Genomic DNA, 42460 nt, shown 5'->3' on the forward strand with positions numbered 1-42460 from the left:
CGCAGTGCGCGGTTGGGTGACCTGGACGTTTGCCGCCTACAACCTGATCCGCCTCGGTGGCATCGGCGAGTGGTGGGAACCGTCGCCGACATGAGCAACGGTGGGAGACGTGCGTCCGCAGGGCGGGGAAACGCGCCATGCGCCCACCATCACGACCGTCATGCATAGATCGCGGCTATCGAGAGTGGCGCGAGACGGTGCTTCTCAACAGCCTGCTAGTGGCGGCGACCACTATGGCAATCAGACCATCCTTAGATGTAGACATCGAAATCAGGGTGTTGCACGGCATGCTGCGCTGTCGCTGCGTGAGGCGTCAAGCAACTTTCCTCGTCAGAACAAAGGACTGCTGCGTGAACACGCTTACTGTCGCGTCATGCATGCCGTGCAACACACCACACATGAGGGTGTAACCGGTTATGGGGCGAAAATAAGGGCGTAGCAGTTGCCACACGAGCCGTCGGTTGAGGATATGTGGGACGCGGCGCACCGCGCTCTTGATTCGGCTTTTCGAGCAGTGCGCGCAGGATGCGCGCTGCTTTTCCGGGGCCCCTGGGCGGCGGTGAGGCGGGGACGATCAGGCCGCGCAGCGGGCGAGGCCATGGATGGCCTCGCCTTTTCGCGCGGGCAGGAGCCCGCTCGAAAAGCCCGGCACCGACTCACGGACGTTCCGTCCATGGAAGGACGGAACGCGCCAACCGGGGTGGCCTTCTCTTTTGGTTACTTTTCTCTTGGCCACGCAAGAGAAAAGTAACTCGGGCGCCGGCAGGCGCACGAAACTGCTTTGTTGCTGGCGGAGAAAAGAGCAAGAGCCCCCTCTCCCCTACCCCTCTCCCGCAAGCGGGAGAGGGAAGCTGGCATTGCGCGGGAGAGGAGAAGGGCGAGCGCGTCAGCGCTTCGCCGGCGCGCTCCGCAGCGGCGCGGTGGAACCGCGCACCACCAGTTCGGGGCTGAAGCCCTCGTTGCCCTCCTCCAGCGGCTCGCCGTTGGCCGCGCGCTGCAGGTTGCCGATCAGGCGCTGGGCGGCGTGGCGGGCGATCTCCTCGGTGGCCTGGCGCGCGGTGGTGAGCGCGGGCCAGGACTGCTTGGAAAACGGGCTGTCCTCGAAGCCGGCGATGGAGAGTTCCCACGGCACGCTGATGCCGCCGGAATGCGCGGCGGCCAGCACGCCGGCGGCGATCTCGTCGTTGGAGCCGAAGATCGCGGTGGGGCGATCCTTCAGCGCGAGCAGCTTGCGCGCGCCGCGGAAGCCGTCGTCGAAGGAGTAGTCGCCGGGCAGGACCAGCTTGCGGTCCAGCGCGATGCCGTAGTCCTTCAGCGCGTCCTCGTAGCCCTGGTAGCGCTCGGGACTGGAACGATGGTCGCGGCCGCCCCACAGGAAGCCGATGCGGGTGTGGCCGAGCTGGATCAGGTGTTCGGTGATCGCGTACGCGGCGTCGCGGTCGTCCACGTAGACGCAGGGATAGCCGTCCCTGGGGTCCTGCCGCGCGGAGATCACCCGCATGAACGGGATCTTCGCCGCCGCCAGCGTGCGGATCAGCTCGGGCTGCTCGGACATCGGCGGCGCCAGCACCAGGCCGGCCAGCCGCGCGTGCGCCGTCAGCGCGACCAGCTCCTCGGCCAGCCGCGGCGAAGTGGAGTCGCAGGGATGGATCTGCAGGCCGTAGCCGCTCTTGCGGCAGGCGGCCAGCACGCCGCTCTGCATGCTGATGATGTAGTGCGCGTTGGGGTTGTCGTAGACCAGGCCCACCGCGTAGGCGCGGGTGCTGCGCAGGCTGCGCGCGGACGGATCGGGCCGGTAGCCCAGCGCGTCGATCGCGCGCTGCACCTTCTCGCGCGTGCGCGCGTGCACCGAGGGCTCGTTGTTGATCACCCGCGAGACCGTCTTCAGCGAGACGCCCGCCTGCTCGGCTACATCCTTGATCGTGGCGCTGCGCAACCGTCGGGCCTCAGGTACCGTGGGATGGAAGGGCGCGCAACGCGGCCGGCCGGCCGCGCAAGCGCGCGGCACAGTCTAGCGGACGGCTGCGCGGTTGCCGCATGCGTCGTCAGGCCGCCGCGTGCTGGCCGACGCGGTGGCCGCGCAAGCCGTAGTAGAGGATGTACAGGTAGCACGGCACCATCAGCAGCACGAAGGCGAGCTGGAAGTTCACGAACTCCTTCAGGTGCACGAAGGCCTGCGGCACCAGCGCGCCGCCCACGATGCCCATGATCAGGTAGGCCGAACCCACCTCGGTGTGGCTGCCCAGTCCCTTGATCGCCAGCGGGAAGATCGCCGGCCACATCATCGCGTTGGCGAAACCCAGCGCGGCGACGAAGGTCACCGAGGCATAGCCGGTGGTGACGTAGGCGCCGATCGCCAGCAGCACGCCGAGCACGGCCGACACCGCGAGGTAGCGCTGCTGCGAGACGAAGCGCGGGATCAGCACCAGGCCCACCAGGTAGCCGCTCAGCATCGCGAACATGGTGTACGCCGTGAAGTGCTTGGTGGCGTCCAGCGGCAGGCCCAGGCCCTGGCCGTAGATGCCGATCGCGTCACCCGCCATCACCTCCACGCCCACGTACAGGAACAGGCACAGCACGCCCAGCCACAGGTGCGGGAAGCTGAAGATGCTGCGGCCGGTGTGGCCGATCGCGTGCTCGTCGTTGGCACCCGCCGGCTTGATCTCCGGCAGGTTCGAACGCACCACCCAGATCGCCAGCAGCACCAGCAACGCGGCCATGGTCAGGTACGGCCAGTACACCCGCGAGGCGAAGCTGTTGAGCAGCGCATCGGCCGCCGCCGGCGTCGCCGCCGCCTTCACCTGCTGGTCGAGCGTGTCGAGGCCGCTGAGCACCAGCCAGCCGAACACGAACGGCGCCGCCGCACCCGCCAGCTTGTTGCAGATGCCCATCGCCGCGATGCGCTGCGCCGCGCTGTCGATCGGCCCCAGGATGCTGATGTAGGGATTGGAGGCGGTCTGCAGCAGCGACAGTCCCGCGCCGATCACGAACAGGCCCACCAGCGCGCCGTGGTAGACGCGCAGGTCGATGAACTGGGCGAACAGCACCGCGCCGATCGCCATGACGAACAGGCCCAGCCCCATGCCGTGCTTCATGCCGGTGCGCTTGAGGATCGCCGCCGAGGGCAGCGCCAGCACGAAATAGGACAGGTAGAACGCCACCGGTATCAGGAACGCGCTGACGTCGTCGAGCTTGAAGGCGAGCTTGACGAAGATCGTCAGCGGCCCGTTGAGCCACGTGAAGAAGCCCATGATGAAGAACAGCACGCCGATGATGATCATCGGCCCGATGTAGGAACGTTCGGACGGCGCGGCCGCCAGCGTGCTTGCCATGGAGTCTCTCCCCGGGAACGGCGTGTACGGCCGTGAGCATAACGGCACCAGCGGCCGCCGAAGACTCCTTTATTGGCCGCAAAGTACAACGTTGTCAACCGGCAGTCGCCAACCGGCCGACGCACCCTGTAGGAGCGCACCCTGTGCGCGATGGCTTTTGGTTCCGCCCCAAGGCGCAAAGCATTCGCGCACAGGGTGCGCTCCTACATGCACTTTCCCTCTGCGTTGCGCGTGGCGAGGCCCGATACAACGCATTCTGACGCTTCGGCGAAATTTGAATCGATCCAGTGCCGTGACCCCTGCCAACGGTCATGTTGCAAGGCCTGACAGGGGATGGTGAAAATCTCGGGACAGTCACTTGACAACGTTGTCATGTCGATTCCAGACTCCGCCAACATCACCAGCCGGTGGCCTTGCGCGCAGCGCGCGCCGCACTGGCCGATCGCAGCGGACCAAGGGGAAAGCCACGTGGGAGAGTTCGCCAGCCAGCGTCATGCCGCCCAGCCGTCGCCGCGACCGTCGGCGGCGAATGGCGCGCATGACCACGGCGAGCCGTTCCTCGCCGCCGACGTCGGCGGCACCCATGCACGCATCGGCCTGATGCTCGGCACCCCCGGCGACCGCCAGCCGGTCCGCGTGCTGCACTACCACCGCTACCACTGCGCCGACTGGTCCGACCTCGGCAGTCTGCTGCGCGATTTCGTGGCGCAGCTGGCGGTCGCCGGCCACGCCCCGCTGCAGGGGCGCATCCGCCGCTGCGTGGTGGCCAGCGCCGGCGTGGTGCTGGACGACGCCATCGTCAACGAGAACCTGCCCTGGCCGGTGTCGATCGCCGCGCTGCGCGAACAGCTGGGCCTGGCCCAGCTGGAAGTCATCAACGACTTCGAGGCGGTGGCCTGGGCCACCCAGTTCCTGAGCGTGGACGAGACACTGCCGGTGATCGAGACCGCGCAACCGGCCGCGCGCGGTCCGGTGCTGGTGATGGGCCCCGGCACCGGGCTGGGCTCGGCCGTGCTGCTGCCGCGCGCCGGCCATGCCCAGGTGCTGCCCACCGAGGCCGGCCAGATCGCGCTGGCGCCCGGCAACGAGCGCGAGATCGAGATCCTGCGCGTGCTGGCGCGCAGCCGCAGCCACGTCTCGTACGAGGAAGCCCTGTCCGGCCCCGGCCTGCTCAAGCTCTACCACGCGCTGTGCGAGCTGCGCGGCTGCGCGGTGGCGCTGATGACGCCGGCGGAAGTCACCGGCGCCGCGCTGGCCGGCTGCGACGCCACCGCGCTGGAAACGCTCGAGGTGTTCTGCGGCCTGCTCGGCAGCTTCACCGGCGACCTGGCGATGCTGTACGGCGCCAGCGGCGGCGTATTCCTCGCCGGCGGCATCCTGCCGCAGATCCACGGTTTCCTGCGCGCCAGCAGCTTCGCCGCGCGCTACTTCAACAAGGGCGTGATGCGCGCGTTCCTGCAGAAGGTTCCCGTACGACTGATCGAGCACGGCCAGCTAGGTGTCATCGGCGCCGCCGGCTGGTTTCTGGACGAGCGGCAGGGAGATCAAGCCATGCCACCGCTCTAGCGACACGGCGCCGAACGCCGCCAACCAAGCAAGCCACCACCACGACCATACGGTCCCGACTGATCCAGCCTCTGAGGGGAGGACATCATGAACCATCGCAAGACACTGCTAGCCGCGAGCATCGTCGCCGGCCTGTGCCTGTCCGTCGGCGCGTACGCGCAGGACAGCACACAGAACCCGAACAACCAGGGCAATGCCCAGAACAATGCGGCCGCCAAGAAGAAAGTGACCGAGCTGCCGTCGGTCACCGTCACCGGCATCCGCGCCACCGAGGCCGCTTCGCTCGCGCTGAAGAAGGACGCGAACTCGCACATCGAGGTGGTGACCGCCGAGGACATCGGCAAGCTGCCGGTGAAGAACGTGGCCGACACGCTGCAGCGCCTGCCGGGCGTCAACATCAGCTCGGCCAGCGCCAGCGAGGGCGGCTTCGACGAGAACGACCGCGTCAGCCTGCGCGGCACCAACCCCAGCATGACCCAGACCCTGGTCAACGGCCACACCATCGGCACCGGCGACTGGTTCGTGCTGTCGCAGACCTCGACCGTGGGTCGCAGCGTGAGCTACAGCATGCTGCCTTCGGAAATCGTCAGCGAGGTGGTGGTGCACAAGACCTCCGAGGCGCGCCTGCAGGAAGGTGGCGCCACCGGCACGGTGGACATCATCACCCGCAAGCCGCTGGAGTTCGCCAAGCAGACGACCGGCTCGGTGTCCGTCGGCGGCGTGTATTCCGACCTGCCGAGCTCGACCAAGCCGCAGGCCAGCGGCCTGTTCAACTGGAAGAACGACGACAACACCTTTGGCGTGATGGTGCAGGGCTTCTACGAGAAGCGCAGCCTGCAGCGCAATGGCCAGGAACTGATTGGCGGCTACAACCAGATCCAGGCCACCGACGCCGTGGCAAAGGCGCATCCCGACCTGGCCGGCGTCTATTACCCGCAGGAAATCGGCTCGACCTTCTTCACCCAGACCCGCACCCGCAAGGGCGGCGCGATCGACCTGGAGTGGAAGCCGCTCGACAACCTGACGCTGAACCTCAACGGCTTCGCCACCACGCTCAAGGCCGACAACTACAACCGCAACTACATGTTGTGGACCAGCCAGTTCATCAACCAGGGCGGTCTGCAACCCGGCTACACCGTGCGCAACAACATGCTCACCAACGCGAGCTTCGCGCAGGTGGCAGGCAACACCAACCCTTCCGTCGTGTATGACCAGATCTCGCGACCGGGCGCCGAGTCCAGTTCGAACTACGTGACGTTCGATGCGGACTGGCGCGCCACCGACAACCTGACCTTCAAGGGCCAGGTCGGCACCACCCACGGCACCGGCAAGAGCCCGACGCAGGACGTGCTCGAATTGGGCGCGCAGCCGGGTGCGGCCGCGAGCTGGGCCATCCAGGGCACCGGCAAGCCCACCAACTGGACCGTCGGCGGCGACAACAGCTCGCCGAACGCGATCCTACCCTCCGCCGGCTGGATCTTCGGCGAGAACGGCATCGACGCGAAGGACAAGGAAAACTGGGTGCAGGGCGACGGCGAGCTCGACTTCGACCAGGGCGCACTGTCCTCGCTGCAGTTCGGCGTGCGCTATGCCGACCACACCCGCGAGAATCTGCGCAGCATTGCGCAGGGCCCGACGGGCGACTGGCAGAACCTCGCCAACTATCCGACCAGTTGGTCGAACTATCCCAGCGACCTGGCCAGCAGCGTGGGCGGCAACTTCCCCAGCAACATCTGGTACTACTCGCCGGCCCAGCTGGCCGCGTTCGACGCAAAGTTCGCCAACCGCGACCCGGTGGCCCGCTTCTATTTCAACGACATCTACAAGGTCAACGAAAAGGACGGCGCGGCCTACTTCCAGGCGAACTTCGACGGCGACCGCTGGAGCGGCAACGTGGGCGTGCGCTACGTCAACACCAAGGAAAACATCAGCTACTCCAGCACCAGCCCGATCGAGAGCGGCGCCATCGGCCCGATCACCGGCTCGGCCTTCGGCGACTACTACTGGAACACCTACCACCACAGCTACGGCAAGCTGTTGCCGAGCGTGAACTTCAAGTTCAACCTCACCGACGACCTGCTGGCACGCTTCGCCGTGTCGCAGACGATGACCCGGCCCGACTATTCCTCGCTGGCCGGCTTCATCTCGCTCAACGACCTGACCCTCGCCGGCAGCGGCGGCAACCCGAAGCTCAAGCCACTGATCTCCACCAACTTCGACAGCGCGCTGGAGTGGTATTTCGCCCCGCGTGGCCTGCTGTCGGCCAGCGTGTACTCGATGCAGCTGAAGGACTACGTGAACTTCAGCAACGTCACCATGAGCTTCAAGAACATGCAGGACAGCGCTACCGCCGGCCACGACGTCTTCACCAACTACCTGGTCAGCGTGCCGTCCAACGTCAACGGCAGCGTCAAGGGCGTGGAACTGAACTACATCCAGCCAATCGGCGACAACTTCGGCGTGTCGGCGAACTACACCTACGCCGCCGGTCATGCCAACAACGGCGCGCCGCTGCAAGGCACCTCGAAGACCACCGGCAACGTGTCCGCCTTCTTCGAGAACGCGAAGTTCAACGCGCGCGTCAGCTACACCTACCGCTCGTCGTTCTACGCGGGCGTGAGCCGTGCCGACAACTTCTACCAGGCGGGCATCGGCAACCTCGCGCTGTCGCTGGGCTACAACATCAACGACATGATGTCGGTGTCGTTCGACGCGATGAACCTCAACAACGCGACGCTGAAGTACTACACCAAGAGCGACGTGTTCGGGAACCAGCCGTACTACTTCTACGACAACGGCCGCCAGTACTACCTCAACGTGAACTTCAAGTTCTGATCCACCGCTTTCCGCTACACCGCAGCATCCACGCGGGCCACGGACGGCCTGCACTCTCCCCGAGCGGGCCCGGCTTCACTTTGCGGGCCCGTCTTTTTATCTGGCGCCCCGGGGATGGCATGCTGGCTTCACCAGTCCTTTCCCGCTTGCGGTAGAGGGCGCTGCATCGAACCCTGCAGGAGCCGCCGATGAATCGTCTTGCCTTGCTGTCCCGCTGCGCCTGCCTGTTGCTCGCGCTCGTCCTGCTGCCGGCACAGGCCGCCCGCGCCGACGATGCGACGCCACCCTCCTTGATCCCGCTGCCGGCGCAACTCGAGTTGCAGCACGGCGGCTTCACCGTGGACGCGCACACGCCGGTGGTGCTCGCGAGCCACGACGACGCAACGAAACAGACCGCGGACTACCTGATCGACCTCGTCGCGCGCACGCGCGACCTGCATCTGCGCGTTGCCACCGACGGCAAGGCGGCGCACGCGATCATGCTGCAGCGCGACCCGCACGCGCCGGTGGCGCAGGCCGAAGGTTACGCGCTCGATGTCACGCCGCAGGGCATCCGCGTCACCGCGCGCGACGACGCCGGCCTGTTCCACGGGGCTGTCACGCTGTACCAATTGCTGACGCCCGACGCGAAGCAGGGCGCGGTCGAAGTGCCCGCGCTGTCCATCCGCGACTGGCCGCGCTTCGCCTGGCGCGGGCTGATGCTGGATTCCGCGCGCCACTTCCAGAGCGTGGCCGAGGTCGAGAAGCTGATCGACCAGATGGCCCAGCTCAAGCTCGACGTGCTGCACTGGCACCTCACCGACGACCAGGGCTGGCGCATCGAGATCAAGCGCTATCCCGAACTCACGAAGATCGGCGCCTGGCGCACCCCGCCCGACGCCGGCCATGACGGCGAGCCAAAACGCTACGGCGGTTTCTACACGCAGGCGCAGATCCGCGCCGTGGTGGCCTATGCCGCCGCGCGCCACGTCACCATCGTGCCGGAGCTCGACATGCCCGGCCACGCGCAGGCAGCGGTGGCTTCGTATCCGCAGGTCGGCGTTACCGGCCGGCGGCCGAAGGTTTCCGTCGACTCGGGCGTGAACCCCTGGCTCTACAACGTGGACGATCCCACCTTCACCTTCATCGACCACGTGCTCGACGAGGTGATGGCGCTGTTTCCCTCGACGTACATCCACGTGGGCGGCGACGAGGCGATCAAGGACCAGTGGCAGGCCTCGCCCGCGGTGCAGGCGAAGATGCGCGCGCTGGGCATCAGCAACGAGGATGCGCTGCAGGGCTGGTTCATCGGCCGCGTCGGCCAATACCTCGACAAGCACGGTCGCAAGCTGATCGGCTGGGACGAAATCCTCGAAGGCGACAACCTGCCCGCCGACGCCACGGTGATGTCCTGGCGCGGCATCGACGGCGCGATCAAGGCCGCGCTGCTCGGCCACGACGTGGTGATGTCGCCCGCGCCGGATCTCTACTTCGACCACGTGCAAGGCGATCTCGCCGACGAATACTCCGGCCGCCTCGGCGTGGAGTCGCTCAAGGACGTGTACGGCTTCCGGGCGCTGCCCGACGTGCTGAACGCCACGCAGGCGAAGCACGTGCTGGGCGTGCAGGCGAACGTGTGGACCGAGCACCTGCCGACGATGGCGCACGTGGAGCACGCCGTGTTCCCGCGGCTGGACGCACTCAGTGAAGTGGCCTGGTCGCCGGCCACCACGAACGACTGGCCGGGCTTCCTCGCCCGCCTGCCCGCGCAGCTCGCGCGCTACCGCGCGCAACACGTCGCCTACGCCGACAGCGCGTTCGCGGTGGACATCGCGGCGGACCGCAACGTGGCGCTGGCCACCGACAAGGCCACCGTCACCCTGTCCGACCAGAGCGGCTTCGGCGACATTCACTACACGCTGGACGGCAGCACGCCCTCGCCGGCCTCGCCGCGCTACGACGCGCCGTTCAACGTGAGCCTGCCCACTACCGTGCGCGCCGCCAGCTTCGCCGCCGACGGCAGCGCGCTGTCCGCGCCACGCGAACGCGTGCTGGACCGCGCCGCGCTGCTCAGCCTGCCCGGCACCGCGCTGGCGAACTGCCCCGGCAGCGACTTCCGCCTGCGCGTGCAACCGATGCCCGACGCGACGAGCACCCAGCCGGTGTACGCGGTGAACGTGTTCGACACCTGCCAGCTGTTCCCGCCCACGCTGATGGATGGCATCGCCGCGATCCACGTCGACGCGGTGCGGCTGCCGCGCAACTTCGCGCTGGCGCACGAGCAGAAGCTGGTGGTCTCGCGCCCGCACCGCACGCCGTTCGGCGAACTGGTGGTGCACGCGGACCGCTGCGACGGCCCGGTGCTGGCCAGCATGCCGCTGCCCGATCCCGCGCACGCCCCGCGCCAGTTCCAGCTGGACGCGAAGCTGCCCGCGCAGGCCGGCGAGCACAGCCTGTGCCTGATCTACACCGCGCCCGTCGACGGCCCGCTGTATGCACTGGGGCGGGTGTCGCTGCAAGCCAGGCCCTGAAGCTCTCGTTCTTCGTCCACCCCGCGCGCGGGGTGGACGGTGCAGCCATCAAGCGGACGGCGCGCCTTCCTTTCGCCCTCGGCGCGGCAACGCGCCATCGCGGACGGAGGGATCAGAACGCCGTCATTTCAGGCAGTGCGGCGCTGCACGGCGCGCGGCTGCAGCGCCTGCCGCGCCGCCTGCGTCTCGGCGGCGCCCAGCTCCACCAGCGGCACGAACTTGCCCGCGACCTGCGCCGCCATGGGCATGCCGTCGCGATACAGCACGCGCGAGCCGGCCACCGCCGGCACCTTGTCGCCCGCCAACACGCTGCCCACCAGGTTCAGCGGATCGCAGCCGCCCACCACGACCATCTCGCCATCCTCCGCGCGCTGACGGATCGCGCGCAGCGGCGCGATCGCCTCCGGCAACGCGAACTGCTCGCCCACCAGCCCTTCCACGAAACGCCCGCCGCGGATCTCGCCACGCGCCTCCAGCCGGCGGTACACGCGCGACAACTCGCGCCAGCGCGGCAGCCACGGCGCCTCGCGCTCCAGCAGCTGCCAGAACACCACGCCGTAGCGGGCCAGCAGGGCGCGGGCGACATGCTCCAGATTTTCCCCCTCTCCCCTATGGGGAGAGGGTTGGGGTGAGGGGCCACTCTTGCCACTGTCTGCATCAGGCGATGCTTCTGCGAGCACCCGCCCCTCATCCGCCCCCTTCGGGGCCACCTTCTCCCCAGCGGGGAGAAGGGAACGAGCTACCAGCGACCAGCGCCCCGCGTCCTCGATGCCGCCAAACACATGCCGGCGCATGCGCCGGTGCCGTGGCGCCTCGCGCTTCGCCGCGGGCAGCAGCAGGGCGCGCAGGCCGGCGAAGCTGTCGGCGCTGACGCGGCCGGCGGCGACCAGTTCGCCCAGCGCGTCCTCCAGCTCGGTGCGCAACAGGTGGACGATGGACTGCAATTCGTCGAAGAACAGCGCGCCGTGCTCGCGCAGCGCGTCGGCCACCGCCTGCGCCCGCGAGGACAGCAGGCTGTCCTGCGGCGACGATGCCTGCGCGACGGACGTCCAGACGGCCATCTGCCGGCGCGGCAGCAGCACGATGGGCGTGGCGCGTACCGGTCCGCTGCCGCCGCCCGCGCGCAGGCGGCTCCAGCCGACGCGGCCGGCGCGGCACTGCCCGTCCAGCCAGCTCGCCGAATAGTCGGCGAGGCGCGCCGGCAGGATCTCCGCTTCCCAGGCGCCGGCCGCGGCCTCGTAGCCCTCCAGCTGGTTCAGCACCGCCGGCAGCGCGTCGGGGCCGCGCAGTTGCGTGGCGGAACTCAGGTGTTGCCAGTCGAGCAGGAAGCGCATCAGTTGGCGCCGGCTCACCGGCTCGATCTCGCGGCGCAGGCGGCCCAGCGTGTAGCGATGGATGCGCGCCAGCAGATGGCGTTCGCACCATTGCGTTTCGGCAAGCGTCGGATCGAACACGCCCTGGATCACGTAGCCCTCGCCCTGCAGGCGCAGCAGCGCGGCTTCCACCTCGGCGGGCGCCACGCCCGGCGGCGCGGCCAAGGCCTCGACCGTCACCGGCCCCAGGCCCAGCAGGCGGCCACGCACCAGTTCACGCAGGGCGTCCTCGCGCGTCCATGGTTGCGCCGCATATTCGGCGGGCGCGGCGATGACGGGATGCAACACGGCCTCAGGGTGCACGGCTCGCCACAGCGGCAATTTTTCCGCACTGACCCACACCGTGTTTTTCTCCCTCTCCCCCAACATCGTTGCGGGAGAGGGCGGGGTGAGGGGGAGGCTTTCGGCTTTGCTTGGCTGAGTCACGGGAGAAGCAAGAGCGTCTCCCTCACCCCAGCCCTCTCCCCCTGCCACAGGCAGGGGGAGAGGGAGTTCAAGGCGCGTGGCGCGCTGGTCCTTCGCCAGCGCGCGCAGCTTGTCGTCCCAGCCGTCGTTCGCCACCGCTTCGTCCACCGTGACCCCGCCCAGCGCATCCAGCGCCTCGTGCATCTCGTCCACGCTGCGCACCTCGGGCCAGGCTTCCGCGCGCACCGCGGCGATGGCCTCGGGATCGAGCCGGCCCAGGTCGCCGGCGCCGGCCGGCACGTCCTGGCGCACCGCGCGCGTGCGGCGTTCCTCCAGCGGCGCGTCGTCGAGGAAGGCGTAGGGCGCGGCATTGAGCACCGCGCCGGCCAGCGGGCTGGGCGCCGCGAGGTCGCGCGCGACGAGGCGGATCGTGCCGGTTTCGAGTTGTCGCAGCAGGCGCAGCAGGCCGTCCACGTCCATCGCCTCGCGCAGGCAATCGTGCAAGGTCTGCGCCACCAGCGGATGGTCGGGAATCTGCCGCTCGCCCACGATGTTCTCCAGGCAGGCCACCTGGTCGGGGAATACCGCGGCGAGCAGGTCCTCGCTCTTCATGCGTTGCAGCTGCGGCGGCGTCTTCTTGCCGCCGATGAAGCGCGGCAGCGCCAGCGCGGTCACCGCGTTCCAGCGCCAGCGCGCGGGGAACAGCGGCGCGTCGAGCAGCGCCTGCACCAGCACGTGCTCGGCGGAGTTCGAGTGCAGGTAGCGCGCCACTTCCTCCAGCGGAAAGCTGTGGCTGGTGGACAGCGACAGCACGATCGCGTCCTCGGTGGCCGCCGCCTGCAGCTCGAAGTTGAACTGACGGCAGAAGCGCTTGCGCAGTGCCAGCCCCCAAGCGCGGTTGATGCGGCTGCCGAATGGCGCGTGGATCACCAGCTGGGTGCCGCCGGACTCGTCGAAGAAGCGCTCGAACACGATGACCGACTGCGTGGGCAGCACACCCAATGCGGCCTTGGCGCCGGCGAGGTAATCGGCCAGTTGCCACGCGGCGGCTTCGCCCAGGCCCAGTTCGTCACGCAGCCACGCCAGTGCCTGCGCTCTTGTCTCCTCCCCCTGCTTGCAGGGGGAGGTTGGGAGGGGGTGCTCCTCTGCCGTAGCAGAAACCGAAGCACCCCACCCCGGCCCTTCCCTGCCAGCAGGGGAGGGGGAGTCGTGAGGTTCAAGCAAGGCGTCGACTTCCTCGCGCAAGCGCGATACCGCGAACGAGAGTTCGTCCGTGCGCCCCGGCGCCTCGCCCAGCCAGAACGGGATGCTGGGCGGCACGCCGTGCGCGTCTTCCACGCGCAGGCGGTCGCGCTCCACGCGCAGGATGCGGTAGCTGGTGTTGCCGAGCTGGAAGATGTCGCCGGCGAGGCTTTCCACCGCGAAGTCCTCGTGCACCGAGCCGATCACCGTGGCCTGCGGTTCCAGCACCACGAGGTAGTCGGCGGTGTCGGGGATCGCGCCACCGGAGGTGAGCGCGACCAGCCGCGCGCCACGCCGCGCGCGCAACTGCCGATGCACGGCGTCGCGGTGCAGGTAGGCCGCACGCGCGCCGCGGCGGGTGGTGAAGCCGTCGGCCAGCATGCGCACCACCGCGTCGAAATCCGCGCGCGCCAGATCGCGGTACGGATGCGCGCCACGCACCAGCGCGTACAGCGCATCCTCGTCCCACTCGCGGCAGGCCACTTCGGCGACCAGCTGCTGCGCCAGCACGTCCAGCGGCTGCGGCGGCTGCACCAGCGCGTCGAGTTCGCCGCGGCGCACGGCATCGAGCAGTGCGGCGCATTCGACCAGGTCGTCGCGCGTGGTGGGGAACAGCCGCGCCTTGGGCGTGCCGCCGACCTGGTGGCCGGAACGCCCCGCGCGCTGCAGGAAGGCGGCGATGGAACGCGGCGAGCCGAGCTGGCAAACCAGGTCCACGTCGCCGATGTCGATGCCCAGCTCCAGCGAGGCGGTGGCGACCAGCACCGACAACTCGCCGCGCTTCAAGCGCTGCTCGGCGTCCAGGCGCTGCTCCTTCGCCAAGCTGCCGTGGTGCGCGGCGACATGTTCCTTGCCCAACCGCTCGGAAAGATGCCGCGCCGCACGCTCGGCCAGCCGTCGCGTGTTGACGAATACCAGGGTGGTGCGATGTGCCTGCACCAGTTGCGCGAGGCGGTCGTAGACCAATTCCCACGCGTCGTTGGACATCACTGCTTCCAGCGGCACGACGGTGAGTTCGAGGGCGAGGTCGCGCTTGCGGGTGTAGCCCGTATCTATGATGGTGACGCCGCTTTTCGCGTTCGCCTCCTCTCCCCTCAGGGGAGAGGATTGAGGTGAGGGGCGGGTGCTCGCGGAAACGTCACCTAGAGCTGGCTCTGATGATGGTCGAGGCGAGAGTGGCCCCTCACCCCGACCCTCTCCCCAAAGGGGAGAGGGAGATGTTGTGCCGACCAAAAAGTCGGCCACCTCCTCGATCGGCTTCTGCGTCGCCGACAGTCCGATCCGCTGCAGCCGCCGCTGGCACAGCGACTCCAAGCGCTCCAGCGTCAGCGCCAGGTGCGCGCCGCGCTTGCTGCCGGCCACGGCGTGGATCTCGTCCACGATCACGCTGCGCGTGCTCTGCAGCATCTCGCGGCCGGAGGCGGAGCCGAGCAGGATGTACAGCGACTCCGGCGTGGTGACGAGGATGTGCGGCGGCGTCTTGCGCATCCATGCGCGCTCGGCCTGCGGGGTGTCGCCGGTGCGCACCGCGGTGCGGATCGCCACGTCGGGCAGGCCGCGTTTTTCCAGTTCCGCGCGGATGCCTTCCAACGGCTCTTCCAGATTGACGTGGATGTCGTTGGACAACGCCTTCAGCGGCGACACGTAGACCACCCGCGTCTCGTCCGGCAGCGCGCCGCCGTTCGCCACGCCTTCGCGCACCAGCGCGTCGATCGCGGCGAGGAAGGCGGTGAGCGTCTTGCCCGAGCCGGTGGGCGCGGCCACCAGCACATGGCCACCGTCGCGGATCGCCGGCCACGCCCCCGCCTGCGCCGCGGTGGGCGCGGCGAAGCGGCCATCGAACCAGGCGGCGACGGCAGGGTGGAAACCGGTCAGCGGGGAGGCATCCGCTTGCATGCAGGCAGGGGGCGATGGCAGTCGGGAACTATGGATTCTACGCGTGCCAGGCGCGTGTCCGCGTCACCACCGCGGGCTGGCGATTCGCAATGCGTCGCGTATGCTTGGCCGCTGCAGCGATCTTGCACAACCACCGGAACCCGACAGGACAACAGACATGCAGTTGGCGTCATCGACTTCCGCTTCCGCGACGGCGACTGCGCCGGGTTCCGGACGCCGCTTGCCGATGCCCGACGGCCAACCGCTCTGCCTGCACGACTGGCCGCTGCCGCAGGCGCGCGGCGGCGTGCTGATCGTGCACGGCCTGGGCGAGCACGCCGGGCGCCACGAGCGCCTCGCGCGCTGGTTCAATGCGCACGGCTACGCGGCGCGCAGCTACGACCAGCGCGGCCACGGCCGCACGCCCGGCCCGCGTGGTGCGCTCCAGCATGCCGACGACCTGCTGGCGGACCTGTCCGTGGTGCATGCCGACTACGCGCGCACGCTCGGCGTCGCGCCGCTGCTGCTCGGCCACAGCATGGGCGGCCTGGTCGCCCTGCGCGCCGTGCTGGACGAGCGCATCATGCCGCGGGCGCTGGTGCTCTCGTCGCCCGCGCTGCGCAGCCACGCCTCGCCCGGCCTGCGGCGGCTGGCCGCGACGCTGGCACGGCTCGCGCCGAACCTGCGCCTGCGCAACGGCCTCGAGCTGGAGCGCCTGAGCCACGACCCGCAGGTGGCGGCCACCTACCGCGGCGACCCGCTCTGCCACGACCGCGTCAGCCCGCGCCTCGCCGACTTCATCTTCCGCGCCGGCGCCAGCTGCATTGCCGACGCCGCTCGCCTCGAAGTGCCCAGCCTGCTGCTGGTGGCCGGCGACGACGCGCTGGTCGATGCCGGCGGCAGCCGCGATTTTTCCGCCGCCGCCGCGCGCACCAGGCAGCTCACCACGCGCTACTTCGCGGCGCTGTACCACGAGCTGTTCAACGAAGCCGAACCCGGCCGCAGCCAGGTGCTGCTGCAACTGGAGGATTGGCTGGAGCGGTTGGCGGCCTGAAGCGGCCGACAGATACAAGAACACACGGATATTGCTCGAAACCTTCGCCTTGATCCGCCGCCGTCCGGAATGTCTGCTGTTTCATCGTGTCGATCCCGTCGATCGTCAGTATGGGACCATGTTGCAGGTTTGTGAGACTTTTCGGCGTTGCCATAGAGCGGCTTCAGTTCGGCTCCGACTGCGCGAGTGGACACGCAGCCGGAACCGGGACATGCGCCTTACTTCATAGCTTGGCCTTGATGCCGATGAAGTACGTGCGTCCCACGACATCGTATGTCGCCGCATCCGTCAGCAGTGGTGCGCCCGCGATCCGCGGCGGAACCTTGTCGGTCAGATTTGCAACGCCCGCTGTGAGCATGATGTTGTGGGTCGCCTGCCAGTGAGCATCCAGGTCGAAGTAGTTGTAGGCCGGGACACCGGGATCGCCGCTTCCGGCGCCGTCCATCAAGTCGGTCATCGCCGAGATGTAGCGCCAGTGCAGCGCCGCCGACACCGGCCCAACGGAATAGCCGATCGTCGTGTTGGCCTTCCATCTCGGATGCGACAGGTCAGAGATGCTCGAGCCATCGGCCGCCAGCGCCGTACTGGTATCGGCAACCGAGCCCGCGTAGTTGCTGGCCGCGATCCCAGGCACGCCGGAAATCGTCAGCGAGTGCACGTAGGAGATGAACGTCTGCAGCCTTACCTTGCCATCGAGGGGTAGCCCCAAGTCACGCAACGGGAAACCCCAGTGCGCTTCGACGTCGACGCCTGTCGTGACATACGAACCGATGTTCTCCGAGGATTCCCGGCCCAGCGTGATGGCTCCGGTGGTCGGATCACGCGTGATTCGCTGGCAGAAGGGGTTGCTCTCGGAGTAGCCCGGATTCGAGTTGTTGGCGTTGAAACAGTTCTGCAGGACCGAATCGAGGGTCACGCCTGCGATCGCGCCCTTGATCGCGGTGTGGTAGTAGTCAACGGACATGCCGAGGTCACGCGCCATCGGCGCATTGAAGCGCGGCGTCAGCACCCAGCCCAACGTGTAGGTATCGGATTTCTCCGGCTGCAGATCCGTGTTGCCGGTGATGATGCCGTTCGCCGAATTGAGACCGTAGGTGAACGACGGATACACCGATGCGGGCACACCCTGCGCCTGGCACAGCGCCTGCACCTGGGAGGCATTCGAACCGCTCCGCTGCGGACTGCCGACTTCGCACGGATCGCCATTGATGCTGTCTTGCGCCTGCACGACCGGGTTGTACAGCTCCTGCAGGCTCGGCGCGCGAATCGCCCGGTTGAACCCGCCACGGAACATCAACGCGTCGTTGACCTGCCAGCTCAGACCCACCTTCCAGGTGTTTTCGCCGCCGAACAGCTTGTAATGCGAATAACGTTCGCCGAGGTCGAGCGACAGATCCTTCGCAAGCGGCTCGTTGCTCAGCAGCGGCACACGCAGCTCGCCGAACGCCTCGCCCACATCCATCGAGCCGGCCGTCGAACCAATAAGGTCGTACGACGGGGAGATGATGTCCGGCGGGATCGGCGAGGGCATCACGTTGAACGCCGGATTCAGAGACGAATCGGCCCGGTAGTTGAACCTATCAGAGCGGTAATCGACGCCGAATGCGGCCTCCACAGTCCCTGCCCACAGGTCCCCGAGTTCCCCGCTCACGGAGGCCTGGAAGTAATCCTGCGTGAGCACCATGTTGTTATGCGCGGTGCCCGTGACGTACGCCAGACAGCCGGGACTTATCGGGTGGCCACCGAGTGGATTCCAAGCGTAACCGACACAGTTGTTGCCATTGGAACCAATGTAGTTCGCCGTGCCGTACAAGATATTCTCGAGCGCCGGCAGATTGACGTTGTTCTGCTGATCGTTGTTGAAATTGGTCTGGCCGTACGACGCGAAAGCGTTCCACTTCCAGCTCGACCAGCCGAACCAGCCATTGAGTCCGGTGGTCAGCTGGTAGTTATGGTAACGAAAGCTCTCGATGCGCGGCCCGAGCCCGGTCAGCCAGGCTTCCATCTCCAGCGGCCCGGTGCTCGGCGAACCACCGGCGGTCGTTGCAGTGCGGGCGTTGAGCAGGGACATCAGCGCGGCATTGCCCGTCACGAATGGATTGTTCTGCGGCACGTAGACGTACTTGCCCGGACCGGCGAACGCGGGGCCGTTGTTATCCGTGGCGGTCGAGCTCATGAAGTTGATCTGGGCATATGCCTCGAGGAATTCGTCGAATTTGTAGGTGACCTTCGAGAACAGATTGATCCGATGCGACGGAACCTGCACAAAGAAGTATTTCCCCAGGTAATTCTCGATCGTCGAGCAATTCGGTGAAATCTCAAGCCCCGGGATCTTGCCCACCGGCCCTTGGTAGTTCTGCACGCAGTTGCCCGCGGCGCGCGTGGTGAACAGGGTGCCGTTACTGTTCAGACCGATGTAGCCACCGTAGTTGCCGGTGCCCGAGATCGGCGTCGTGCCAGGGTAGCCAGCCAGGATGGAGTTGACCGCGGAAATCGGAATATTTCCACCGAGCTCGCCCGCGCTGAAAATACCTTCCGGCGCGCGCGGCACGGCGCGGTTGAAGTTCACGGGGTCGGAAAAGAAGGAGCGATCCGCACCGGTGATCGCGTTGCGCCGGTTGTACTCGACGTCGAGGACCGCGTTGCCCTTGTTGTCCGCGAAGTTGTTGCCCATAAGGATGCTGGCGCTGTTTTCCTGCCCACCGCCTTGGGTGCTCCCCCCGGTCTGGGCGGCGAGCTGGATGCCCTGGAAGTGCTGACGCAGGCGGAAGTTGACGACACCCGCCACGGCGTCCGAACCGTACGTAGCCGAGGCGCCACCGGTGATCACATCGACGTCTTCGAGCAGCGCCATGGGAATCAAGTTCAGGTCTACCGCGCCGTTCGGGTTGGTCGGCACCAGGCGCTGCCCGTCGAGCAGCACCAAGGTGCGCTCCGCGCCGAGGCCACGCAGGTCGGCGTAGGACTGGCCGCCCTGGAAGCCGGTGGCCCCTTGCACGTCGCCGACCTCGCTCTGGCCCTGTGCAGCCGCGAACTGCGGCATCCGGCCGATTGCCGAGTCGAGGGAGACCTGGCCGGCGGCCGCGATCTGGTCGATGCCGATCGTCGCCAGCGGGCTGGAAGAAACTTCGCTGCGGCTGTGGACCTGGATCAGACTGCCGGTGACCGTGACGGCTTCCAGGCGCTTGACTTTCTTCTGCTCGACGGGGGGCGCGACCGAGCCTGCCGCTGCGGTCTGCGGCGCGGAATCGGCAGCCGGAGCGCTCGTCCCGCCCGCGGCCGCGGCGACCGGGGAATCGCCGGTGAGGCCTGCGGCGTGCGCCGCGGCGGTGGTGGCCATGAGCCCCGCCACGACCATGAATATGGCGCGCGCGAGTGGCCGCTGTACGAATGGCTGGGTGCGAGTACCCATACCCGGTGGCACTGGATCATTCGCAAGCTTAGGCACCGGGACAAGCCGTGACGAAAATGCCGTCACAACCGGCTGCATCGCAGATGCGACGGTATGTTTGCTTTTCATGATTTAACCCCTTCCCCGGTATGTCCGAATTGTTTCGAACGGGACACTACGATCAAAGATTCCGGTCGCCCAGCAACGACTATTTTCTCCCCGGTAACTTCGATTACACGAAACCTTTCGCCATCTCTAACCGCTCGACCTAAAAGCAACCTGAAACGAAAATAAATGTTTATTAAGGATTGAACATCCGCTCCTATGGTTGCAGCAGGGAATACCATCTCATCGAGGCCGACCTGGTCATCCTCGACGAACTGGGCTACTTGCCGTTCTCGCAGGTTGGCGGCGCCTTGCTGTTGCATCTCATCGGCAAGCGCTACCAGCACACCAGTCTGGCCATCACCACCAACCTCAGCTTCGCCGAATGGGCGGCGGCCGCATCGACGTTCGAGTGCAGGTACGTGGCGAACGCTGTCGGGCCGGAGTTGCCGATATTGGCGTGGGCCTGATGCAGGCAAACGATGGAACCGGTACCGGCCTCGTCAACCTGCGGGAGTGCGTGAGGCTGGCATTTGGTCCCGAAGCGCAACTATGGCTGAAGCCTGTTGGCGCTCAACGACCAGGGTCTCCGCGACTTCTATATACCGCAGGCGGTAAGCCCGCGGCGGGGATCAGGACGGTCAGCGGGTGCTTACATCATCAATCAGCTGCGCGCGCAATTGAAGGACTGCGAACGATCGCGTGCTCAAAGCACAGCGAACCGTCGCCTCCTCTCGAAATCCTGGTGAGCGGGCGTCCACTCCTGGCCACAGTTGGTCAGCTGATCTGTTGACCGCCGTTCTTGGCGCGCCGGTCCGCCACAACGTGCGGCCAAGTTATGGGTAAGTGCACACTGGAAGACTGGCTGCAGAAGATGGTGGGCCCGGAAGGATTCGAACCTTCGACCAAGGGATTATGAGTCCCCTGCACTAACCGCTGTGCTACAGGCCCACGGAGAACGAGCATGGCATGGTAGCGGCAGGGAATGTGGGCGTCGAGACGATCGCGTCTGCTGACAGCACGCTGTCAGCAAATCGGCATAGTCTGTCCGCTCCATCCCTGTGGAGACCACCCATGAACACCGAAGCCGTGGCGAAGCGATTGGTCGAGTTGTGCCGCAAGGGCGAGTACGAGCAGGCGCAGCGGGAGCTGTTTGCGCAGGACGCGGTGAGCATCGAGATGCCGGGCCTGCCGGCGGGTGCGCTGGGCGACGCCAAGGGACTGGCGGCGATCTACGAAAAGGGTCGCCAGTTCGCCGCGATGGTGGAGGCGGTGCACGCGAACACGGTGAGCGATCCGGTGGTGGCGGGCAACTGGTTCAGCGTGGCGATGGCCATGGATGTGACGTTCAAGGGCCGCGGCCGCACGCAGATGGCGGAGATCGCCGTGTACCACGTACGCGACGGCAAGGTGACGAGCGAGCAGTTCTTCTACGACATGGGCTGAGCGCCGGCCGGATGCGACGACGGCCGCTTGCGCGGCCGTCGTCGTTGCCCTGTCTTGCGTCGCGCGATCCTTCCACCTCGGGGAAGGAGCCCAGCTGCCGGGCGGGGCCCGGGTGGTGCCGTGTGCGCAACACCCTGGCCTTGGGTGCCCCGGCAGCCGCTGCCGGCCGACCTTCCCTGCATGACCTTTCCGGCCAGCACACCGATGCCAGCGGTCAACGCCATGGCCAAGGCGCCCCACGGCACGACACGCATCGCCGGTTTCAATGCCTTGGCGCCGCCGGTCGTGGCACCGGCCACCCGAGCAGCGCGAGGCACAGGATTGAACCCGTCGCCACCGCCGGCACCAGTCGGGAATCCGGTGCCGCCAGCACCAGCGGCCGTGGCGCAGCGGCGCCGACGGGGAAGGTCGCCGCCGAGGTGAACGCGGCCTGCACCGGGCGTGCGGCCGTGAACTCGGAAATGCCCGGTTCGTCCCGCGCATGAGCGCTGAGGGTATCGTGGGCCATGAGCTGTTCCGCCACCTGCCGCGCCCGCTCCGTCGTCAATCCACGCGCGGCGTAGATCTGGGCCAGCTCCTTCGCCTCCGACTCCGGGCCTTCCGCCACTCGCGGCGCTCGCGCGCCACGTCGGCATGCCCGGTGTCCGACTGCGAGCTCACCGACACCTACTCGCCCGTCGCCATGGACATGGCGCCGGCGATCCAGCCCGCCACGCCGGCGAGCAGCACGGCGTGCCTGCCCGATGCGGCAGCAGCCATGCCGAGCACCAGGCTGGCGGTGGAAATGATGCCGTCGTTGGCGCCCAGCACCGCCGCACGCAACCAGCGTGCCCGGCTCGCCCGATGCGACTCGCGGCGCAGGCGGCTCACGTCCCGCCGCCGCCCGTCATCCGCTTCAGGATGCCGTCCTTGAGGACGTAGTGATGGACCAGCGCAACCGTGGCATGCAGGCCAGCCAGAATCACGATGGTCCAGCCGACAATGTCGTGCAGGTCGCCGAAGCTGTGCGCCAGCGGTCCGTTCCTGACGGTGGCGAAGCGCAGCGGGAACAGCCCGAAGAACTGGAAGGTTTCGGCCTGCGCCCAGCGCCAGGCGAAACCGAGGATCACCTGCACTGCCAGCAGCAGGTAGAGCAGGTAGTGCATCGCCGTGGCCGCCTTGCCTTGCAGCCCCTCCGCAGCCATCGGCAACCGCCTGCCGCGGGTGGCGCGCCACGCCAGCCGCAGCAACAACACCGCGGCGAGCACGATGCCCAGCGAGATGTGCAGGGAATGCATCTGCGTGCGCGTGGCGCGGGGCAGAAAGTCCCAGAGCATGGCCAGCACAAAAAGCACGAGCACCAGCAGCGCGGTGAGCCAGTGCAGGACGATGGTAGTGCGGTCGTAGCGGATCGCCGCAGCTCGCGCGGCAACGGTGGATGACGTCTGCATCATGGGCCTGCGCGCTCGTTGATTCACTGGCACAACTGGTCTTGCGGCATCCGGGGCAGGTACGGCAAAACCGGTCCGGTGATGCCGGCAAGCCGCCGGCAGACCGCAAGGCCGGGCGGAGCACGCATGCTAGCTGCGGAAACTGTGGCATTTCTGAGCCGCAAGCGCCGCGTCCCGGAGCAGAATCGGCAGTCGCATGCGACAACGGCCGCTTGCGCGGCCGTTGAAGGCTATGTTGCGGGTAGCTGTCAATCCACGTCGAGGAACGAGCGCAGCTGTTCGGAGCGGCTGGGGTGGCGCAGCTTGCGCAGCGCCTTGGCCTCGATCTGGCGGATGCGCTCGCGGGTGACGTCGAACTGCTTGCCGACTTCTTCCAGCGTGTGGTCGGTGTTCATGTCGATGCCGAAGCGCATGCGCAGCACCTTGGCCTCGCGCGGGGTGAGGCCGGCGAGCACGTCGCGCACGGTTTCCATCAGGCCGGTCTCGGTGGCCGAGTCGATCGGCGAGGAGGCGTTGCTGTCCTCGATGAAGTCGCCGAGGTGGGAATCCTCGTCGTCGCCGATCGGGGTTTCCATGGAGATCGGTTCCTTCGCGATCTTCAGCACCTTGCGGATCTTGTCCTCGGGCATGTCCATTTCCTTGGCCAGCTCCTCCGGCGTGGCCTCGCGGCCGTACTGCTGGAGCATCTGGCGGGAAATGCGGTTGAGCTTGTTGATCGTCTCGATCATGTGCACCGGGATGCGGATGGTGCGCGCCTGGTCGGCGATCGAACGGGTGATCGCCTGGCGGATCCACCACGTGGCGTAGGTCGAGAACTTGTAGCCGCGGCGGTATTCGAACTTGTCCACCGCCTTCATCAGGCCGATGTTGCCTTCCTGGATCAGGTCGAGGAACTGCAGGCCGCGGTTGGTGTACTTCTTGGCAATCGAGATCACCAGGCGCAGGTTCGCCTCGACCATTTCCTTCTTGGCGCGGCGAGCCTTGGCCTCGCCACTGGCCATGGCTCGATTGATTTCCTTGATGTCGGTGAGCGGCAGGAACAGCTTCTGTTCGATCGCGGCCAGCTTCTCCTGCTCGGCGTCGATCGCCTCGCGGTGGGTCTTGACGTTGGGCGACCACTTCTGGCGCTTGCGGCCCAGCTCGGCGGCCCACTCGACATTGCCCTCGTTGCTGGGAAAGGCCTTCAGGAACTCGGCCTTGGGCATCTTCACGTGCTTGACGAAGATGTCCATCAGCACGCGCTCGTGGTGGCGGATGTCGCCCACCACCTCGCGCAGCTTGCGCACGAAGCCGTCGATCAGCGCGCTGGGCAGCTTGAGCTTGAGGAACTCCTCGGCCATCTGGTCGCGCAGCTTGACGATCTTCTTGTCGGTGATGCTGGTGGCCTTGGGGGCCGCCTTCTGGAACTTGGCGTAATGGTCGCGCAGCAGTTCCATGCGGCGCTTGACCTCCTCCGGATCGGGGCCGCTGGCCACGGCCTCCTCGTCCTCGGAATCGGCCTCCTCGTCTTCCTCGTCGCCCTCGCCCTCCTCACCGTTCTCGGCGGCGGCGGCGGCGGCCTCCTCGGCCTCGATGCGCGCGGCGTCGGCGGCGGCTTCCAGGTCGAGGAAGCCGGCGAGGATCTCGGACAGGCGACGCTTGCCGTCCAGGTGCTGGTCGTACTCTTCCAGCAACAGCTCGATGGTCAGCGGGAAGCTGGCCAGTGCCTGCTGCACCTGGGCCAGGCCTTCCTCGATGCGCTTGGCGATCGCGATCTCGCCCTCGCGGGTGAGCAGCTCGACCGTGCCCATCTCGCGCATGTACATGCGCACCGGGTCGGTGGTGCGGCCCACCTCGGCGTCCACGGCGGAGAGCAGGGCGACGGCTTCCTCGGCGGCGGCCTCGTCGTCGCCGGTCGCGCCGGGCGCGTTGTCGGCCAGCGGGTCGGCGTCCGGCGCGGCATCGTGCACCTCGATGCCGACGCCCTTGAGCACCGCCATGATGTCCTCGATCTGCTCCGCGTCGACGATGTCGTCGGGCAGGTGATCGTTGATCTCGGCGTAGGTGAGGTAACCCTGCTCAAGGCCCTTGGCGATCAGCGCCTTGATTTCGGACTGTTGCTCGTGGACTTTGTTGTTCATTCACCGACCGCCGCAGGGTTCAAGAACCGGACATTATAGCGATGTGTTGCTTTTTTGACCAGTTTTCAAGGTGGAAATTTCGCCGGAACTGACAGCAAAAATCGCGCCATATCGCGGGTTTGCATGACAACTCCCGCGCCGGCCGTTCAGCCCGTGTCGAGCCGGAACGTCACCGGCCCGTCGTTGACCAGACTCACCACCATATGGGCGCCGAAGCGCCCGGTTTCCACTGCCGGATGCGCGGCACGGGCCAGTTCCAGCAGCCGTTCGAACCAGCGCCGGCCATGCTCGGGCGGCGCCGCGCCGGTGAAGCTGGGGCGCATGCCGGAACGGGTGTCGGCGGCCAGCGTGAACTGGCTCACCAGCAGCAGGCCGCCGCCGGTGTCGGCGAGCGAGCGGTTCATCTTGCCGGCGGCGTCGGAAAACACCCGGTAGCCGAGCAGGCGTTCCAGCATGCGCCGCGCCTGCGGCTCGCCGTCGTGCGGTTCCACCGCCACCAGGGCCAGCAAGCCGGGACCGATCGCTCCCACGGCCTCGCCTGCGACCTCGACACGGGCGGAGAGCACACGCTGGATCAAGGCGATCATGGCGACTCGGCGGCAGGCGAAGTGCGCAGCATAAGCGCGCCGCACGGCCGGTGGAAGGTGGTCGCATGACGATCCCGTACACTGCGCCGATGCGTGTCTACATGTACCTCCTTTACCTGCTGCTGCGCCTGCTCGCGCTGCTGCCGCTGCGCACGCTGCAGGCCGCCGGCGCGCTGCTGGGTCGCCTCGCGCTGTGGCGGCGCACCCGCACCGCGCACCACGTGGCGGTGAACCTGGCGATCGCCCGGCCCGGGCTGGACAAGGCCGCACGCGCCGCACTGCTGCGCGAGGCGCTGGCCGAGAGCGGCAAGTCGGCCACCGAGATCGTGAAGATCTGGGGCGGCGGTGCCGAAAGCGCGCTGCAGCTGGTGCGCGAGGTGCGCGGCGAGGCGCTGTTCGACGCGGCGCTGGCCGCGGGCAAGGGCGTGATCATCGCCGCGCCCCACCTGGGCTGCTGGGAACTGCTGAATTACTGGCTGTGCCGCAAGACGCCGATGGCGATCCTGTACCGCCCGCCGCGCATCGCCGCGGTGGAAGGCCTGCTGCGCAAGGTACGCGGCGCGCTGGCGCCGGAGCAGGTGCGCGCCGAGGGCGCGGGCGTGCGCACGCTGTACAAGCGGCTGGCTGCCGGCGGCACGGTGGGCATCCTGCCCGACCAGAAGCCGCGCGCCGGCGAAGGCGAATTCGCGCCGTTCTTCGGCCGCGACGCGCTGACCATGGTGCTGCTGCCGCGCCTCGCCGCGCGCACCGGTGCCACCGTGCTGTACGCCTTCGCCGAACGGCTGCCGCAGGGCGCCGGCTACCGCATCCACATCCTGCCCGCGCCGGATGGCTTGACCGACGCCGATCTCGGCGTGGCCTGCACTGCGCTCAATCGTGGCGTGGAAGTCTGCGTGGAACTGGCCTTCGCCCAGTACCAGTGGCAGTACAAGCGTTGGTCGGCCCACGACCGGCCCAGCCCGTACGACACCGAGAACCACGCGTAGGCGCGCACCCCCGGATCGAATCCGGGGGTGCGCTCCTGCAAAGACACTCGGGTTTTCGACGCGTCAGCCCAGCACCACGCGCACGACGTGCGCGGCGCCGTCATCGAGCAGCGCGACGGGCTCGCCGGCGGGCAGCGATTGGCCGTCCAGCTCCAGTGTCGCCACACCACGGCAAACGCCATGCGGGTTTTCCACGCGGATCGTGTAGCGGGTGCGGCCGCGGTGCCGGTAGTCGAGCTCGAAGCCGGGCCATGCTTTCGGTATGCAGGGGTCGATGCCCAACGCGTCGCCCTGCTTGCGGAAACCAAGGATGGCTTCCAGCCCCGCGCGGTACAGCCACGCGGCCGAACCGGTGTACCAGGTCCAGCCGCCGCGGCCGGCCAGCGCGCCCACCGAGTACACATCGGCGCAAGAGACGTAGGGCTCGACCTTGTAACGCGCCGCCGCGTCTGCATCATTGCTGTGACGGATCGGGTTGAAGAACCCGAACAACTCGCCGGCGCGGTCGCCGTCGCCCAACGCGGCCCAGGCGAAGATCGACCACACCGCGCCGTGGGTGTACTGGCCGCCATTCTCGCGCACACCGGCCGGGTAGCCCTTGATGTAGCCCGGATTCTCCGCATTGCCCTGATCGAACGGCGGCGTGAACAGGCGCGAGAGCCGGTGTTCGCGGTCGACCAGCTCGCGCTCGTTCGACGCCATCGCCTGCGCCGCGTGCGCCGCATCGGCGGCGCCCGCCAGCACGCTCCACGATTGCGCGATGGTGTCGATGCGGCAGGCGTCGCTGGTTTGCGTGCCCAGCGGCGCACCGTCGTCGTAATAGCCGCGGCGGTACCACGCGCCGTCCCAGGCCTGTTCCAACGCCGCGCGCATGGCCGTGGCGTACTCGCGCCAGGCCCTCGCGCGGGCGATCTCGCCGCGGCTTTCGGCCAAGGGCGCATAGGCTTCGATGCTGCGTATCAGGAACCAACCCATCCAGCTGCTTTCGCCGCGGCCGCCCGCACCCACGGCGTTCATGCCGTCGTTCCAGTCGCCGGTGCCCATCAGCGGCAGGCCGTGCTCCCCGCGGGTGAGCGCGCTGTCCAGCGCACGGGCGCAATGCTCGTGCAGGCTGGCCTTGTCGTTCGAACTGCCGGGCTGGAAATAGGCGTCGGTGGCGCCATCGGCAATGGCCTGCCCGGTGAGAAAGGGCAACGCCTCATCCAGCACCTTGGCATCGCCGCTGACCTCGACGTAGTGCGCGGCCACGTGCGCCAGCCACACGCGGTCGTCGCTGATGCGGGTGCGGATGCCCTGCCCGTTCGGCGGCAGCCACCAGTGCTGCACGTCGCCCTCGGCGAACTGGCGGCCGGCCGCACGCAGCAGGTGTTCGCGCGCCAAGTCGGGGCGGCTCACGCACAGCGCCATCACGTCCTGCAGCTGATCGCGGAAACCCCAGGCGCCGCTGGCCTGGTAGTAGGCGGTGCGCGCCCACAGCCGGCAGCCGGCCACTTGGTAGAGCAGCCAGTCGTTGAGCATGAGGTCCAGCGCGCGGTCGGGCGTGCGCACCTGCACCGCGTCGAGCAGGCCGCTCCACTGCGCGGCGATCGCGGCCAGCACGGCGTCGAGGTCGATCGCGCGGTATTTCGCCACCAGCGCCTGTGCACCGGCCTCGTCGGCGGCATCACCCAGCAGCCAGCGCAGTTCGAGTTCGGTATGCGGCGGCAGCTCGATGCGCAACTGCAGCGCGCCGCAAGGATCGAGCCCCGCGCCGAAGCGGTCGGGCAGCGGCGCATCGTCATGCAACGCAGCCGGACGATCCAGCGCGCCCAGCGGGCCGAGGAAGGCCGCGCGGTCGCCGCTCATCGATTGCTGGGCGCCACCGAGGTCGGCGAAGGCCACACGCTCGCCGAAATCCGGCCGCCAGCGATTGCGTGCGAACAGCGCGCCGGTTTTCTCGTCGGGCGCGGTCTGCACGAAGGGCGCGGGCACGGAGCCGTTCGGGCCCAAGGCCCACTCCACGTAGGCGGTCAGCGAGAGCCGTCGTGTGCGCGTGGAGCGATTGACCAGCCGCAGCCGCGCCAGCTTCAGCGAGTCGTCCACCGGCACGCATTGCACGAGCTCCAGCGCGATGCCGTGGGCGTCCGTCTCGAAGCGGCTCCAGCCCTTGCCATGGGTGGCCACGTACTTGGCACCGGCCACGCGGATCGGCAGCGCGGTGGCGCTCCACAGCGCACCGTTGTCCGCGTCGCGCAGGTACAGCACCTCGTGCGGGCTGTCGCTTACCGGGTCGTTCGGCCAGGGCGTCAGCGGGTTCTGCTGGCTGTTGATCGACCATGCGTAGCCGCCGCCCTCGGCCGAAACGAGGAAGCCGAACGCGGGATTCGCGAGCACGTTCACCCAGGGCTGCGGCGTGCAGCGGCCCGCGGCGAGCTCGATGCGATAGGCGCGGCCCTGGTCCACGAAGCCACCCAGGCCGTTCGAGTATTCCGGCGCCGCAGGAGCGGTGGCGTCGCGTGCCGCCACGGTGGCGCGCAACACCGGCGCAGGCACCGCGCGGGCCGGGGCGGCCACGCGATGGGGCGCCGCTTCGCCATCCAGCACCACGCGCGCCACGCTCAGCAGGCCGTCGCGCAGTTCGGCGCCGATCGCGCCTTCCTGCAGCGCGAACAGTTCGGCCTTGGGCAAGTTCTCGTCGGCTTTCAGTTGCGCCTGCTGTGCCTGCACCAGCGGAGCGAGCGCGGTCTGCACCGCGGCGCTGCCTGCATCGAGCAGCACCACGTCCATCGCGAAACGTTGCGCGCGCCACAGTTGCTGCGCACGCAGCAGCTCCTGCACGCGCGGCAGATCGGCTTCGCCGTGCAACCGCAGCAGCGCGATCGGGCGATCGCCGGAAATACCCGCGGCCCACAGCGTGGGCGCGCCGCCGCGGCCTTGCGCGATGGCCTCCGGTGCGGCGCGTTGCGCGGCATCGCTGAGCAGCAGCGCATCCAGCCAGTGCGCGGCGCGGTCGGCCTCCGCAACGTCGATGCCGAACTCGCGCAAGCGCGCCTGCGCCTGCTGCGCGGCGCCGTCGAACAGTCGCGCGGCAGCGTCCGCAGCACCCACCTGCGCGGCGAGCGCCAGCACGCCGTCGCGGCTGTCGGCCAGCCGCGTCCACAGCAGCACGGCGACCTCGCTGTCCGGCGCCAGCACGAAATGACGGCGCTGCGCGAACACCGGGTCGAGCACACAGCCCGTGACGCCACCCAGCGCGGTGCCCGGCTGCAGCAGCGCCTGCGCATGGCGCAGCGTGCGGCCGCGGCCGAGGAAGGCCATGCGGTCGGTCTCGAACTCCGGCACGCCGGCTTCGCCCCCAGGGATGCGCAACGCCTGCGCGGCCCAGATCGTGGCCTCGTCGTTCGAACGCTTGCGACGCGTGCCCAGCAGCAGGTCGCTTGCGGCGTCCCATTCGGTCCGCACGAACATCTTGGAGAACGCGGGATGCGCGTCGTCCGCGCCCGCCGGACCCAGCACCAGTTCGGCGTAGCTGGTGATCGAGAGACGCCGCACGCGGTCGCCGTGGTTGCTCAACGTGAGCCGGCGCAGCTCCACGTCCGCATCGGCGGCCACCGCGACCTCCAGCGTGCTGTGCAGGCTGTGGTGGCGGCGCCGGAACGTGGCGCGGCCGGGCTCGAACTGCATGGCGTCGTCGGGCGCGTCGTGACCGAGCGGCTGCCGCGTGGGCGACCATATTTCGCCGCTGTCTTCGTCGTGCAGCAGCAGCCAGCTGCCCCAACCGTCGACCACCGGATCCTCGCGCCAGCGCGTCACCACGAGGTCGAGCCAGCGGCTGAAGCCGGCGCCGTGGCGGTCGAGCATCACGGTGCTGCGGCCGTTGGAAAGCAGACAGTGTCGCGGCGTGGCGGCGATCATCGGCGGGATTTCAGGCGGGGAAGCGTCGAGCATGCGGGGCCGTGCGCATTCACGGCGTCAATGCAGCGCGGGCGGCACGCTGATCGACGAACATTCCACCACGTCCGCGCATGCCCACCATCACTCCGCACCCTCCGCTGGAATCCGGCCCGCAGCTGCAGCATCTGCAGAACAAGGCCTGGGCGTATTTCCAGTACGAGACGAATCCGCACAACGGCCTGGTGGCGGACAAGACCGCGCCCGACTGGCCCGCCAGCATCGCCGCCACCGGCATGGCGCTCACCGCGTACCCGGTGGCGGTGGAGCGCGGCCTGCTCAACGAACAAACCGCGATCGCGCGCACCCTGGCCACGCTGCGCTTCTTCCGCGACGGCGTGCAGGGCGAGGCGCCCGACGCCACCGGCCATCGCGGCTTCTACTACCACTTCCTCGACATCAAGACCGGCAAGCGCGCGTGGCAGTGCGAGCTGTCCACCGTGGACAGCGCCTTCCTGTTCGCCGGCATGCTCACCGCGGCGGCGTACTTCCGTGCCGACACGCCGGAGCAGCGCGAGATCCGCGAACTGGCCGACCTGCTGTACCGCCGCGCCGACTGGGCCTGGGCGCAGGCCGCGGACGGCACCATCGGCCACGGCTGGCGACCGGAGAGCGGTTTCATCCCGCACCGCTGGCAGGGCTACGACGAGGGCTTGCTGCTGTACACGCTGGCGCTGGGCTCGCCCACGCACGCGCTGCCGCCCGCCGCGTTCGCCGCCTGGGCTTCCACCTACGAGTGGAAGCATGCCTACGACCTCGACTTCCTGTACTGCGGGCCGCTGTTCACCCACCAGCTGTCTCACGTGTGGATCGACTTTCGCGGCATCCAGGACGCCTTCACGCGCGGCAAGGGCATCGACTACTTCGAGAACAGCCGCCGCGCCAGCCTGGTGCAACAGCGCTACGCGATCGACAACCCGCTGGGCCTCAAGGGCTACGCGGCCGAGTGCTGGGGCATCACCGCCAGCGACGGCCCCGGCGAAACCACCCGCCGGATCGACGGCGTCGAACGCCAGTTCTACGGCTACGCGGGTCGCGGCGCGCCGTGGGGCATCGACGACGGCACGCTGTCGCCGTGGGCGGTGGCGGCCTCGCTGCCGTTCGCGCCGGAGATCGTGCTGCCCACGCTGCACCACTTCATCCACACGCTGGCGCTGCACGACCGCCATCCCTACGGCTTCGAGGCCAGCTTCAACCCCAGCTGGGGCGGCGACACCGCCTGCGGCTGGATCTCGCCGTACTTCTTCGGCATCAACACCGGACCGATCCTGCTGATGATCGAGAACCAGCGCAGCGGCCTGCTGTGGAAGCTCTTGCGCGGCTGCCGGTATATCGTGGACGGTCTGCGTGCCGCCGGCTTCAGCGGCGGCTGGCTGGACACGCACGGCAAGCGGTCCTGAATCTCATGGCGGCGCGTCGCGCCGTCGGCAACCTTTCAATCAAGCGGAGCAATGCGATGGAACTGGGCATGGTCGGACTGGGCAAGATGGGCGCCTACATGGCGGAGCGACTGGTGCAGGGCGGCCACAAGGTCACCGGGTTCGACCCCAGCGCCGACGCGCGCAAGGCGGTGGCGGCCAAGGGCATCGCCGGCGCCGACTCGCTGGCGGCGCTGGTCCAGGCGCTGCCCGCGCCGCGCGTGCTGTGGCTGATGGTGCCCGCGGGCAAGGTCACCGACGATACCGTCAACGCGCTGCTGCCGCTGCTGGCCAAGGGCGACACCGTGATCGACGGCGGCAATTCCAATTACAAGGACACGCTGCGCCGCGCAGCGTTGTACGCCGAGCACGGCCTGGGCTACGTGGACTGCGGCACCAGTGGCGGCGTCTGGGGCCTCAAGGAGGGCTACAGCATGATGGTGGGCGGCGACGAAAAAACCGTAGCCGCGCTCAAGCCCATCTTCGAGACGCTGGCGCCCGCCGCGAACCAGGGCTGGGGCCGCGTCGGCCCGGTGGGCTCCGGCCACTTCACCAAGATGGTCCACAACGGCATCGAATACGGCCTGATGCAGGCCTACGCCGAGGGGTTCTCGATCCTCGGCCATAAGAAGGAATTCGGCCTCGACCTGCACCAGGTCGGCGAGATCTGGCGCTACGGCAGCGTGGTGCGCTCCTGGCTGCTCGACCTCACCACCGACGCGCTGGGCAAGAACCCCACGATGGACGGCGTCGCTCCCTACGTGGTCGATTCCGGCGAAGGCCGCTGGACCGTGGACGAGGCGATCGACCTCGACGTGCCCGCTCCCATCATCACCGCCTCGCTGATCGAGCGCCTGCGCTCGCGCGACACCGATTCGTTCTCCGACAAGCTGCTCGCGGCGATGCGCAACGAGTTCGGCGGGCATGCGATCAAGAGCGAGGCGAAGTAGGTCGCGATGGCATAGTGCAGCCAAGCCAGCCACCCATGATTCGGGCGGCTGGCTTCACCATCGAATTCGCCCCGTCCCCTTGGCGGCTTTCGCACCAGCAAGCCCGGTTCGCGCCGGGTCTGCTGAAGCCGTGTGGCATCACGTGCTTGCCTGCATGAGGCAAAGGCGCACGGCTGATGCGGATGAAGCGATCGTCAATGCCGCGCGGTGCGGGCAAATACCCGGTTCTTGTTGCCCGTCTGGTTCAGAATGTAATTGTTGTAATTGTATGGAGACAGCCTTCCCGAAATCAGGGTGGCGTAGTCCTTGAAATGCATGCGCAACGGCCGCAGCGACGCAACGTTATCGGGAATATCGCTACGGTTGAGGTAACCGCGATGATGCGTATCCAGGCTCTGGAAGCTGGGGAAACTCAACTGGCTGGTTGCTTGCACGTTCTGTGCGGAATGTGCCGCAGCAACGGGAGCCTGCGCATAGGCAGCGACGCCCCATCCGGACAGGATCAGCAACGAAAGCGCGACGAGCGAGCGGTTCTGTTTCATGCAGATCTCCTTGACCTTGAATCATGAAAGACGGCACGGGTGCCGAGGTGATTCTACACGTCGATTGTCATGATCGAATCAAGAACGTTGGCGCATGGCTCGTTCCACGAACGGCCGTAAGCCGCAGTCCCCAACCGCGGATTTCGCAAGATTTTCTGACGCACGCCGCGATGACCACTTGCCCACCATCACCCCGGATAAAACGGCCAGAACTTCGGGATCAGCCACATCGACAGCGTGCAGAACAGCGCGATCAGCGGGATGCCCACCTTCATGAAGTCGGTGAAGCGGTAGCCGCCGGCGTAATACACCATGGTGTTGGTGGGATAACCCACCGGAGTGGCGAACGAGGTGGCGGCGGCGAAGGCCACCGCCACCACGAACGGGCGCGGGTCGGCGTGCATGGCGTGGGCCACGCTGGCGGCGATGCCGACCATCAGCACCACCGAGGGGTTGTGGCCCATCAGCTCGGTGAGCAGGGCGGTAAGCAGATACACCATCACGAGCGCGGCCAGCGGGCCATGGTTGCCGATCAGATGGAGGCCCGCCTGCACCACTTCCTGCGACAAGCCGGTCTTCTCGATCGCGGTGCCCAGCGGCAGGATCGCGCCGAGCAGGATGATGATCTTCCAGTCCATGCCCTCGTAGACGTCCTTGCGGCCGAAGCAGCCGGTGAGCGCCATCGCCGCCGCGCCGCAGATCGCCGCCACCGGAATCGGCAGCCAGCGCAGGCCGGAGACCACCACCACGCTGGCCATGATCGCCGCGGCCACGATGGCCTTGCGCGACATGCGCCGCGCGTCGTCGCGCTCGCTGAGCACGATGAAGGCGTCGTCGCCGCGTAGCTGCGGCATGCTGCCCTCGTCCACCAGCACCAGCAGCACGTCGCCCACCGCGAGGCTGACATCGCTGAGCTTGTCGCGCAGCACCTGGCCGCGGCGGTGGATCGCCAGCACCACCGCGTCGGGGCGGCGGCCGAGGTCGGTCTCGGCCAGCCGGCGGCCTTCGGCGAGGCTGGCCGGCGCCACCATGATCTCGGCCAGCACGCGCGGATGGTCGGGATCGCGCACGTAACGGCTTTCCGGCACGTTGTGCAGATGGGCTCGACGCTGGAATTCCTCGATCTTCTCCCAGTCGCCGCGCACCAGCAGCACGTCGCCTTCCTCCATCTGCTGCGAACGCGGCGACCACATGCGCCGCTCGCCGCGCAGCAGCTCCAGCGGATACACGCCGTAGCGCTCGCCCAGCTGCGCCTCGCCGATGCTCTTGCCCAGCAGCGGCGAAGACTCGGTGAGCGCCAGCTCGGTGACGTACTTGCCGATCTCCACTTCCTCGATCTCGTCGGCGTCGATATGGCGCGGCAACAGCCAGCGCCCCACCAGCATCAGGTAGAGCATGCCGACCACGGCGAGGATCGCGCCCATGCCGGTGAACTCGAACACGCCGAACGCGGGCAGCCCCAGCTTCTGCGCCAACGAATCGGTAAGCAGGTTGGAGGAGGTGCCAATCAGGGTGCACACGCCCCCCATCTGCGCGGCGTAGGCCATCGGCATCAGCACCCGCGCCGGCGAGGTGCCGGTGCGCTGGCACACGCGCAACGCCAGCGGCAGGAAGGTGGCGACCAGGGCAATGTTCTTCACGAATGCCCCCAGCGGCGCGATCGCCAGCATCAGGGTGAGCGTGAGCAGCCAGGGCTTGCGGATGCGCATCAACAGCCGGCTCAGCGGCTCCAGCACGCCGGAGCGCTCGATGCCGATGGAGAGCGCGAACATCGCCGCCACCGTCACCGTGGCCTCGTTGCTGAAACCTGACAGCGCCTCGCTGGGGCTGACGATGCCCAGCACCACCAGCGCGGCCAGCACCAGCAACGCCACCAGATCGATGCGCAGCTTCTCGCTCGCGAACAGCGCCATCGCCACCGCGATCACGGCGACCACCGCCCAGGCCTGCCAGCTCATGCGGCGGCCCCGGCTGGCGCGGTCGGCGACGACGCCCCGCGTACTGTCTGCATCGGTCTCACCCTCGCGCCGGTCGCGGCATGCAAGCCGCATGCTACGCGACGGTGGCGCCGGCGCAAACCGCGCACGGTGCATTCACCCCGATCCGGGGCAGAATGCGCGGATGAACACGCCGCTTTCCCTCGAAGCCGCCGGCACGCGTCGCCAGCCCACCGTGGCGCTGGCGCTGGGTTCGGGCGGCGCCAAGGGGCTGGCGCACATCGGCGTGATCGAGGAGCTGGAGGCGCAGGGTTACCGCATCACCGCGATCGCCGGCAGCTCGATGGGCGCGCTGATCGGCGGCATCCACGCCACCGGCAAGCTCGACGTCTACCGCGACTGGGTCGGCGCGCTGGCGAAGCTCGACGTGCTGCGGCTGGTGGACTGGACGTTCTCCGGCGGTGGCTTGATCAAGGGCGAGAAGATCATCGGCACGCTGCGCGGGCTGATCGGCGACGCGCTGATCGAGGAGCTGCCGCTGGCGTTCACCGCGGTGGCGGTGGATATCGACCGTGGGCGCGAGGTGTGGCTGTCGCGCGGCCCACTGTTCGACGCGCTCCGCGCCTCGATCGCGATTCCCACCGTGTTCCGTCCGCATCACCTCGACGGCCGCCGGCTGGTGGACGGCGCCCTGCTCAACCCGGTGCCGGTGACGCCGCTGATCCGCGAGCCGGCGGACTACCTGATCGCGGTGAGCCTGGACGGCGCGGCCACCGGACCCGCGCCGCCGGCCGCCGGCGAGGAAACCGACGACGCGCCCGGCTACCGTCACCGCATCGGCGCCTTCATCGGCCGGCTGATGCCGCACGGCGGCAACGGCGACGTGCCGCGCGAGCCCGGCGCGCTCGAACTGCTCACCCAGGCGATGGACTTGATGCAGGCGAACATGGCGCGACTGCGCCTCGCCGCCTACGAGCCGGACCTGCTGATCCAGCTGCCGCGCAACATGGCCAGCCCCTACGAGTTCTACCGCGCCCGCGAACTGATCGAACTGGGCCGGCTGCAGGCGCGCGAGGCGCTGGCGCACTGGCCGCGTGGCGCCACGCCGTTGACGTGACCCGGCGCGGATCGCCCGCGGGAGCGCACCCTGTGCGCGAATGCTTTTGCTTCGATCAACGCCAGAGCTTTCGCGCACAGGGTGCGCTCCTACCCGTATCGGTAGCCGCCCCGCCTCAACGCGGCCCGTGCGTGTGCAGCCAGTTTTCCAGGTAGGCCTTCATCACCACCGCGTTGTTGTGTTCCTCGTCGCGGGCGCCGTAGAGCAGGGTGACGGGATGTTTCGCGGCCCGCTCGGCCAGCGGGCGCCAATGTTCGGCACGCTTGTCCAGTTCGCCCGCGTAGCGCTGGCGGAAGCCTTCCCACTTCGCCGGATCGTGGTCGAACCACTGGCGCAGCGCGGTGGACGGCGCCAGCTCCTTGGCCCACAGGTCCAGCGGCACGTCTTCCTTCTTCAGCCCGCGCGGCCACAGGCGGTCGATCAGCACGCGATAGCCGTCGGACTTCGCCGGCGGCTCGTAGACACGTTTCACGGCAATGCTCATCACGCAACTCCCTGCAGGGAATGCGTTCCAGCATACGCCCGCGCCATCGCGCGGGCGTGATGCAGATCAGAGCTCCTCGACCCGGGTGACCTTGCCACGGCGCATCAGCCAGGCCACGCCGCGCAGGTCGGCCAGGCCCACCCATAGCCGATCCAGCATGCCGTACTTGGACACGCCCGCGGTGCGCGGGCGGTGGCCCACCGGCACGCTGGTGCTCTGGAAGCCGGCGCGCTTCACCAGCGCCGGCAGGTAGCGGTGCATGTGGTCGAAGTAGGGCAGGCGCAGGAACACCTCGCGCTCGAACAGCTTCAGGCCGCAGCCGGTGTCAGGGGTGGCGTCCTTGAGCATGCGCGAGCGCACCGCGTTGGCGATCTTCGACGAGATGCGCTTGTTGAAGCTGTCGCGGCGCGTGGTGCGCCAGCCGGCGAACAGCTTCACCTCGGCCGCGGCAACGTCGCGCGCGGCGAGCAGTTTCGGGATGTCGGCGGGGTCGTTCTGGCCGTCGCCGTCCAGCGTGGCGATCCAGGTGCCGCGCGCCGCGCGCACGCCGTTCCACACCGCGGTGCTCTGGCCGCTGCGGGTGACGTGGTGCAGCACGCGCAATTCCGGATGCTGCGCCTTCTGTGCATCCAGCACGGCACGGCTGTCGTCGCTGGAATCGTCGTCGACGTAGACCACCTCGTAGTCCACCTTGCCGCGCAAGGCGGCGGCGATCTCGGCGAGCAGCGGCGGGATGTTGTCGCGCTCGTTGAACACGGGAACGACGACGGACAGTTGCGGCATGGGACAGGCCTTTCAGCGGAAACGGGCGCCACGGACGGCAGCGAATGCGCAGTTTAATGCCTGCCGGCGCCGACCGCCGGCACGGGACGCAAAACCCGCTGTAAGGAAATCCCGGGCCGCCGGGTCTCCTTCCGCAGCCGGAATCGTCCGGCCCCACGGGAGAGACCCATGCAAGCCCAGACCATCCTCAGCTCCGCCCTGCTCAGCCTGCTCGCCGCCGGCGCACTGGGCGCCGCCAGCACCGCCCATGCCGCCGACAAGATGGCCGCCAGCGCCACGCAGAAGTGTTACGGCGTCAACGCCGCGATGAAGAACGACTGCCAGTCCCCGGGTCATTCCTGCGCCGGGCAGGACAGCAAGGCGCGCGATCCGCAGGCCTTCGTGGCGGTGCCCACCGGCCTGTGCGGCAAGCTCGAGGGCGGTTCGCTGCAGGCCCATGCCGCCATGTCGCACGACGACATGATGAAGAAGAGCTGATAGCCGTGCCCCCGTCACGCCCCGTGCGTGCGCAGCCGATCCCGACCCAGGTCGGGATCGGGCTGCGGCCGGCGCACGTCGCTCACGTGCTGGAACACCGGCCTGCCGTGCCGTTCTTCGAGCTGCACAGCGAAAATCTCTTTTGCGCCGGCGGCGCGCTGTGGGATGCATTCGACGCGCTGCGCCGCGACTACCCGGTGAGCCTGCACGGCGTGGGCCTGTCGCTGGGTTCGGCCGATCCGCTCGACTCTGCCCACCTCGCCGCGCTGCGTGCACTGGTGGAACGCGCCGAGCCGGCGCTGGTCTCCGAGCACCTGTGCTGGGGCGCCGTAGCCGGGCGCCACTACAACGACCTGCTGCCCTTGCCCTGCACCGAAGAAGCGCTGGAGCTGATGGTGGCGCGCGTGGGTCAGCTGCAGGACGCACTGGGCCGCCGCGTGCTGGTGGAGAACGTCTCCAGCTACATCCATTTCACCCACTCGACGCTGCGCGAGTGGGAGTTCCTCGCCGCGCTCGCCGCACGCAGCGGCTGCGGCCTGCTGCTGGACGTCAACAACGTCTACGTCAACAGCGTGAACCACGGCTTCGACGCGCAGCGCTACATCGACGGCATCCCCGCCGCCGCGGTGGGCGAGCTGCACCTGGCCGGCTTCACCCGCAAGGAAGGGCTGGGCGGCCCGCTGCTGATCGACTCGCACAACTGCCGCGTCGATCCCGCCGTGTGGGCGCTGTACGACTACACGCTGGCGCGCATCGGCGCGCAACCCACCCTGATCGAATGGGACCAGGACCTGCCCGACTTCGCCGTGCTCGAAAACGAGGCGCGGCTCGCCACCGCCTGTCTCGACCAGTACGGCCTCGATGAGCAAGACGCCGATGAACACCATCCCGATGAGCACACCCATGTCGACCTCGCCGCCGTCGCTGGCTGAACTGCAGCGCGCGTTCGCCGGCGCCATCGTCGACGGCGCCGCGCCCACGCTGGAACCGTGGATCGCCGCGCGCGGCATCGCGCCCGCCGCCCGCCTGCGCATCTACCGCCACGCGAACCTCGCGATCCACGTCGATGCGCTGGCCACCAGCTACCCGGCACTGCAACGCCTGCTCGGCGCGGACTGCCTCGACGGCCTCGCCACCCGTCACGCCGCGTACCGCGGCAGCCGCAGCGGCAACCTGCAGGACTACGGCGCGGACTTCGCCGATTACCTCGCCGCGCAGCCGGAAACCGCGGCTTGGCCGTGGCTGGGCGACGTGGCACGACTGGAATGGCTGCGCCAGCAAGTCGCGCTGGCCGCGGACACCGCGCCCGCCGACGCCGATGTGTTGGTCGCCGCCCTCGCCGATCCACATGCCGCGCTGCACCTGCGGCCTTGCGTGCGCGTGCTGAGCTCGGCGTGGGCCGTGCTCGACCTGTGGCGCTACGCGCAGGCACCGGAAGACGGCGACGTCGAGCCCGCCGTACCGCAATCGGTGCTGCTGTGGCGCGAAGGCGGCCAGGTGGCGATGCGCGCGATCGCGCCCGCGCAAGCCGCGTTCGTGCGCGCGCTGCGGCACAAGGCATCGCTAACCCTGGCGCTCGCGGCCGCGCAGCTCATCGATGCGCAAGTCGCGCCCGAGACCCTGCTGCTTCCCCTGCTCGAACACGCGCTGCTCGCCGCGTGCCCCGTCACTTCTTGCTCCGAGGAACCGCCCGCATGAACGCTACCGTCGCCATCGCCCGCTGGTCGCGCCTCACCGCGCAACTCGCCGTGCTCACCCCGCTCGCCCTGCTGCTGTTCCGCCTGTTCGTGGCGATCGCGTTCTGGCGCGCCGGCGTGGTGAAGTGGGCCGACCCCACGGGCACCGCCTACCTGTTCGAGAACGAATACCACGTGCCCCTGCTCGCGCCAGCCGTCGCCGCCGCCCTGGGCATGTGGACCGAACTGGTGCTGCCGTGGTTCCTCGCGCTGGGCCTCGGCACCCGCGTGGTCGCCGCCGTGCTGTTCGTCTACAACATCATCTGCGTGATCTCGTATCCCGCACTGTGGCCCAACGGCTTCTGGACCGGCCTGATCGGCGGCGACTTCAACGACCACAAGGCGTGGGGGCTGATGCTGCTGGCCTTGGTGGCGCTGGGGGCGGGAAGGGTGTCGGTGGACGCGCTTCTACGGCGCGGATTGGCGCGATAGCGGTAGACGACGGCGCTGCCGCAGTGCGCCTGCCGCGCCTGCCGCGCCTCGAGCGCCATGACGTCTTGCGTCATATGACGCACTGCGTTATGGTCAAGCCATGATCCGGACGTTCGACGACAGGGAAGCCGAGAAGATCTGGCGCGGCGTGCCGTCTCGGCGACTGCCCACGGATATCCAGTCGGTCGCGCGTCGCAAGCTGCGCATGCTGAACAACGCTGCCACGCTGGACGATCTGCGCATACCGCCCGCGAACCGGCTCGAAGCCCTGAAAGGCGACCGCAAAGGCCAGCACAGCATCCGGATCAACGACCAATGGCGCATCTGCTTTCAATGGAAGGATGGTGATGCGATCGGCGTGGCGATCGTCGACTACCACTGAACAGCGAGCCAGCATGAAGACCCTGCCCAACATCCATCCCGGTGAAGTGCTGCTGGAGGAGTTCCTCGCCCCTCTGGGCATCAGCCAGAACGCCCTCGCCCGCGCCGCCGACGTGCCGCCACGCCGCATCAACGAGATCGTGCTCGGCAAGCGCGGCATCACCGCCGACACCGCCGTGCGCCTCGCCGCTGCGCTCGGCACCAGCGAACGCTTCTGGCTCGGCCTGCAGGCCGACTACGACCTCGAAGAAGCCCACCGCGCCCTCGGCGGGCAGATCACGCGCATCGAGCGGATTGCCGCGTGATCCGGCGCGCCTGGCGTCTGCCAACCACCGGTAGTGCCCCTGGTACCAACTTCGCCCCCTGACGAAAGTTCACTCTGACCCGGGTTTCGGTCTGAAACAGCGTGGCCGCTTACCTGCTTCAGGGCACCTCGGTATTCCCATGTGTATCCTCGCCAATCACATAGACCCGAACCCCTCTCTTCCTGAGTTCCTCAACGTCGCCCGGTTTCGCCGTTCGAACCGGATATACCCGGACGTTGTCGAGAAAGGTCTTTTTCATCTCAGCCACCTGCGTCTTCGCTCGGGCCTTCTGGTCTTCGGTCAATGAGATGGGGGTCCGGTCTACTACTTCGACGCCCAGGTGTTCCTGGAAGTAGTCGATGCTCGCACGTACCTGCTCCTCCAGCGCTGCACCACTGAAGCCGTTTCGCTCCAGCGTTTTGACCAGCATGACCTTGGCGGCAGTAGCACACGTTCTGATGCTATCTGCGACTTCCGAAAGCACATCCGGCGGAAATAGTGTTTTGCCACCGTCAAACAGATCGTTGTACTGGCATCCGCAAGCCGCATCGTGCCGAAAAGTGAAGATGTCTCCATCGATTTCTTCGAAGTCGGCTCCGAGCGGGACCAAGAGCGTGCACCCCTTTTGTTCGCCAGGTCGCGGCCACGCCTGCTTGCCAATCCATTCCAGATAGAACTCACGGTGTTTCCCCAACCCTTGCATGAGGCGCGGCACACCGACGCGATAAACCACCCCTTCCCCGTCCTCCATGGGATACCACGTCCCAGAGTCGTCTCGCCAGTTGGTGGCAAAGAACGCGGCTACGTCGGGGTCTTGGGTGAGATCCAGGCGCCCCGTTGGCAATTCATAGTGCTGCGCGAGCGCTTCCGAACTCACCACCAATCCCATCTTGCTTGAGAACTCGTACGCGGGATGCTCGGTGAGCGCCCACATGAACTCCTCCAGGCGAACGCCAGCCAAATAGGATTGTGCATGGTCGCGGCGCGGCAGTTGGTCCGGGTGGTTCACCTTTGGGAGGCCGCGAAAGACGCCGGGGACGCAAGGGGTATAGCGACGCGTCTGCCCCCGGTAGAGAAACGGCGACCAGAATGACGAGCCTTTGGACGGAATCAGTCGCCCTGCGCCACCGTCATTGACCCATTGATAACCGCTCTTCATGAACTGGGCATAGGGGTTTGCGGGCACCTCGGAGCGGAGATGCGCCATCACTTCATTCATGGAGTCGAAGTGCTTTACTTGCATGAACGCCCCTTCTCGTCGTCTAGGCCCCAAAACAGGTTAGCCCGTCTAAGGACGCAGAGCACCGCCAGCAGGGTGAGTGGGACCGGTTTTTAAAACGTCTGGCGCGAGTGCAACTGTTGGTGCTTGACGATTTTGCGCTGGAGCGCTGCTCGTCCGAGGAGACCTACTGTCTGTTTGAGTTGGTGGATGTCCGAAGGGACGCACGCCATGCATTGGACTCACTCGCACTGCCAGATGCCTGCGGTCACTCCTGGGAAATAGGCTTCCGCAAAGCTGACGCTCGCGACCGGCAGCTCAGGGTCGATAACGGCCACTTCCAGCGCGACCGCATCGCTCCCACGGCGGTCAACATGAGTTCGACGAGGATGACCGGAGAGATCCGGTCTCGCGGGTTAGACGCTTTGGCGTACTCCAAAACACCGGTCGCCCCTCAAGGCGCCAACCGCCCCAGCTCTGCCTCCACCCCGC

The 42460-nt window shown here is 67.9% G+C and carries 29 protein-coding genes, 1 tRNA gene and 3 pseudogenes; 17 read left to right on the top strand and 16 right to left on the bottom strand.

The window, feature by feature from the left end:
• Positions 1-886 precede the first annotated feature (886 nt).
• Together B0E52_RS16090 and B0E52_RS16095 are read right to left on the bottom strand one after the other, a co-directional pair.
• A complete protein-coding gene (locus B0E52_RS16090) occupies positions 887-1936 on the bottom strand; it encodes a LacI family DNA-binding transcriptional regulator (RefSeq protein ID WP_077485488.1) in 1050 nt (349 codons plus the stop codon).
• A 109-nt stretch (positions 1937-2045) separates the two neighbouring features.
• Positions 2046-3332: a sugar MFS transporter gene (locus B0E52_RS16095; RefSeq protein WP_077485489.1), complete on the bottom strand. Its 1287-nt coding sequence runs from the start codon at positions 3330-3332 to the stop codon at positions 2046-2048.
• A 468-nt stretch (positions 3333-3800) separates the two neighbouring features.
• Between B0E52_RS16095 and glk the strand changes: the two genes are divergently transcribed.
• The 3 genes from glk to B0E52_RS16110 all read left to right on the top strand — a co-directional run bounded on the left by glk (position 3801) and on the right by B0E52_RS16110 (position 10243).
• Entirely contained in the window at positions 3801-4898 is a 1098-nt protein-coding gene (gene glk / locus B0E52_RS16100) for a glucokinase (RefSeq protein ID WP_077485528.1), read from the top strand.
• 87 nt (positions 4899-4985) lie between these two features.
• On the top strand, positions 4986-7733 hold the full coding sequence (locus tag B0E52_RS16105; protein WP_077485491.1) for a TonB-dependent receptor: 2748 nt from the start codon (positions 4986-4988) through the stop codon (positions 7731-7733).
• 188 nt (positions 7734-7921) lie between these two features.
• Positions 7922-10243: a family 20 glycosylhydrolase gene (locus tag B0E52_RS16110; protein ID WP_077485492.1), complete on the top strand. Its 2322-nt coding sequence runs from the start codon at positions 7922-7924 to the stop codon at positions 10241-10243.
• A 128-nt stretch (positions 10244-10371) separates the two neighbouring features.
• Here the strand turns inward: B0E52_RS16110 and B0E52_RS18795 are convergent, their stop codons facing one another.
• Positions 10372-13017 carry a hypothetical protein gene (locus B0E52_RS18795; protein ID WP_343124507.1) on the bottom strand — a complete coding sequence of 882 codons (2646 nt, stop codon included), beginning with the start codon at positions 13015-13017 and terminating at the stop codon, positions 10372-10374.
• 234 nt (positions 13018-13251) lie between these two features.
• A pseudogene (locus B0E52_RS18800) lies at positions 13252-15159 on the bottom strand (DEAD/DEAH box helicase); the annotation flags it as partial.
• A gap of 226 nt (positions 15160-15385) precedes the next feature.
• Here B0E52_RS18800 and B0E52_RS16120 point away from each other — a divergent pair.
• Positions 15386-16192, top strand: a complete 807-nt coding sequence (locus B0E52_RS16120; protein ID WP_254426841.1) for an alpha/beta hydrolase — start codon at positions 15386-15388, stop codon at positions 16190-16192.
• A 223-nt stretch (positions 16193-16415) separates the two neighbouring features.
• On the opposite strand, the gene B0E52_RS16125 is transcribed toward B0E52_RS16120, so the two are convergent.
• Positions 16416-19532, bottom strand: a complete 3117-nt coding sequence (locus tag B0E52_RS16125; protein ID WP_168174210.1) for a TonB-dependent receptor — start codon at positions 19530-19532, stop codon at positions 16416-16418.
• Positions 19533-19930: 398 nt separating this feature from the next.
• Here B0E52_RS16125 and B0E52_RS18745 point away from each other — a divergent pair.
• A pseudogene (locus tag B0E52_RS18745) lies at positions 19931-20083 on the top strand (ATP-binding protein); the annotation flags it as partial.
• A 480-nt stretch (positions 20084-20563) separates the two neighbouring features.
• Here the strand turns inward: B0E52_RS18745 and B0E52_RS16135 are convergent.
• Positions 20564-20639: transfer RNA gene (locus tag B0E52_RS16135), tRNA-Ile, on the bottom strand.
• 123 nt (positions 20640-20762) lie between these two features.
• Between B0E52_RS16135 and B0E52_RS16140 the strand changes: the two genes are divergently transcribed.
• Entirely contained in the window at positions 20763-21134 is a 372-nt protein-coding gene (locus tag B0E52_RS16140; RefSeq protein WP_077485500.1) for a nuclear transport factor 2 family protein, read from the top strand.
• A 194-nt stretch (positions 21135-21328) separates the two neighbouring features.
• Here the strand turns inward: B0E52_RS16140 and B0E52_RS18655 are convergent.
• The 4 genes and pseudogenes from B0E52_RS18655 to dtd all read right to left on the bottom strand — a co-directional run.
• Positions 21329-22004: pseudogene (locus B0E52_RS18655) on the bottom strand (VIT family protein); the annotation flags it as partial.
• The gene (locus B0E52_RS18660; protein WP_217316708.1) at positions 22001-22567 is read right to left on the bottom strand and encodes a cytochrome b/b6 domain-containing protein; all 567 of its coding nucleotides are present in this window, start codon (positions 22565-22567) and stop codon (positions 22001-22003) included. The pseudogene B0E52_RS18655 and the gene B0E52_RS18660, both read right to left, overlap by 4 nt.
• Positions 22568-22812: 245 nt before the next feature.
• Entirely contained in the window at positions 22813-24684 is a 1872-nt protein-coding gene (gene rpoD / locus B0E52_RS16155) for an RNA polymerase sigma factor RpoD (protein WP_077485502.1), read from the bottom strand.
• Between the two features lie 146 nt (positions 24685-24830).
• The gene (gene dtd, locus B0E52_RS16160) at positions 24831-25271 is read right to left on the bottom strand and encodes a D-aminoacyl-tRNA deacylase (protein ID WP_077485504.1); all 441 of its coding nucleotides are present in this window, start codon (positions 25269-25271) and stop codon (positions 24831-24833) included.
• Positions 25272-25360: 89 nt separating this feature from the next.
• On the opposite strand from dtd, the gene B0E52_RS16165 reads away from it, so the two are divergent.
• Positions 25361-26257, top strand: coding sequence for a lipid A biosynthesis acyltransferase (locus tag B0E52_RS16165; RefSeq protein ID WP_077485505.1), 897 nt, complete (start codon positions 25361-25363; stop codon positions 26255-26257).
• Positions 26258-26320: 63 nt separating this feature from the next.
• Here B0E52_RS16165 and B0E52_RS16170 read toward each other — a convergent pair whose 3' ends face one another.
• Positions 26321-30184, bottom strand: a complete 3864-nt coding sequence (locus B0E52_RS16170; RefSeq protein ID WP_254426842.1) for a glycosyl transferase family 36 — start codon at positions 30182-30184, stop codon at positions 26321-26323.
• A 77-nt stretch (positions 30185-30261) separates the two neighbouring features.
• Between B0E52_RS16170 and B0E52_RS16175 the strand changes: the two genes are divergently transcribed.
• Positions 30262-31587 carry a glucoamylase family protein gene (locus B0E52_RS16175; RefSeq protein WP_077485509.1) on the top strand — a complete coding sequence of 442 codons (1326 nt, stop codon included), beginning with the start codon at positions 30262-30264 and terminating at the stop codon, positions 31585-31587.
• A gap of 56 nt (positions 31588-31643) precedes the next feature.
• Complete coding sequence (gnd, locus tag B0E52_RS16180) at positions 31644-32555, top strand: phosphogluconate dehydrogenase (NAD(+)-dependent, decarboxylating) (RefSeq protein WP_077485531.1); 912 nt, start codon at positions 31644-31646, stop codon at positions 32553-32555.
• A gap of 194 nt (positions 32556-32749) precedes the next feature.
• Here gnd and B0E52_RS16185 read toward each other — a convergent pair whose 3' ends face one another.
• Positions 32750-33097 carry a hypothetical protein gene (locus tag B0E52_RS16185; RefSeq protein WP_077485510.1) on the bottom strand — a complete coding sequence of 116 codons (348 nt, stop codon included), beginning with the start codon at positions 33095-33097 and terminating at the stop codon, positions 32750-32752.
• Between the two features lie 188 nt (positions 33098-33285).
• Positions 33286-35055, bottom strand: a complete 1770-nt coding sequence (locus tag B0E52_RS16190; protein WP_077485512.1) for an SLC13 family permease — start codon at positions 35053-35055, stop codon at positions 33286-33288.
• A 163-nt stretch (positions 35056-35218) separates the two neighbouring features.
• Here B0E52_RS16190 and B0E52_RS16195 point away from each other — a divergent pair, with 163 nt between their 5' ends.
• Positions 35219-36151 (top strand): patatin-like phospholipase family protein, encoded by a 933-nt coding sequence (locus B0E52_RS16195; RefSeq protein WP_077485513.1) that lies wholly within the window; start codon positions 35219-35221, stop codon positions 36149-36151.
• Positions 36152-36266: 115 nt separating this feature from the next.
• Here the strand turns inward: B0E52_RS16195 and B0E52_RS16200 are convergent, their stop codons facing one another.
• Positions 36267-36635 (bottom strand): DUF488 domain-containing protein, encoded by a 369-nt coding sequence (locus tag B0E52_RS16200; RefSeq protein WP_077485515.1) that lies wholly within the window; start codon positions 36633-36635, stop codon positions 36267-36269.
• Positions 36636-36701: 66 nt separating this feature from the next.
• Positions 36702-37418, bottom strand: coding sequence for a glycosyltransferase (locus B0E52_RS16205; RefSeq protein WP_077485516.1), 717 nt, complete (start codon positions 37416-37418; stop codon positions 36702-36704).
• 168 nt (positions 37419-37586) lie between these two features.
• Between B0E52_RS16205 and B0E52_RS16210 the strand changes: the two genes are divergently transcribed.
• The 6 genes from B0E52_RS16210 (at position 37587) to B0E52_RS16235 (ending at position 40749) form a co-directional block, all read left to right on the top strand.
• Positions 37587-37895 carry a DUF2282 domain-containing protein gene (locus B0E52_RS16210; protein ID WP_077485518.1) on the top strand — a complete coding sequence of 103 codons (309 nt, stop codon included), beginning with the start codon at positions 37587-37589 and terminating at the stop codon, positions 37893-37895.
• Between the two features lie 5 nt (positions 37896-37900).
• Positions 37901-38827, top strand: a complete 927-nt coding sequence (locus tag B0E52_RS16215; protein ID WP_254426843.1) for a DUF692 domain-containing protein — start codon at positions 37901-37903, stop codon at positions 38825-38827.
• Complete coding sequence (locus B0E52_RS16220; RefSeq protein WP_168174211.1) at positions 38799-39593, top strand: DNA-binding domain-containing protein; 795 nt, start codon at positions 38799-38801, stop codon at positions 39591-39593. Before B0E52_RS16215 ends, B0E52_RS16220 begins: the two co-directional genes overlap by 29 nt.
• Positions 39590-40063: a DoxX family protein gene (locus tag B0E52_RS16225; protein WP_077485521.1), complete on the top strand. Its 474-nt coding sequence runs from the start codon at positions 39590-39592 to the stop codon at positions 40061-40063. The genes B0E52_RS16220 and B0E52_RS16225 overlap by 4 nt, the downstream gene beginning before the upstream one ends.
• Positions 40064-40163: 100 nt before the next feature.
• Positions 40164-40445 (top strand): type II toxin-antitoxin system RelE/ParE family toxin, encoded by a 282-nt coding sequence (locus B0E52_RS16230; RefSeq protein ID WP_077485522.1) that lies wholly within the window; start codon positions 40164-40166, stop codon positions 40443-40445.
• A 13-nt stretch (positions 40446-40458) separates the two neighbouring features.
• Positions 40459-40749, top strand: coding sequence for a HigA family addiction module antitoxin (locus B0E52_RS16235; RefSeq protein ID WP_077485524.1), 291 nt, complete (start codon positions 40459-40461; stop codon positions 40747-40749).
• A gap of 118 nt (positions 40750-40867) precedes the next feature.
• Here B0E52_RS16235 and B0E52_RS16240 read toward each other — a convergent pair whose 3' ends face one another.
• The gene (locus B0E52_RS16240; protein ID WP_077485526.1) at positions 40868-41992 is read right to left on the bottom strand and encodes an FRG domain-containing protein; all 1125 of its coding nucleotides are present in this window, start codon (positions 41990-41992) and stop codon (positions 40868-40870) included.
• 119 nt (positions 41993-42111) lie between these two features.
• Between B0E52_RS16240 and B0E52_RS16245 the strand changes: the two genes are divergently transcribed.
• Positions 42112-42460, top strand: a 349-nt coding sequence (locus B0E52_RS16245) for a hypothetical protein (protein WP_254426844.1), incomplete at its 3' end; no start/stop codon positions are given.

The organism is Rhodanobacter sp. C06 (assembly GCF_002001105.1).
Lineage (GTDB): Bacteria > Pseudomonadota > Gammaproteobacteria > Xanthomonadales > Rhodanobacteraceae > Rhodanobacter_A.

Coding starts and splice junctions, on each gene's coding strand:
- B0E52_RS16095 (WP_077485489.1), bottom strand. CDS start 3,332: ATGGCAAGCACGCTGGCGGCCGCGCCGTCCGAACGTTCCTACATCGGG.
- B0E52_RS16105 (WP_077485491.1), top strand. CDS start 4,986: ATGAACCATCGCAAGACACTGCTAGCCGCGAGCATCGTCGCCGGCCTG.
- B0E52_RS16110 (WP_077485492.1), top strand. CDS start 7,922: ATGAATCGTCTTGCCTTGCTGTCCCGCTGCGCCTGCCTGTTGCTCGCG.
- B0E52_RS16120 (WP_254426841.1), top strand. CDS start 15,386: ATGCCCGACGGCCAACCGCTCTGCCTGCACGACTGGCCGCTGCCGCAG.
- B0E52_RS16125 (WP_168174210.1), bottom strand. CDS start 19,532: ATGGCCACCACCGCCGCGGCGCACGCCGCAGGCCTCACCGGCGATTCC.
- B0E52_RS16140 (WP_077485500.1), top strand. CDS start 20,763: ATGAACACCGAAGCCGTGGCGAAGCGATTGGTCGAGTTGTGCCGCAAG.
- B0E52_RS18660 (WP_217316708.1), bottom strand. CDS start 22,567: ATGATGCAGACGTCATCCACCGTTGCCGCGCGAGCTGCGGCGATCCGC.
- rpoD (WP_077485502.1), bottom strand. CDS start 24,684: ATGAACAACAAAGTCCACGAGCAACAGTCCGAAATCAAGGCGCTGATC.
- dtd (WP_077485504.1), bottom strand. CDS start 25,271: ATGATCGCCTTGATCCAGCGTGTGCTCTCCGCCCGTGTCGAGGTCGCA.
- B0E52_RS16165 (WP_077485505.1), top strand. CDS start 25,361: ATGCGTGTCTACATGTACCTCCTTTACCTGCTGCTGCGCCTGCTCGCG.
- B0E52_RS16170 (WP_254426842.1), bottom strand. CDS start 30,184: ATGCTCGACGCTTCCCCGCCTGAAATCCCGCCGATGATCGCCGCCACG.
- B0E52_RS16175 (WP_077485509.1), top strand. CDS start 30,262: ATGCCCACCATCACTCCGCACCCTCCGCTGGAATCCGGCCCGCAGCTG.
- gnd (WP_077485531.1), top strand. CDS start 31,644: ATGGAACTGGGCATGGTCGGACTGGGCAAGATGGGCGCCTACATGGCG.
- B0E52_RS16185 (WP_077485510.1), bottom strand. CDS start 33,097: ATGAAACAGAACCGCTCGCTCGTCGCGCTTTCGTTGCTGATCCTGTCC.
- B0E52_RS16190 (WP_077485512.1), bottom strand. CDS start 35,055: ATGAGCTGGCAGGCCTGGGCGGTGGTCGCCGTGATCGCGGTGGCGATG.
- B0E52_RS16195 (WP_077485513.1), top strand. CDS start 35,219: ATGAACACGCCGCTTTCCCTCGAAGCCGCCGGCACGCGTCGCCAGCCC.
- B0E52_RS16200 (WP_077485515.1), bottom strand. CDS start 36,635: ATGAGCATTGCCGTGAAACGTGTCTACGAGCCGCCGGCGAAGTCCGAC.
- B0E52_RS16205 (WP_077485516.1), bottom strand. CDS start 37,418: ATGCCGCAACTGTCCGTCGTCGTTCCCGTGTTCAACGAGCGCGACAAC.
- B0E52_RS16210 (WP_077485518.1), top strand. CDS start 37,587: ATGCAAGCCCAGACCATCCTCAGCTCCGCCCTGCTCAGCCTGCTCGCC.
- B0E52_RS16220 (WP_168174211.1), top strand. CDS start 38,799: ATGTCGACCTCGCCGCCGTCGCTGGCTGAACTGCAGCGCGCGTTCGCC.
- B0E52_RS16225 (WP_077485521.1), top strand. CDS start 39,590: ATGAACGCTACCGTCGCCATCGCCCGCTGGTCGCGCCTCACCGCGCAA.
- B0E52_RS16230 (WP_077485522.1), top strand. CDS start 40,164: ATGATCCGGACGTTCGACGACAGGGAAGCCGAGAAGATCTGGCGCGGC.
- B0E52_RS16235 (WP_077485524.1), top strand. CDS start 40,459: ATGAAGACCCTGCCCAACATCCATCCCGGTGAAGTGCTGCTGGAGGAG.
- B0E52_RS16240 (WP_077485526.1), bottom strand. CDS start 41,992: ATGCAAGTAAAGCACTTCGACTCCATGAATGAAGTGATGGCGCATCTC.